We start from the raw sequence: 49727 nt of genomic DNA, 5'->3' as shown, positions 1-49727 counted from the left end.
CTACCGCATGCGCTGGCGCATCGAACTCGCCTTCAAGCGCCTGAAGAGCCTGATCGGGCTGCGCTCTCCTCCCGCCAAGGACCCAAGGATCGCAAGGCCTTGGATCCTTGCACACTTCCTCATCGCGCTTGTGACCGAACCCCTCTCGCAGGAGTTGGGTGTCTCTCCCCCTTGAGCGACGGGCGCCCGCTGCTGTGGCGCGCCACCCGCCAGATCGTCGCCTCTCTGATCGCTACCATCTTTACTCAACCTTCCTTGGCGGCCCTGCGTCAAAATCTCCATGCCTTGCGATATCGCTGGCGCGAACCACCACGAAAGCGCAAATTTCAGTCCATGCCAAAGCTATCTTAGCGCCTATGCCCTCGAGGGGGAGGGTAAGGCGCCGCGCTCTAAATCGCCGCCGTAACAATAATCTCGACCACATATTCCGGCCCTGCAAGCTTGGCCTCACCCGTGGCGCGGGCGGGCGTGTTGCCTTGCGGGACCCACTTGTCCCATTCCTTGTTCATCTCGGCGAAGGTGCCCATATCGGCCAGCCAGATGATCGCCTGCAGGATCTTGGTCTTGTCGGTGCCGGCCTTGGCCAGCAGTTCGTCGATAGATGCGAGGATCGACCTGGTCTGTTCGCCAACGCTGGCGCCGGGCGTTCCGACCTGGCCGGCGAGATAGACGGTGTTGCCGTGGATGACGATCTGGCTCATGCGCGGGCCAACATCGATGCGACGAATGCTCATGGGATGGTTCCTTCGTTTGTCGGTGCGCCTGTTTAGAGTCGCTGCCGCCTCCGGGCAAGGCCAACAGCGCGAAACCTCTTGAGCCTGGGTTGGATCTTAGACCGCAAATGTCTATCTGCGCCGAGGGATTTCTTTCCGGCGCGGATTGCCGACCTCGTGTGAGAGTGGCAAGACTTTGCGCCAAACCAGATTGGAGGATGAGAGCCATGGAATATCGCGAAATCAGCGAGGACTATTCGGTCTCGGGCCAGATCCAGCCCGAAGATGCCGCCGCCATCAAGGAAGCCGGTTTCAAGAGCGTGATCTGCAACCGGCCGGATGACGAGCAGCCCGACCAGCCTTCGGCCGACAGCGTCAAGGCGGCGGTCGAAGCCGCGGGGCTGGCCTTCCGCTACATCCCGGTAATCAGCGGCCAGATCACGGCCGAGAATGTCGAGGACCAGGCCGAAGCGCTCGACGCGCTCGAAGGCCCGGTGTTTGCCTATTGCCGCTCCGGCGCGCGGTGTACCAATCTTTATGGGCTGATTCAGCAGTCCAAGGGGTGAGCATCCTGAGGCGCTGGCGATCCCTCACACCCCCCTCTGTCCTGCCGGACATCTCCCCCGCAAGGGGGGAGATCGGATGTCGCCTTCGCTTTTCGCCAATCGCCGACGTTGCAGGATGAGCGCTGTCGACAAAGCTGCTGATCTCCCTCCTTGCGGGGGAGATGGCCGGCAGGCCAGGGGGGTGCTGTCCCGCCGACGTATCAACTGAAACTCTCTCAAACTAGATCGGCAGCGCCCCGGTCTCCTTCAGCGTCTCCAGCACGATCGCCGTCTTTACATGCTGCACGGAGTCGTGCGGCAACAGCACGCCGTTGACGAATTCCGACAGCGATTTCAGATCGGGGGTCACCACTTTCAAGATGTAGTCCATCTCACCGGTCAGCGCGTGCGCCTCCTGCACTTCCGGCAGCCGCGCCAGCAATTCGCCGAAGCGCCGCGCATTGTCGCGGTTGTGGGTGGCGAGCGTCACCGAGATGACGTTGACCAGCGAGAATCCAAGCTTGTCGCGGTCGAGCACCGCGCGATAGCCCGTGATGAAGCCGTCCTCCTCCAGCCGTTGGCGGCGGCGCGAGCATTGCGATGCCGACAGGTTCACGCGCTCCGAGAGATCGTTGTTGGTGAGCCGCGCGTCGCCCTGCAAGAGAGCCATTATCTTGCGGTCAAATTGATCGATGCGCGCTTCATTCATCGATTCATCTCCAATCATGCATGAATTGCGCACGAGATGATCATTTCAAGCGTTTGAATGCAAGCACCGTGCGGTTGCTTCGCACTATCATGCGTCATCTCGTGGTCCGATGCGGCCACCATCCGTTTGGAGGAATGCCATGGGTCCCTTTCCGCACGACGCCCCGCCCGCCAAGATCAGCAAGGAAAACCCCGCCGGCACCGACGGTTTCGAGTTCGTCGAGTTCGCCCATGCGGAGCCGCAGAAGCTCGCCGAGCTGTTCACCCGCATGGGCTATGTCGCGGTGGCCAAGCACCGCACGAAGGACATCACCATCTGGCGCCAGGGCGACATCAACTATGTCGTCAATGCCGAGCCCGGCTCGCATGCGATGAAATTCGTCGACAAGCACGGCCCCTGCGCCGCCTCGATGGCCTGGCGCGTGGTCGATGCAAAGCATGCGTTCGAGCATGCGGTATCGAAAGGCGCCACGCCCTACGACGGCAACGACAAGGCGCTCGACGTGCCGGCCATTGTCGGCATTGGCGGCTCACTGCTCTATTTCATCGAAGCCTATGGCAAGAAGGGCTCGGCCTATGATGCCGAGTTCGAGTGGCTGGGCGAACGCGACCCGCGGCCCCAAGGCGTCGGCTTCTATTTCCTCGACCACCTCACCCACAATGTCTATCGCGGCCAGATGGACAAATGGTGGGACTTTTATCGCGAATTGTTCGGCTTCAAGCAGATCCATTTCTTCGACATCGACGGCAAGATCACCGGCCTCGTCAGCCGCGCCATCACCTCGCCCTGCGGCAAGATCCGTATCCCGCTGAACGAGTCCAAGGACGACACCAGCCAGATCGCCGAGTATCTGAAGAAGTACAATGGCGAAGGCATCCAGCATATCGCTGTCGGCACCGACGAGATCTACGCCGCCACCGACAAGCTTGCCGACAATGGGCTGAAGTTCATGCCCGGTCCGCCGGAGACCTACTACGACATGTCGTACAACAGGGTGAACGGGCATGACGAGCCGATCGAGCGGATGAAGAAGCACGGCATCCTGATCGACGGCGAAGGCGTGGTCGACGGCGGCATGACCAAGATCCTGCTGCAGATATTCTCCAAAACCGTGATCGGCCCGATCTTCTTCGAATTCATCCAGAGGAAGGGCGACGAAGGTTTTGGCGAAGGCAATTTCCGCGCGCTGTTCGAGTCGATCGAGCAGGACCAGATCAAGCGCGGCGTGATCAAGGTCGACGGGAAAGCGGCCTGAAACCCCGTTTGCGGCTCGATCGGCTTTGATCTAAATTTCGATCACAAGGGTCAAGCCGTGAACGTCTCCATAACCGAAGCAAAGGCCAAACTATCGGAACTCGTCGGCCGCGCGGAGGCCGGCGAGGAGATAGTCATCACTCATCACGGCAAGATCGCGGCGCGGCTCGTGCCACCAGTTCGAGAAGACTTGTTGTCGCGCATAGGTGCCCTGAAGGGCAAGATTTGGATTTCTGACGATTTCGACAAACTCGGCCCTGAATGGAACGAGTACACCAGATAAAGGTCAGAGGCCCAGCCGCACGACCTCTTCCCTCCTCACCTTCAAATCATAATCGAGCAAGAACTCGTCCAGTTGCGGCGGCGCGACTGACGTGCCGGAGAGCATCGCGTGCACCTGGCCGCGATGGTGGATGTCGTGCAGGAAGACATGGGCGAGAATGTCGCCGATTTTTTCGGGGATCATGCCATCCTCGCGCCGGTCGGTGATGACCTGACGGTCGAGATCCGCCTCCGACAGCTTCTCGCAAAAGGCGATCAGGCGTCGATCTGCTGCGACCTGGGCGGCAAACAGCGCCTGCGGCACATCGAACGGCACGTAGTCGTCATAGGCGGCCGCACCGACGCCGCCTTCTTCGAGAAAATCGAGATAGAGATGATCGACCGCAAGGATGTGGTTGAGCGTTGCCTTGATCGACGGGAAGAAGTTGGTGCGTTCGGCTTCGAATTCGCCGGGGTTTAGCTGCAGCACGGCGCGATAGAGCCGGTCGTTCGACCAGAGATTGTTGCCGGCCATGCGGCTGAAATGCTCGAGCAGGGTCACGCGTTCATTCGTCTGATCAGGCCAATGCCTGCCGCCATCACCGCGAAGCCGGCGACGACGATCAGCAGCAGCCGGTTCATGCGCCGGCGCATGGCCTGTGTCTCCTCGTCGCGCGCCACGTTGGTGTTGGTGATGGTGTGAAACATCATCGCCTTGCGCGGGTAGCCACTGTGGTTGGTCAGATCGGGCGAGCGCGCCTCGATGCGGTAGCTCAGCCGGATCGCCTGGATGAAGACCACCAGAATGGCCAACGCCCAGACGCCGGCCAGCAGGTAGAACGCCTCGCCCGTCATTGCATTGCCCCCTCTTATGCCTGGGACTTCTCGACCTTCTGCTCGATGGCGCCGAAGATCGAGTTTCCGCTTTTATTCTTCATCTCGATACGCACTGTATCGCCAAAGCGCAGGAACGGCGTCTTGGGCTCGCCAGACTCAATGGTCTCGATCATGCGCAGTTCAGCGATGCAGGAATAGCCGGCGCCGCCGGCCGCCACCGGTTTGCCCGGCCCGCCATCCAGCTTGTTGGAGACGGTGCCGGAGCCGATGATGGTGCCGGCAACCAGCGGCCGTGTCTTTGCGGCATGGGCAATCAGCGCCGGGAAGTCGAAGGTCATGTCGACGCCGGCATTGGCACGGCCGAACGGCTTGCCGTTGACGTCGGCGAGCAGAGGCAGGTTGACCTTGCCGCCATCCCAGGCGTCGCCGAGTTCGTCCGGCGTCACCGCCACCGGCGAAAAAGCCGAGGACGGCTTCGACTGGAAGAAGCCAAACCCCTTGGCGAGCTCGGGTCCGGTGAGCGCGCGCAACGTCACATCATTGACCAGCATGACCAGCCGGATGGCGGCGCGCGCCTGGTCGAGGCTGGCGCCCATCGGCACATCGTCGACGATGACGGAGACTTCCGCCTCCATGTCGATGCCGAAGGCTTCGTCCGCCGTGCGGATCGGCTCGCGCGGCGCGATGAAGGAATCCGAGCCACCCTGGTAGATCAGCGGATCGGTCCAGAAGCTTGCCGGCATCTCGGCGCCGCGGGCTTTGCGCACCAGCTCGACGTGGTTCACATAGGCAGAACCATCGGCCCATTGATAGGCGCGCGGCAGCGGCGAATGGGCGTCATGCTCATGGAAGCGTGCCGACGGCACCGCATTGTTCTCCAGCGATTCGGCGATCGTCGCCAGGTGCGGCGAAATCCGCTGCCAGTCGTCGAGTGCCGCCTGCAGCGTGCGCGCCAGGAACGAGGCGTCGGTGAAGCGCGTCAGGTCGCGCGAGACGACGACAAGCTTTCCGTCGCGCGTCCCGTCCCTCAATGTGGCAAGCTTCATGCGGTTTCCTCTCCTGATGCGGCTTTGGCGCCGTCTAAGTTCACAACAAGGCCGTCGCGGGCAATCGTCAAGTCACCCGCCCACGATTTCCTGACGGCCGCCTCCCAGTCGGCCTCGCCGATCGCGGCATCATCGGCCGGAATGAGGTGGTTGAGCACCAGCCTCTTCACCCCGGCATCGCTGGCGATGCGACCTGCCTGCTCGGCAAATGAGTGGCTGGCAAGCAGATGCTCTTTCAGCCGTGCGCCATTGCCAGTCCTGGCGACCAGCCGCTCAATGCCCTCCTCCAGCATGGCCTCATGGACGAGGATGTCGGCATCCTTGGCAAAGCCGGCGAGCGGCGGAAAGAAAGCGGTGTCAGCCGAGAAAACGATGCTTTGTGCGCCATGCTCGAAGCGCAGCGCGAAACAGTCGGTCACCGGCGGATGATCGACGCGCAGTGCCGATACTTTCAGGCCCCGCTGCGCAAGAATCTCGCCCTCGCCGAATTCCACAATCGAAACCAGCTCGCGAACATCCGGCCTGCCTTCGTCGACGATGCGGATCTCGATGTCGAACTCCATCGCCTGGCAGAAGCGCCGCCAATAGTGGCCGGTGCCGGGCGGTCCGAACAGCGTCACCGGGCTGGCGAGCCCGGCCGTCCAGGCGGTGTGAAGCAGCGGCCCCAGTTCCAGCACATGATCGGAGTGCAGATGGGTGACGAAGACCAGGTCGAGCGCCTTGAGGCTGATGCCGACATCGACCAGGCCGCGCGTGACGCCCAACCCGCAATCGACGACGATGGTTCGCTCGCCAAGTTCCAGCAGCGACGAACTCGGCCATGGCCCGCCCGGCCGCAGCGCCGGGCCGCCCTTGGAGCCGAGACACACCAGCCGGTCGCTCATCGCGCAGGCCTCAAGACCAGTCGCCCTCCGGCGTGCCGTTGAAACGCTTCTTCAGGTCGGACCAGCAGTCGATATAATTGTCCTGCCGGGTTTCGAGTTCGGCGCCATAGCGGGTCAGCATTTGCGGGAATCGGGTCTCGAACATGAACGCCATCGTGTTGTCGAGCTTGACCGGTTTCAGCTCCGAGCGCGAGGCCTTTTCGAAGCCAGGCGCGTCTGGGCCGTGGGCCAGCATCAGATTGTGCAGGCTGATGCCGCCCGGGACAAAACCTTCTTCCTTGGCGTCGTACTGGCCGTGGATCAGGCCCATGAACTCGCTCATGATGTTGCGGTGGTACCAGGGCGGCCGGAACGTGTCTTCCGCCACCAGCCAGCGCGGCGGGAAGATGACGAAGTCGATATTGGCGGTGCCCTCCTCGCCGCTCGGCGCCGTCAGCACGGTGAAGATCGACGGATCGGGATGGTCGAACAGGATGGCGCCGACCGGCGAAAACGTCGCCAGATCATATTTGTAGGGCGCATAGTTGCCGTGCCAGGCGACGACGTCGAGCGGCGAATGGCCGATCTCGGTGACGTTGAAATTGCCGCACCATTTCACCGTCAGCCGGCACGGCGTCTCCTTCTCCTCGAACCAGGCGCTGGGCGTCTTGAAGTCGCGTGGGTTGGCCAGGCAGTTGGCGCCAATCGGGCCGCGGTCGGGCAGCGTCAGCTTGGCGCCGTAATTCTCGCAGACATAGCCGCGCACTTCCTTGTCGGCGAGCTCGACCTTGAACACCAGACCGCGCGGCAGCACGGCGATCTCGCCGGGCCGAAGCTCGATGACGCCCATCTCGGTGACAAAGCGCAAGGCACCGACCTGGGGGACAATCAGCAACTCGCCGTCGGCGTTGAAGAAATGGTCGTCGACCATCGAGCGGTTGGCGACATAGACATGCGCCGCCATGCCGCTTTGGCCCAGCACGTCGCCGGCGGTGGTGATGGTGCGCATCCCTTGAATGAAATCGGTCGGCTCCTTCGGCATCGGCACCGGGTTCCAGCGGTACTGGCCGAGCGCCAGCTCGTGGTCGCCGACATTGGGAGCGGTCTTCCACAGGGGATAGCTCGCCGCCTTGAAGCGGCCGGTGTGTTTTACGCTCGGCCGGATGCGGTAGAGCCAGGAGCGCTCATTGGTGCCGCGCGGGGCGGTGAAGGGCGAGCCCGAGAGCTGCTCGGCATAAAGTCCGTAAGCCGGCCGCTGCGGGGAATTGCGCCCTTGCGGCAGCGAGCCGGGCAGCGTTTCGGTCTCAAAATCATTGCCGAAGCCCGGCATGTAGGAAAATTCCATCCGATCCTCCCTGATCCCGACCGCCGCGAAGCGCGGCCTGCCGGCGATGTTGACCAAACTGGTTTCATTTGTAACCATCGAAAATGTAACTATCAACGGCTGATGCCGCATCCACGGTGCGCATATGGAAACCCTCGAACTCGAAAATTTCCTGCCCTACCGGCTTTACCGGCTGGCCGACGCTGTCAGCCGAGAATTTTCAAAAATCTACCGCGACCGTCACGGTCTGACGCGGCCGGAATGGCGCACACTCTCTGGGCTCGGACAGCGCGGCACGATGACCGCGACGGCGCTCGGCGAGCAGTCGGCCATGCACAAGACCAAGGTTTCGCGGGCGGTGGCGGAGCTTGAGCGGCGGCGCTGGCTGACGCGCACGCCGGACGAGAATGATCGGCGTGTGGAGCATTTGGCGCTGACCAAGGCGGGACTGGCCGCCTATCGCGAGATGGTGCCGCTGGCGAAAGCCTTTGAACGGCAGTTGCTGGCGAGGCTTGGTACGGAAGAGCGGGCGGCGATTGTGAATGGGGTGGCGGCGCTGGAGGCAAAACTCACCTTGGGTTGAGATCTTCCCATAAGTTCGACCGTCGCTGAAATCAGATCGCGAATGCGGCAGGCAACGCCCCTAGACCGTAATAGGCGCGTTCGGCTTCAATGAAGCCTCTGACACGGCTTCGAAATGCCACCGGATCATCAATGTAGGCTAGAAGCGCCTGCGCTTGCGAAGCCGCGTGTCTTTGAGCGCTTTCAAACAGTCGCCTTGCCGTTTCAAAACCACCGGCCAAACCAGCCGCCACCCCGGCGTGGAAGGCCGCCCACTCGCCGTAGGCGCCCGGTTGCAATTCACTCACGAGGATTTTCGCTGTCGCCTGGACGGAAGGGAACATCGATCGGTGAACCTGATCGATTTCGACGACCTTCTTGGCCATTTGATCAACCGCGAGAAGAAACTGTGGCGGGCTCTCGAACGGAACGAACTGTCCAATGCGCTCAACGCGATCGAAGGTAATCGTTTCCGGAAGCGAACCCCAGAGCCAGTGGACTGCTACGTTAAGGTAAGTGCCCTTGGACCAGGAACTGGGCTGGAACTCGACTACACTTAGCCAGAAGCCGCGATCGGCGATCCAGATTCGGGACTGCCCTTTGCGTCGAAATCCGGCCGGCTTCAGTACGAGCTTTGCCTGCGAGGCAATGATACGACCGTGCTCATTGTCCGCCATCTTGCACCCACACGTGCCTCACCAATCCATCACCACCTTGCCCGAACTGCCGCTCCGCATCGCGTCAAACCCCGTCTGGAAATCGTCGATCCCAATGCGGTGCGTAATCAGACCCGACACATCCAGCGGCCCCTGCACCAGGGCGATCATCTTGTACCAAGTCTCGAACATTTCGCGGCCGTAGATGCCCTTCAAGTGCAGCATCTTGAAGATGACCTTGTTCCAGTCGATTTCGAAGCCGGTCGGCGCGATGCCCAGAATGGCGATCTTGCCGCCATTGTTCATGGTGTCGATCATGTCGCGAAAGGCGGGCGCGGCGCCCGACATTTCGAGGCCGACGTCAAAACCCTCGGTCATGCCCAGCGCCGGCATAACGTCGCGCAGTTTTTCCTTCGAGGCATCGACGACATGCTGGACGCCGAGCTTTTTGGCCAGCGCCAGCCGCACCGGGTTGATGTCGGTGATGACGACTTTTCGCGCCCCCACACATTGGGCAACGAGCGCGCCCATGATGCCGATCGGCCCGGCGCCGGTGACCAGAACGTCTTCACCGACCAGGTCGAAGGACAGAGCGGTGTGGACGGCATTGCCCAGGGGATCGAAGATCGCGGCGATCTCGTCGGGCACATCGTCGGGGATCGGCACGACATTGTGCTGCGGGATCGCCAGATATTCGCCGAAGGCGCCGGGGCGGTTGACGCCGACGCCGAGCGTGTTACGGCAGAGATGCCCCCTGCCGGCGCGGCAATTGCGGCAATGGCCGCAGACGATGTGACCTTCGCCGGAGACACGCTGGCCGACCTTGTATTCGGTGACCGCAGCGCCGAAATCGGCCACCGTGCCGACGAATTCATGGCCGGTCACCATCGGCACCGGCACGGTCTTCTGCGCCCACTGGTCCCAATTGTAGATGTGGACGTCGGTGCCGCAGATCGCCGTCTTCTTGACCTTGATCAGCACGTCGTTGGGGCCGATCTCCGGCACCGGCACCTCTTCCATCCAGATGCCCGGTTCAGCCTTGGCCTTCACCAGCGCCTTCATCATGTTCGACATGCTACAACTCCTTACCCTCCCCCTTGTGGGGAGGGTGGCCCGAAGGGCCGGGTGGGGGTCAAAAACTGGCGGAGGTCGTGACCCTGCAGACCCCCACCCCGCCTCCCGCCCGCTTGCTTCGCAAGCGGTCGAAAGTCGACCCTCCCCACAAAGGGGGAGGGTAAAACTCTCAGCCAATCACGCCCAGTTCCTTGCCGACCGCCGCGAACGCTGCCACGGCGCGGTCGATGTCGGCGCTGGAATGCGCCGCCGACATCTGCGTGCGGATGCGCGCCTGGCCTTTCGGCACCACCGGGAAGGAAAAGCCGATGACATAGATGCCGCGCTTCAGCATGCGCGCCGCCACTTCCTGCGCCAGGCTGGCATCGCCCAGCATCACCGGAATGATCGGATGATCGGCGCCGGCCAGCGTGAAGCCGAGCTTGCCCATTTCGGAGCGAAAGCGCGCCGCATTGGCATAGAGGCGTTCGCGCAGGGCGTCGCCATTGCGGATCAGCTCGAACACCTTGATGGAAGCGCCGGCAATCGCCGGCATCAGCGTGTTGGAGAAGAGATAAGGCCGCGAACGCTGGCGCAGCCAGTCGACGACCTGGCTTTTGCCGGAGGTGTAGCCGCCGGAGGCGCCGCCGAGCGCCTTGCCGAGCGTGCCGGTGATGATATCCACCCTGCCCTCGACGCCGCAATGCTCGGCCGAGCCGCGGCCGTTCTTGCCGACGAAGCCGACGGCATGGCTGTCGTCGACCATCACCATGGCGCCGTACTTTTCCGCGAGGTCGCAGACGCCTTTCAGATTGGCGATGATGCCGTCCATGGAGAACACGCCGTCGGTGGCGATCAGGCGGAAGCGGCAGTCTTTCGCCTCTTTCAGCCGCGCTTCGAGGTCGGCCATGTCGTTGTTGGCATAGCGGAAACGCTTGGCCTTCGACAGCCGCACGCCGTCGATGATCGAGGCATGGTTCAGCGCATCGGAGATGATCGCATCCTCCTCGCCGAGCAGCGTTTCGAACAGGCCGCCATTGGCGTCGAAGCAGGAGCCGTAAAGGATGGTGTCGTCCAGGCCGAGGAAGGATGAAATCGTTGATTCAAGCTGCTTGTGCTCTTCCTGCGTGCCGCAGATGAAGCGCACCGAGGCCATGCCGTAACCGTAGCGGTCGAGCGCGCCTTTGGCCGCGGTGCGCAACTCGGCGCTGTCGGCGAGGCCGAGATAGTTGTTGGCGCAGAAGTTCAGCACCTTGTCGCCGCCGACTTCGATCTCAGCCGACTGGGTCGAGGTGATCACCCGCTCGGATTTGTAGAGCCCGGCGGATTTCAGCCCTTGCAGTTCGTTGTCGATATGGGAGAGGAATGCCGCGCTCATGATCAGGTCCTGTTGAGATTGGCGCGACTGTCGCGCTACGCGCACTAAAAATCCACCGCAAAAGCGACCGCTTCGGTGGCGCGGCTGCCTCAACCCTGGCGCGATCCGATCGCATGGCCAGCATGCTAGAGTAGCAGGCACGCGAATACGGCCATGCCGCGAAAGAACATGATAACCATCTCGGCAGCTTTCGTTTACTGCGGAAGCAGCAGTTCCGCCGGCTTCCAAACCTGTTAACCCTTTCAAGGCAATGGTGTTCTTGCCACGAATCGGTGGCAGAAATCCGTCGACCGAGGGGTCACCTAGAATATGTCGCAGCAGCCGGCGCAAACCGTCTCGGGCAAACTCATCCTGCTGATCAAGAGCGGCTACTGGCTGGCGCTGCTGATCATCGCCGCCATGGTGATGGCCTCCTTCATCCTGCTGCAGCAGATGATGGCGGCGCAACAGCACAACCATACTCTGCTCGACATCGTCAGCACCCAGAAGGCGCTGTCGCAGCGCATTGTCTTTTTGACCAGCGCAACCGGCTCCGCCGCGCGTGACAAGCAGCCGGCCCTGGTTGCCGCGCTGAAACAGGCGACCGCCGAGTTCGAGACGAACTACGACCTGCTGCTCAAACAGACGGGAGCCGACCCACTGTCGCCAGCATTGTCCGATCCAAAGTCGATCGAGAGCGTCCTTTACGGCAAGCCGTTCCACCTCGACTATTTCTCGGTCGGGCTGGTCGCCAATGGCGAAAGGCTGATCTCGTCCTTCGAATCCCAGCTCTCCGGCAATGCCGCCTACAAGGGCGGCGGCGAGCGCGTCAATCTCGATGCTTCCGTCGCCAATGCGACGCTGTCGGGTTATGCCGCGCTCGGCCAACGCATCGCCGCATTCGCAGACGAGCGGTCGGAAAAGCTCCTCGATCTCCATCGCACCTTGTTCTACGCCACCATCGGCGTCATCGTCCTGGTGGCGCTTTTCATCTTCCGGCCGATGTCGAAGGCGATCCTGCGCAAGACGCACGAGCTTGTCGATGCCCGCAACTCGATGGCCTTCATCGCCGTACATGACGGGCTGACCGGCCTGCACAACCGCACCTTCCTGACCGACCACTTCGAAACGCTGATCAAGGGCGCGCATCGCCGGCGCGAGAGGCTGGCGGTCATCCAGCTCGACCTCGACCGGTTCAAGCAGATCAACGACACACTCGGCCACGCCGCCGGCGACTATGTGCTGGTCGTCACCGCGCAGCGCATGCGCGATTCCTGCCGTGCGTCGGATCTCTGCGCGCGCCTTGGCGGCGACGAATTCGTGATGATCCTCAATGGCGCCGGCGGCCCCGAGGACATCAACATGCTGGCCCGGCGCATCCTGGAGGAGATCAACGAGCCGATTACCTTCCAGGGCACGACCATCCTTCCAGGGGCCAGCGCCGGCATTGCCGTCTATCCCATCGACGCCGACAATGCCGAGGATCTGCTCGTCCACGCCGACCTCGCGCTCTATTCCGCCAAAAAGCTCGGCGGCGGCAGCTTCTCGTTCTTCTCCGAGGAACTCAGGCGCGAGCTAGACTACCGCAAGCAGCTCGAGCACGACATCAAGGTCGCGATTTCGGAGAACGCCTTCCAAGTCTATTTCCAGCCGCAGGTGTCGCTGAGCAACGGCGCCATCAGCGGCATCGAGGCGCTGGTGCGCTGGAAGCATGCCGAGCGCGGCATGATTGCGCCGGGCGAGTTCATTCCGGTCGCCGAAAAATGCGGCTTCATGCCCGAGATCGGCCGCATCGTCTTTACCAAGGCGATCAAGCAAGCAGCCGAATGGGATCGCGCCGGCATCGCTTTCGGCCGGCTTGCCGTCAACGTGTCCGGCACCGAGCTGCGCGAACCCGACTTCGACCGCTTCCTGTTCGCGACGCTGGAAAAGGCCGGCCTTGCTCCGCAGAAACTGTCGCTGGAAATCGTCGAATCCGTCATTCTCGACGACGAGAAGACGGGCATCGCGGCGAAGCTGCGCCACATCCGCGCTGCCGGCGTCCATCTTGAGCTCGACGATTTCGGCACCGGCTATGCCTCGCTCAGCCACGTCAATCCCAACGAGATCGACCGGCTGAAGATCGACCGCCGCTTCGTCCAGAACATCAACGAGAATGGCGACAACACCAAGATCGTGCGCGCCATCACCGAGCTGGCGCGCGGTCTCGGCATTTCGATCGTCGCCGAGGGCGCGGAAACCGAAGCCGAGCTCGATTCGCTGATGGCAATCGGCTGCGATCAGGTGCAGGGCTATTCCATCGCCTTCCCGATGCCGCAGGACAAAGCGCGCGAATGGCTGCTGGCGCGCAGCCCGAAGAAAGCCAAGCTGAAGGTGCTTCAGGGCAATTTAGCCTAGACTATTGCCCACCGGTGCCGGTCATTTGGCCGGCGCGACATTCGCCCGCAATGCCGCCAGCACCTCGGCGAACTCCGCCAGCCTGTCGTCCGGCAATCCCGCGCGCAGCCGCTTGTCGAAGATGAGAGCCGCCGCCCGCAGCTTCAGGAACATCGTTTCGCCCGCCTGCGTCAGCTCGACCAGATGAACCCGGCGGTTGTCCGGATCGCGGCGGCGCGTCAGCAAGCCTTGCGCCTCCATGGCGTTGAGATGGTGGGTGAGCGTGGCGCCCTGGATGCCGATCATGCCGGCAAGTTCGCGTTGGTTGGCAAGCTCGCTCGACTTGACCGAAAGCAAGGTCAGCCACACCGGCAGCGTGCCCCCGGCCTCGACCAAAGCGGCGTCAAATGCCTGCGCCACCAGCTTGGAGGTGCGCGCGAGATTCATGCCGATTGGCGGACGGTCAAAGGGAGTCATGCGCCGACAGTAGAACAAGGCGCCGAGCGATGGAACGCGGCATTATACATTGACATCGAACCATTTGATACCTAACTATCATGGGTGTCGATCTACCGAGTTCGTATCATCCTGCATTCGACAGGGATCCGAGGACGGGCGGCGGGCAAGGAGGAAGCGGTCATGCAATATGTCTACATCGTCGTTATCGGCCTTCACGTCATGGCCGGTGTGTTCTGGGCCGGCACCACCATCACGCTTGCCCGCGACCCCGAGATCAGGGCGGAGCGCTTTATCGGACCGCAAATGGGCTCGGCCGGCATGGTGTTCGTGACCGGCGCCCTGCTCTGGTATTTCTTCCACGGCGCCTATTTCGGCTCGATGGAAATGGTGCTGGCGCTAGGCATCCTGGCCGCCTTCGCCGCTGCCGGCGTTCTCAGCGTCGTCGTCCGCAAGACCAGCCGGCAGCTTGCCGGCGCGGACGTCGCAACGGAAGCGGCGCTGCGCACCAAAATGGCCCGCGGCGAGCGCATCGCCGCCTGGCTGCTGGTGCTCACCGTGCTTTGCATGGCGACCGCCAGGATGATTTGAGCCCTGCCGCGCGTCGCCTCCCGGTTGAAGACCATTCCGCATCGTGCGTCGCCTGGCTCTCGGCTGGTGGCGTACGCGGCGCAGTTCGGACGGATGTGCAAGGTGGCTCTCCGCACAGAGGTTTGGCTGCGCGCCACCCATCACTTTGATCGATCGAGATGCGCCCGCCGGAAGGGTGAGATCGAGCTTTGGAACAAGCCGTAGGCCGGCTTGTAGGCTCAAACCCGCAAGCCGAACCTGATGCCGTCATAGATGGCGGCATGGATGTTGCGCGAGGCGACTGCATCGCCGATGCGCAACAGCACGAAGCCGCCTTCGGGATTGCGTGAAGGAAAAATATCGCCGCCGCCGACCAGCCGCTCATAGTCGACCGCGCCACCATTCTTCGACAGCGGTTTCAGCTGGAGATAGAGATCGTCGAGCGGCGCCGTGCCGTGCTCGACCACCACCTGGTCGACCCGCCTCTCGCCGCGCCAGCCGTCGGCAAAGTCGGAGGCGAGTTCGGCGACCAGCTGGTTGCCCTCGCGCCGTACCGAGCGCAGCCTGGTGTTGATGGTGATGGTGACGCCCTTCTCCTGGAAGGCGCGCATATAGGGCACGTGGTTCATGCCGCCCATTTCGGGGGCGAAGAAGCGCTCCGGCGAAACCAGGTCCAGCTTCGAACCGGCATTGGCGATCAGCTCCGCCGCGCCCATGCCCTGATGGCCGCCATTGTCGTCGAAGAGCAGCACGTTCTCCGCCGGCTTGACGCTGCCGGCCATGATGTCCCAGCTCGACGTGACGAGATTGTCGCCCGATGTCAGCGGCGGGTTCTGCGGCAGGCCGCCGGTGGCGATCACCACCACATCGGGCGACAGCGCCAGCACATCGTCCTGCTCGGCCCATGTATCGTAGCGGATCCCGACGCCGAGCCGGTCGAGTTCGGCCAGCCGCCAGTCGATGATGCCGATCAGTTCCTTGCGGCGCGGGTTCTGCGTCGCGAGCCGGACCTGGCCGCCGGCCTGACCGGAGGCTTCAAGCACCGTGACATGATGGCCACGTTCGGCCATGACGCGAGCTGCCTCGAGCCCGCCAGCGCCAGCGCCAACGACGACGACGTTCCGCCTGGGCCCTTCGGTCATGACGATGATATGCGGAATCTCGGCCTCGCGGCCGGTCGCGGCATTGTGGACACAGAGCGCTTCGCCGCCTTCATAGATACGATCGAGGCAATAGGTGGCGCCGACGCAAGGCCGGATCTCGTGCTCGCGACCTTCCATGACCTTCTTGATGATGTGCGGGTCGGCGATATGGGCGCGGGTCATGCCGACCATATCGAGCTTGCCGGTCGCGATGGCGTGGCGCGCCGTGGCGACATCGGAAATCCGCGCCGCATGGAAGGTCGGGAATTTTGTTGCCGCCCTCACCTCGCCGGCGAAATCGAGATGCGGCGAAGAGCGCATGCCGGTCACCGGGATAACCTTGGTGAGCGCCGCGTCGCTTTCGATCGAGCCGCGGATGATGTTCAGGAAATCGACCTTGCCAGAATTGGCGAGCCGTCTCGCGATCTCGACGCCCTCGGCCTTCGACAGGCCTTTGTCAAAGTCCTCATCGGCGACCATGCGGATGCCGACGATGAACTTCTCACCGACGGCCGCTCGCACGGCATCCAGCACCATGTCGGTGAAGCGCAGCCGGTTGTCGAGCGAACCGCCGAACTCGTCGTCGCGATGGTTTGTGGCCGGCGACCAGAAGCCGTCCATCAGATGGCCGTAGGATTCGAACTCGATGCCGTCGAGGCCGGCCGCCTGGCAGCGCTGCGCAGCCGACGCATAGTCGGCGACGATGCGCTCGATGTCCCAGTCCTCGATGGTTTTGGGGAACGCGCGGTGCGCCGGCTCACGCACCGGCGAAGCCGACAGCACCGGCAGCCAGTCGGCCTTGTTCCAGCCGGTGCGGCGACCAAGATGGGTGATCTGGATCATCACCTTGCAGTCATGCTCGTGGCAGGCGTCCGCCAGTTCGGCCAGCCACGGCACGATGCGGTCGTCATAGACATGCAGATTGCCAAAGGCGGCCGGGCTGTCGCGCGAGACGATCGCCGAGCCCGCCGTCATGGTCAGCGCCATGCCGCCCTTGGCCTTTTCGGCGTGGTAGAGCCGGTAGCGCTGTTTCGGCATGCCGTCCTCGGAATAGGCCGGCTCGTGGCTGGTCGACATCACCCTGTTCTTCAGCGTCAGGTGTTTGAGCTGGTAAGGCTGGAGAAGCGGGTCGTTGCTGGTCATCATCTTCCTGCCATTCCAATTTGTGTCGGAGCAGCGCGTGCTGCTCCAGTTCTTGTCTTAAGCATCGAATTTATTCGAAAATCGCTGCACACTTTTCGGTCCGGTGCTAATGAGCGCGGAAAATCCCCAGGAAAACCGCGATGATCGATACCAAAACCCTCACCCAGCTCGGCGCCCACGTCGAGACGCCACAGAGCCCGGAGACCGCGGTCCTGGAGACCGTGCCGTTCCAGCGCGGCGACGGACCGCCGGCGATCGTGCGCTTCACCTGCCCGGAATTCACCTCGCTCTGCCCGGTAACCGGACAGCCGGATTTCGCTCATATCGTCATCGACTACGCACCCGATGCCACGCTCGTGGAATCGAAGTCGCTCAAACTGTTCATGACCTCGTTTCGCAACCATGGCGCTTTCCATGAAGACTGCACGGTGATGATCGGCCGCCGCATTGTGGCGGCAACGAAGCCGCTGTGGTTGCGCATAGGCGGCTATTGGTATCCGCGCGGCGGCATTCCGATCGATGTCTTCTGGCAGACCGGCGCTCCGCCCGAAGGCGCCTGGTTGCCCGACACCGGCGTTGCCCCCTATCGCGGCCGTGGCTGAACTGACGTCAGCCATAGGCGGCTCGGCAGAGCTTTGTCGCCAGAAAGGGAAGGACGGCATCGCGATAGCGCGGCTGGTCATACCGCAGCAGGTCCACATGGCCCGCTCCTTCGAACCAGACCAGTTGTGAGCCGGCAGCAGCGCTGTGCAGCGCCTGCACCTGGCTGCGATCGATGAAGGGATCGGTGCTTCCCGCAAGCAGCATCAGCGGTTCACCGATCTGGCCGAGGCGATCGACCGGCCTGACATTGTCTGCGCTCAACCCCAGACGAAGCGGCATCTGCGCCAAAAGCACATCGGCCTGAAAACCGCGCCAGAAGTTGAAAGGCATGCGCCATGCCGTGGTCTCGCGCAAACTCGCGTAAAGCTGCTCCAGAACATAGGCATCGGCGGGCGCTTGCTGTGCCGCAAAGACGAAAGCAGCGGCGCCTAGCGACGAGCCGACAGCGCCAAGCTTCTGGCCAGGAAAACGTTGCCTGGCATAGGCAATGATGCGGGCGGCGTCCTGCGCTTCCGTGTAGCCGAAACCTTGAATGGCACCGCCGCTCTCGCCGTGCCCGGACAGGTCGAACAGGACGACGGAATAGCCGGCGTCGAACAAAAGTTTCGCTCTTTGAACCAGGGCCAGCCTGTTGGCGCCGCGCCCATGCAGCAGTACGACCGCGCCGCAGCTGCCCTTTCGATCAGCCGCCCAGCCGACCAGATCAGGAGCGCCGGGCTGGTCGAGCACGACGCGCTCGACGGGCAAATCGCCGGGAGCCGCCAAAGCTTGCCAAGGCGCGCGGGCGATCAGCATCGTGCCGATTTGCCAGTCGAGGCCGCAGCCGGCAGCGCCCAACCCGACCAGCGCGATCGCGAGCAAAACGCGAAGCTTCATTGCCGACCACCCGGAAACAATCGGCGGCTTATTCGCACTGATACTGGCTGAGCGCCCATTCACCGGTCACCGAAAGCAGATCGGATATCTTCCAGTCGCCGTCGACCTTCTTCAGCTTCCACTCCAGCCGGTGCTGGTTGCCTTCGACGACGAAGGCGACCACCACCTTGGCCTGATCACCATTGACGGCCTCGATGCTCTTCAGGCTCTTGTCGATCGCAAGCTTGTCGTAATCGGCATTGTCGAGCGCCATGTTGGGGTCGAGGCATTCGCCCTGCCCGGATTTGCGCAACGCGTCGCTCTTGTCGAGTACGGTCTTGGCCGGGTCGACGAAGTTCTTGCGCTGGGTCGGATCGAGCTCCAGTCCGAGATGTTCGTAGAACGGCTTGACCACAGCCGTCGGCGAGCCCGCCAGGACGGGCGCGGCCGGCTCGGCCGGCGGCCACCCAACCGGCGGTGTTGCCGGTTCCACCGCTGTCCCGGGTGGATTTGCGGGCGGTGCTGCGCCGCCCGGCACTGTCTCGGCCGGGGCATTTGCAGGTGGCGGACCGAGCAGCCCTTGAGCGGCAGCCGTGTTCAATCCTGCCAGCAGGCATACAGTCAACAAAGTCGGAAGACGGCTATGGGCCATCACGCATCACTCCAGGCCCGATCAGTCACATACCGGCCGAAACGTTCAGCCATGTCATCGGCGCCTGGCGGCAAAGATGCAGACTTTGAGGAAGCTAACAAGCCCTCGATTGCTTGCTTCGCCCGGGTGGTTCCCGCGCGAAGCGCTGCAATCCGCAAACCTATTTCTGCGCAATGGTTGGCGGGTTCGGACCGTCAGCCGTGTTGCCGTTGAGCTGATTGGTGCCATAGGACGATATGACACCGCCATTAACGATGGCCGTGCCCGTCGTATTACCGGAGATCGTCGATCTGCCGACCCGGATGGTCGCGTTGGCGCCGTCGGCACGCAGGCCGCCTGCCGCTCCGTTGTTGGCCACGGCAACGCCGTCAACCATGATGTTGATCGCAGGCCCGCCGACCGGATTCAGGATGCTGATGCCGGCATTCGTGTTGCCCGACACGCTGCTATCCACGATCGTCGTGTTGGAGCCGCCCGTGTTGCTGGTGCCGTCAGCCTTCACGCCGGCCAGGTTGTTGTTCTCGATCGTCGAGTTCTCGATGATGACCTTGGCAACGCCGGCTGCGGTCGGCTGGATATGAACGCCGTCCGCGCCGTTGCCGGTGATGAAGCTGTTGGTGATATAGAGTTCGGACGCGCCCGACGGTGCGAACAGGATGCCGTTGCCGTTCGGCGCCGCAGAGCTGTTGCCACGAATGACGCAATCCTCGATGTGCAAGGCGGCGCCGACGAGAAAGCGGACGCCATTGATTCCAGGCGATGCCGTCGCTGTGTCGATATCGAGACCTCGCAGAACGACGACGTCGGTCGCCAACGCGTTGATGGTCACTTGCGTCCCCGCATTCGATATGCCTGCCTCGACGTCCTCGCAAGCGATCGTTATCGACTTGGTGATCGTCACCGCGCCAAAGCCGCCCGGGTCGACGCAATTGATTTCGCCGCCGGCAGCCGTTTTCGAAATCGCGCCGGCGAAAGTCTTACAAGGTGCGGTGCGGCTGCACGGATTGACGTCGTCGCCAACGCCGGAAACCCACGTCCGGGGCGCCTGCGCGGACGCCGGCGTGGCAAGACAAGCCATCACCATGGCGATTAAAATAGAAGATACCATGTATACAATTTTATTCATCTTCTCACCCCCTCAATGGAAAACAACTACTATTGCAGATATGCAATAGAAATCTAACACACCACAGCCAAAAGAGCAACTAGACCACAATTCAATCTGAAATCGGCTCTGTTTCTCGGCCGGCAAAAGCGATCCCCGCGAAGATTGCGATGGTCTCACTGACAGCCCGGTGGAGCGGACCGACAAATCGGGCGCCCTTGGCAAGACATCGATTTCGGTCGTCTTGTAATCTGGCTGTCAGCCACGCCCTACTTCGCGTGGTCCTGCCTCGAGATCATGTCATCAGGACTGGCAGTCGACAACGACAGAGAGGACTGGTGGCAGTACTCCGGGACCCGCCCGGTCATTCAAACTGGTTGCGCGTCCAGCCATAAAATGCACTTGGCGCGGTGTTGCCGCGCCAAGCGTTGCTATCAACAGTTAACCCTGCAGCTATTTCAGCGCGATGGTTGGCGGATTGGGGCCGTCAGCAGTGTTGCCGTTGAGCTGGTTGGTGCCGTAAGACGAGATCAACCCGCCGTTGACGATGACCGTGCCGGTGCCATTGCCGGAGATGGTCGAGCGGCCGACGCGGATGGTTGCGTTGGCGCCATCGACACGCAGCCCGCCGACCACGCCGTTATTGGCGACGGCAACGCCGTCAACCATCATGCTGATCACCGGCCCACCAGCCGGATTGAATATGCTGATGCCGGCGTTGGTGTTGCCCGACACGCTGCTGTTCACGATCGTCGTGTTGGAGCCGCCCGTGTTGCTTGTGCCGTCAGCCTTCACACCGGCCAGGTTGTTGTTGTCAATGGTCGAGTTCTCAATGATGACCTTGGCAACGCCGCCGGCGGTCGGCTGGATATGAATGCCGTCATTGTTGCCGGTGATGAACGAGTTGCTGACATAAAGTTCGGCTGTGCCCGACGGTGCGAACAAAATGCCGTTGCCGTTCGGCGCCGCAGCCGTGTTGTCGCGAATGACGCAATCCTCGACATGCAAGGCGGCGCCGGCAAGAAACCGGATTCCATTGAGACCTGGCCCAGCCGTCGCGCTGTCGATATCGAGACCGCGCAGAACGATGATGTCGGTCGCCAACGCGTTGACGATGATGCCATTCACCGACGCATTCAACACGCCCGCCTCAACGTCCTCGCAGGCGATCGTCATGGATTTGGTGATGGTCACCCCGCCGAAGCCGCCTGGATCGATGCAATTGATTTCGCCGCCGGCGGCGGTTTTCGAGATCGCACCGGCGAAGGTCTTGCAAGGTGCGGTACGGCTGCACGGATTGGCGTCGTCGCCAACACCGGAAACCCATGTCCGGGTCGCCTGTGCGGACGCCGGCGTGGCAAGACAAGCCACTACAATTGCAACTAGAATTGATGACAATAGATATGTGATCGATTTCATATGCCCCACCCTCCAAATTTGAGCAAGTTAATACTTGCAGCCGAGCAAGGAAACGTACCCCGCCACCCCTAAAAAAGCAACTACTGATGTGACCGGCCGTGCGGATGCAACTGTTTCTGGATCCGGCTTTTCTGCAACCGCAAAATAATGCTGAATCGCCGTAAAATATAGCGACCATCACAAAAGATGTTACGATATTTTGCTTAGCAATTTTATGGCTGTCGCGCTGAGAGACCGCCGTTACAGCATGAAAACAATCACTGACCCAGGGTGCTGACCGTTGCACGATTCGGCAAGCCGCGACAATTGCGGCTGTCATGGGCCGAATACACCCTCGCCTGGACCCGGCGGCGGCGATTATGTCTGAATGCTGCCAATATGCTGGCGAGCCGCGACGCCGGAACAGCGCGTCGGGATCACTCCGGCGCTTTGTCGGGCATGCATTCCAGCGCGCTCAGCGTCCAGCTGCTGGTCTTGGAGGTAATGTCGGCGACCTTCCATTTGCCGTCGATTTTCTTCAGCGACCACAGCATTTCGCGTTTGGAATCATCGCCTTCCGCAAAAAGGCTGAAGGTGGCGGTGACTTCGGCCGTATCGCCATTGACGGTCTCGGCCAGCTTCAATGTCTTGGCAATCGACTTCTGGTCGAAATCCTGCGCGTCGAGGCCGGGATCGAAGTCGAGGCAGGCGACTTCGTCGGGCTTGTTCTTCGTGGCCTGGTCGTTGAGATCGAACAGCTTGGTCACCGGCTCGGTGAAGCGGTCGCGGTACTTTGCATCTCCCTCGAATTTCACCTCGGGCAGATAAAAGAACTTCACGGCGTTGGAAGCCGGCCCGGCCAGCACTGTCGCTGGCAAGGCAATCGAAAAGACAGCGGCAAGCACTATCGGTTTCATGCAGGATCTCCGGACGTTTGGCGGCAAGGTGCAATACCAGACATCCTGCATATCGGCTTTTTTGCGGCTCATGAAGCACCGTCTCAGCCATCAAGCCAGACGTTCTGCAGGTCCATCTCGAAGGTCTGGTGGACGCCGTAGTTCTTCACCTTCTTGTTCATGTGGCTGTAGAGCTTCTGCCAGAAGGGTTGAATGATGACGCCGGAATCCTGCAGGATCTGCTCGACATCCTTCATCACCTCACGCCGCTTCTCCACATCGATCAGCGACAGCGCCTGCTTCAGCTTGGCGTCGAAGTCCGGGTTGGAATAGGCCGATTCATTCCAGGCCTCGCCGGTGCGATAACCAAGCGCCAGGACCTGGACGCCAAGCGGGCGCATGTACCAGATGGTCATCGAATAGGGATATTTCGTCCAGTCGTTCCAGAAGGTCGAGCCCGGCAGCACCGTGCGCTTGACCTTGATGCCGGCGTCGCGCAGTTGGCCGGCAATCGCGTCGCCGGTGTTCTTCTGCCAATCGTCCTCGACGGTGATCAGCTCGTGCTCGAAATCGGCCTGCCCAGCGTCGGCCATCAGTTTCTTGGCGCCGGCCGCGTCGCGCGTCTTCTTGGGCAGCGCGAAATATTCAGGATGGATAGGGCTGACATGGTGGTTTTCACCGACCGTCCCTCGCCCGGCATAGCCGAGTTCCAGCACCGCATTGTTGTCGACCGCCATCTGCAGCGCGTTGCGCACCCGCTGGTCGTCATAGGGCTTGTGGGTAACGTTCGTGCGGGCAACCAGCGTGGTTGCCGTCGCAACCTCGGACTTCTCCAGCCCCATCTTATCCAGGATGTCGATGAAGTCGGCCGGCGTCTCGAAATTGAGGTCTATCTCGCCGGATTCGAAGGCGTTGATCGAAGCGTTGAAGTCGGTGCCGTAGTCGATGAACTCGACGCTGTCGAGCGGCGCTTCACCACCCCACCACTTGCCGTTTTCACGACGCTTGACCACCGCCTTCTGGCCGACATCGTAGGAGACCAGTTCGAACGGGCCCGTGCCGATCGGCTTCTTGACCGGGTCGGCGCCTTCGGCGTCGAAATTGCGGTGGACGACGAGCGCGGGATAATCGGTGAGGTTCGGGATCAGCGAAATGTCGGGCGCGCTGAGCGTCAGCTTGACCGTATTGTCGTCGACCTTGGCGATCGCGCCTTCCCTGGCCTTGCCCGACTTTTCGTCGATCAGCCCGCCGACGCGAGCGGCCATGGAGTTGCCGGCGACCTTCTTCTCGCACCAGCGGGTAACATTGAAGACCACGTCATCGGCGTTGAAAGCATCGCCATTGTTCCAGGTGATGCCCTTGCGCACATGCAACGTGTATTCCGTGGCGTCGTCATTGATGTCCCAGCTTTCGAGCAGCACTGGCTCGAAGGTGAATTCCCTGGTGTAGCGGACCAGCGGCTCCAGCCAGCAGCGCGAGATGTTGGCGAGTTCCACCCAGTCATAGGTGCGCGGATCTTTTTGGGCCTTGACCGACATCGATATGTGCAGCGTGCCGCCCTTCTTCGGCTCCTCGGCAAAAGCCTGTCCCGGCGCGGCAAGGCCGATCATGCCGTAGGCCAGCGCCGTCGATGCGCCGAACGCACTTGCCAATGCAAGAAACTCGCGCCGGTCCATACGGCCAGCACGCGTCTCTTGCGCCATCGCCTCGATGGCCGTTGGCACGCGATCGCCATTGCTTTTGAAAACTGTCATGTCTTTCTCCCTTGCGGTTCCCATCGGGTCTTCGCCCGTTATCAACTCATTCGTCGTTCTCTTAGCTAACGCTGTCGGGCAGCCTCTCTTCGCGCTGCGCGATAAAGTCCCTGAGGCCCTCGGCAATGCCCTCATCGAGTTTCGGCTCTTCATAGTCGGCCAGCATGTTGCGGGCTTTCTCGCGGCCGCGCGTGTCGTGGTCCTTCGCCCCTCCAGCCTTCCATTGTTCGTAGGAGTTGAAATCCATGATGGTGGGCATGAAGAATGCCGACTCGTAATGATCGAGCGTGTGCTGGGTGCCGAGGAAATGGCCCTGCGGCCCGACTTCGCGGATCGCCGCCATGGCCTCCTTGAAATCGTCGAACGGCAGGCCGCCGGCATATTTATACCAGCCGACAAGCTGCTCGCAGTCGGTGGCGAATTTCGAATAGCCGCATGTCAGCCCGGCCTCCAACCAGCCGGCGGAGTGCCAGATATAATTGGCGCCGGCGAGGATGGCGGCATGCATCAGCATGTTGGATTCATAGCCGGCCTGGGCGTCGTTGAGCTTGGAGCCGACATGGAAGCCGGAGGTTCGCCAGGGCAGTTTGTATTTCCGCGCCAGCGCGCCCATCAGATACATCATCTGGGCGGCTTCCGGCGTGCCGCCCATCGGCGCGCCGGTCTTCATGTCGACCGTCACCATGAACTGGCCGTAGATTTGCGGCGAACCCGGGCGCAGCAGCTGGGTGAAAGCGACGCCGGCCAGTGCTTCGGCATTGACCTGCGCCACCGCGCCGACGGCCGAGGCCGAAGTCGATGCGCCGCACAGCGCAAAGGGAGCCAGGATCAGCGGCTGATTGCTGCGCGCATAGACCTTCATCGCGTCCAGCATGGTGGCGTCCCACACCAGCGGCGAGTTGCAGTTGGTAATCGACACCAGCACCGGGTTGTCGCGAACGAAATCTTCGCCAAAGACGATGCCCGCCATCGCCATCGTGTCTTCGGCGCGGTCTTTGGAAGTAACGATGCCCATGAACGGCTTGTCGGAATGCTTCAGCGCCGAATGGATGATGTGGAGATGCCGTTTCGGCACCGCGATCTCCATCGGCTCGCAGATGATCGAACTCGACGAATGCAGCGCCGGGGCCATGTAGGCGAGCTTGTGGAAATTGTTGAGGTCTTCAAGCGTGCCATAACGCCGGTTGTTGTCGAGGTCGCGCACGTAAGGCGCGCCATACATCGGCGCGAAGATGGAGTTCTTGCCGCCGACGCGCACGGTGCGCTCGGGATTGCGCGCATTGAGGGTGAATTCGGACGGAACCTTCGCGACCAGTTCCATCAGCAGGCCGCGGTCGATGCGGACGCGTGTCTCGGACACGTCGGCGCCCGCCACCTTCCACATGGCGATCGCCTCGTCGTCGCGGAACTCGCAACCGACCTCTTCGAGGATGGCGAGTGACTCCTGGTGGATCAGTTCCACCGCCTCGTCCGGGACCATCTGGTAGGTGGGGATCTCGCGGACCAGCGTCGGGAACGAGGTGACGGGGGCGCTCCTCAGCGCCTTGCGTCCGAGGCGACCGCCGCCGCGGCGGTGGGTTTGCTCGGTCAGTTCAGCGGCCGGTGCGTTCATGGAGCCTCCTCATTCCGTCCAACCAAGTTAGCGAGAGGAAATATGGATGTGATGCTGGAAAATCCTGATCTCTTGTATAAGCTCAGCTTATGCGAAGCCTGCGCCACCTCCTGCCCTCGGCCGGCAGCCTGATCGTCTTCGAGGCGGCGGGCCGGCTGTCGAGCTTCACCGCTGCCGGGCGCGAGCTCGGCATGACGCAGGCCGCCGTCTCCTATGCGGTGCGCGGGTTGGAGGAACAGCTTAGCGCGCAGCTGTTCCAGCGCCGCCACCGCCAGGTCGTCCTGACAGAAGCGGGCGAACGCTTCCATGCCGACGTCTCGCTCGGTCTGTCGCATATCCGCAAATCGGCCGAGGATCTGCGCCTGCAGGCGAGCGGCGGCCATGTCACGCTGGCGGCGTCGACCGCCTTCGGCTCGTTCTGGATGATGCCGCGCCTGCAGCAGTTCCGCGACGAACTGCCGGGCATCGACTTGCGCATCCAGACCGCCGACCGCGATCTCGACATCATCGCCGAGGGCATCCCGCTCGCCGTTCGCGGCGGCGAACCGCGCGACTGGGCCGATTATCATTCGCTGCCGCTGGCCGACGAGGAGATTTTTCCGGTGGTTGGCGCCAGCTATCTCGCGAAATTCGGCATGCCAAGGAGCGTCGCGGAGCTGGCGACGCATCGCCTGATCCACCTCGAGGAGCCCTACCGCGAGGCGGCTAGCTGGGACGAATGGTTCCAGTCTGCGGGCGGCAGGCTCGACAACACCGCGCGCGGCCTGCGCATCAACGATTACGGCCTCGTGATCCAGGGCGTCATGGAGGGCCAAGGCATCGCGCTCGGCTGGCGGCATCTGGCCGAACGGCTCCTGGCGTCGGGGCTGCTGGTGCCGGTGACCGACCATGTGCTGAGAACCGGCAAGGCGTTCTATGTGGTTTGGCCGAAGAACCGGGAGTTGAGCGAGAATGCGCGGAAAGTCAGGGACTGGCTGGCGGCGCAGGCTTGAAATCGGTTGCAGCGTAGTCACTATCGCGGAGTTCCTTCACACCCCCCTCTGTCCTGCCGGACATCTCCCCCGCAAGGGGGGAGATTGGCAGTTCATATGTCGCGTCACCCTTCAAGCATTGAAGATTGGCGAAAGCCGTCGTGACATCTGATCTCCCTCCTTGCGGGGGAGATGGCCGGCAGGCCAGAGGGGGGTGCTGTCCCGCTGGCGTCTCCAATGTCCGGCATTCATTGAAGCCTTCCGCACACCCTTCGAATCCGCCTATAATACCCCCATGCCCATTCGCCAGCTTTCCGAAACGATGATCAACCAGATCGCCGCCGGCGAAGTCATCGAGCGTCCGGCGAGCGTGGTGAAGGAACTGGTCGAAAACGCGCTCGACGCCGGCGCCTCCCGCGTCGAGGTCGTCACTGCCGGCGGCGGGCTGAACCTGATCCGCGTCACCGATGACGGCTCCGGTATCCCCGAACAGGAACTGGCGCTGGCCATTGCGCGCCACTGCACCTCGAAACTTGCCGACAACATTCATGATATCCGCTCGCTCGGGTTCCGTGGCGAGGCATTGCCGTCAATTGGTTCGGTGTCGCGACTGTCGGTTCGCTCGCGCACGGCCGCAGGCGACGCTGCAGCCGAGATCGCCATCGAAGGCGGCCGCGTTTCGGCGGTCAAACCGGCGGCGGCCAATCGCGGCACCACGGTCGAGGTGCGCGACCTGTTCTTCGCCACGCCGGCGCGGCTCAAATTCATGAAGGGCGAGCGCGCCGAAAGCTCCGCCACCAGCGACGTGGTCAAGCGCATCGCCATCGCCTTCCCTGCCGTGCGCTTTACGCTCGCCGGCTCCGACCGCTCGACGCTGGAATTGCCGGCAACCGACGACACGGCGGAAGGCAGCCTGCGCCGCGTCGCGCAAGTCATGGGCGCCGAGTTTCCCGACAATTCCATCGCTATCGACGCCAGCCGCGACGGCGTGCACTTGACCGGCCACGTCTCGATCCCGTCCTTCACCCGCGCCAACGCGCTGCAGCAATATGCCTATGTCAACGGCCGTCCGGTGCGCGACAAGCTGATCGCCGGCGCCATTCGCGGCGCCTTCGCCGACGTGCTGCCGCGCGACCGGCATGCTGTCACGGTGCTGTTCCTGACGCTCGATCCGGCGACCGTCGACGTCAATGTCCACCCAGCCAAGGCCGATGTTCGCTTCCGCGATCCCGGCCTGGTGCGCGGGCTGATCGTCGGCGCCATCCGCGAGGTGCTGGCCAATGCCGGCATCCGCGCCGCCACCAGCGGGGCCGCCGGGATGGTGGCGGCGTTCCGGCCGGGAGCCGCCTCCTACGCCCATGCGGGTCCTGCCAACGGTCATCGCAGTTATGACGCGGCCTACCGGGCCTCGGGCTTTTCGGGCTTTGACCGCTCGCCACAGCGGCCGCTGGATATGGGATTTGACGGCGCCGGCTTCCGCGAAAACGACCAGGCTGCATTCGACGCCGGTCCGCTCGCCAGCGCCGATGCGCGTGCCGGCTTAGCCGAGCCGGCCGAGACGCTGCTCGGCACCGCGCTGGGCGCCGCCCGCGCGCAGGTCCACGAGAACTACATCGTCGCCCAGACCAGGGATTCGCTTGTCATCGTCGACCAGCACGCGGCGCATGAGCGGCTGGTCTACGAGGCGCTGAAGAATGCCCTGCACTCGCGCGCGGTGCCCTCGCAGATGCTGCTTCTGCCGGAGATCGTCGACCTGCCGGAGGAGGACGCCGAGCGGCTGGCCATGCATTCCGAAACGCTGGCCCGGTTCGGCCTCGGCATTGAGCGTTTCGGTCCCGGCGCGGTGGCGGTGCGCGAGACGCCGTCGATGCTCGGCGAAACCAATGTCCAGCAATTGGTGCGCGACCTTGCCGATGAGATCGCCGACAACGACACGATCGAGACGCTGAAGGAACGACTGGACAAGATCGCCGCGACTATGGCCTGCCACGGCTCGGTCCGCTCCGGCCGCCTGCTCAAGCCTGAGGAGATGAACGCGCTGCTGCGCCAGATGGAAGCAACGCCGGGCTCCGGCACCTGCAACCACGGCCGCCCGACCTATATCGAACTCAAGCTCGCCGATATAGAGCGGCTGTTTGGGCGGCGGTGAGCACAAGCCAGGTCAGGGCACACGCTCAATTCACCAACAGGCGATAATCCTTGAACCTATGAGAGAAAACGTAATCCCTTGAGTAACCGGCGCTACCGCCGCGAAAATTCACGGAGATTATCTCGAAGCTTCTCCCAACCTGTTTTTGAACATTCATGTAGATGGGAGTCATCAGCATGCCGGCATCGCAATCGTCGTCATCGAAAGCGATCTCCTGAACGACCTTCTTTTTCTTCTTGTCGATGACCCGCAGCTTATTCATGCAGACGAGAAAGCCCGCTTTCTCGTAGACCCCGGCAAATCTGTGGGTGGCTGTCTGCGCCCAGAAGGGAATCTCGACGGTGCCGTCAACCTTCGTCGAGGCTTGCGACCTTCTTCAGCGTGATCGGGAACTTGTCCGAGCCCTTGCTCCAAGTCCCTGTTGCGCCGCTTTCGCCAAGGTCGAGAGAAAACGGACATCCGGCGGTGCCAACGGGCGTTTTCGATCCCATGACCAGCAACCTGTCGAACTCCCTGTCGTCCGCAATCTCGCAAAGGAAGAGGCTGGTGCCACTGATCTTGCCGTACACCGCTATCGGGCTTTGCTTCGCGTCGTAGAAATAGCTCCCCTCGACCGTAATCCCGCTGCCGAAACTGTCATATCTCTGCAGCGATAGGTGGACGGGGTTAGGTCCGATGGAGCCTTCGTAGTTTTCGACCTGATACCAGCCCGCAGCGGCTTTCCCGGTCAGCAGCAAAACGCAAAAAATTGCCGATATGAACAGTCTTCCCATTCCGTCCCCCAGTGAAGGCAGCATACCACAGCTGTCCTTCCTCTGGGTGTCTGCATTCTGATGGAATGCGGTTCCCGGTTTGAGTCCGAAAACAGCTCAAATCATTTGTTTTAACGCTTTAAATTCACCACGATCACGCCGCCCAGCGCCAGTGCGCCGCCGAGGATACCAAGTAGCGTCGGCACTTCGCCCAGCCAGAAGAAGCCGATCAGGGCTGACATGGGCGAGACCAGATAGAGGAAGTTCGACGCGCGCGCTGCCGGAAGACGCGACAGTGCGGTTGCCCAGGCGGCATAGGCGATCAGGCTGGGCACGATGCCAAGAAAGATCACGGCGCCGATACCGGCCGTGTTGGCGACCGCGGCCTGCGCAAAGCCGCTCGGCAGAAAGGGTGCCAGGCAAAGAGCGCCAAGAATCATGTTCGAGGCCGAAATGGTCAGCGGGTGATGGCGGGCAAAGAGCGGCTTCTGGACGATCGTGTTGACGGCCGAGCACAGCGCGGAGCCAAGAACCAGCAGCGCGCCGGTGTCGAAACTCAAGCCATTGCCGTCAGCCACAGCGATGATGCCGATGCCGGCGAAAGAAATCGCCGTGCCGAACCAGGCCCAGCTTGAGAAGCGCTCGCCGAGCAATGCCATTGCCATGATGGCGGTGAAGATCGGGCTGACATTGATGATGAAACCGGCGGCACCCGCCGAAACCGTCAATTCGCCGAAATTGAGCATGACAGTGTAGAGCGCGACGAAGATGGCGCCGCCAAAGACCAGGCGCCACACTTCGTCGAGCCTCGGCAGCGCCGGGCGCTTGACGGCAAGAAAGATCGCCGCCGGCACCGCGGCAATGGCAAAGCGCAACGCACCGAGTTCCAGCGGCCCGAAAGCGGCGAGGCCGGCACGGATCGCGGGAAAGGCCGAGGCCCAGCCGACCACCGTCAAGGCCACGGCGATGGCCGCCGTGGTGTCCATCCGCTGTGTCGGATTCGACGTGCTGGTCGTTGCGCTCATCTGCCTGTCCTCGGGTTCCCAGAGTGTTGAAAGGCAGAAAGCGCCTTTTCGGCGCCGTTGACAAACGATCAAATCGAGGATCACCTGTGACTATGGATCACAGCTCAGACACAATGGTGCCGCTCGAGACCCTGCGCGCCTTCGATGCGGCGGCGCGAACGGGGAGCTTTTCGGCCGCGGCCGAGAAGCTCAACATCACCCACGGCGCCGTCAGCCGGCAGATCGCCAAGCTGGAGGACTGGCTGGGCTTGAAAGTGTTCGACCGCGGCGCGCGCGGCGTCTCGCTGACCATCGAGGGCAACCGCCTGCATCTGCGCACGGCGGAAGCCTTTGCGCTGATCTCCAGCCATTCCGACCGCTGGGTCGAGCCGCGCGGCACCGCCGTGGTGCGGCTGACCTCGATACCCTCCGTCAGCGGGCTGTGGCTGATGCCACGCATGGCGGCGCTGGAGAACAATCCAACCAAGCTGCGCATCGTGCTCGACGTCGACATCCGCCAGGGCGACCTTGCCGATGAAGGCATCGACCTGTCGGTCCGCTGCGGCCGCGGGGGCATTCCGGGCCGCATCTCGGTGAAGCTGTTCGAGGAACATGTCTTTCCCGTCGCCGCGCCCGGCCTTGCCCGCGAGATCGGCCGCGGCGACCCGGCCCGGCTGCTGAGGTTTCCACTGATCAACGATTCCGACGCTTCGGGTTGGCGTGCCTGGTTTGCCGCGCAAGGGATGGACTACCGCCCGCGCCCGCAGGATCGCCGCTTCGAGGACTACAATCTGGTGCTCGACGCCGCAGCTTACGGGCTCGGCATCGCGCTGGCGCGGCCGCCGCTGACCGGACACCAGTTGGAGGCAGGCCGCATCGTCGCCGTCGACGAGCGCACGGCGCTGAACCCGGTGTCGTACTGGCTGGACCGGCCGCTGGGGCGGCCGCGTACGGCTGCCGCCGAACTTTCACGCCGTATCGCTGTCGAGGCGGGGCTGGCGATGGACAAGATGGAAGCTTTCCTCGAAGCCGAGCGATAGCGGCGATCGTTCGGTGCTCAGCCAAGCACCAGCAAGGCGAGCCCGACAATGGCGACGGCCAGAAACCCGGCTGCCAGCGCCATCAGGCCGACACGCATCTGCTGCCGGCCTTCGGGCTGGACCGTGTCATTCGACCCAGACATCGCCTGCCCCCGCTTCGCCGCCGCGTCGGTGGCGGAGGCGCGGCGCGGCGGCGAAACCCCCGGTGCGAGAAGCGCAAACCAGGGCAGTCCTGCCGGCTTTGCGGCAGCGCCATCATCGGCCCTGGCCGGCGGCACCGGCAGACCGCGCTGTGCATCGTCGTTGGCTGGCGTCGCCTTGCCTGTCGCAGCCGTTGTCGGCCCGAAATCGTCGGGCGCCGCGTCACCCGGTTCGGCAAGCGCCAGATAGGCCTGCAGGATCTCGGCTGAACCCGTCTGCTGCCCCTTTGCGACGGCTGCGGACAACAGCGCCTGCAGCGCCGGCGCCGCTGCCGGCTGCAAAGGCGCACCGGATGGCGTCGGCGGCTGCACCAGCGCCTTTATAAGTGCTGCTTTCGCCGGATCGGCCTTCGCCGACGGCACCGCTGCCAATATCATGGCCTCGCGCAGCAGCGCAGTCAGGCGGGCGGATGAAATGTCCATGCCGGTCCCATAAGAATGGTTTGGAGCCGACAATAGCGCCTCAGCATTGCGTCAAGCTTGACCTTGCCGGCAATTTATGGCGATGAAATCAGCATGAACTCTGGCACCACCCCATGATGAACCGCTTCGAAGGCCCTGGCGGCAAGGAAGCCCGGATCCGCTATCTCGACGGCGACTTCCAGGTCACCAGCCCCGGCGCATTCGTGCGCTGCGCTGTGACCGGTGAGAGCATTCCGCTGGACGAGCTCAAATATTGGAGCGTCGCCAGGCAGGAGCCCTATGTCAGCGCCGCCGCCTCGCTGCGCCGCGAGATCGAAACGCATCCGGACCTGCGCAGCCGGGGCTAGATCGGCACACCGGAAAGCAAGGCTCACCGTCGATCTGATTTTCCTGGAACGCCTGCAGGACTATGGCTTTGAGGATGCCGGCGCGTTTTCGACCGAAAAGTCGAATTTATGAACAAGCCGATCTCCGACAAGCACTTTGATGGAATACGGCCCGATCGGATCACCCTCGGCCATGCACCACCCATGCGAGATCCATCCGTCCTGCGGTTTGTAGAACATGGTGGTCTCGGAGACCCTTCGATCGCCCGATAGCTTGCTCAAGCTGTATTCGTTTCCGTCGATACCACCCCACTGCCTGGGCTCCGCGGGAAGCGCGAACACCTCGGTGACCGATACCAGTCTGTCGCCTTGCGCCAGACGTACGCGCCATTCAAAGCAGGCGCTATCGGGGATAAGCGGTACAATGTTTGAGGGCCGAACGTGGGTAGCACCGTCCGCTTCGGTGACCGAGACCAGAAATTCGCTGTCGGTCGCGGTGGGTGCCTGCGCCGAAGATGGGTTCGCCATCGCCACAAGAACAAAGCCCACAAAGAGTGCCCGCAACCTAACCATTCCACCCCCCGCGCTGAAGCCGGTCTGACTTATAATTGTGATAAGCGGCGAGAAATATCCTGTGTCAACGCGGGAGCGCCCTACCCTCGCAGCCGGCGCTGTCTCCAGGCATCCAGCGTCTCATCGATGATCCGCTCCGGCACATTGTCGAGTTCGAACGTGGCGTCTATCTCCAGCACGTCGAGTTGACCAAGGAATTCAGCCGAGGCTGCGCCATGGCGCAGCCGGGCTGCGTCCTTGGCGGTGGTCACGAGGCCCAGTCCCTCACGGCGCGCGGTTGCCGCCAGTTCGGCGAGTTCGTCGGGGGCATAAAAATGATGGTCCGGAAACGACCGGCTCAGCGCCACTTCCGCGCCCGTGCCGCGCAGCGTCTCGAAGAATTTTTCGGGATGGCCGATGCCGGCAAAGGCGAGGAACCGCCGGCCGGCGAACCGCTCCTTGCCGCCCGGTTCAGCATGCGCCTCGAAGATCGGCCGGCCGGCGCGCGCCGCCTGGCGCACGACCTGGTCGGCGGCGGTGCCCTCGCCCATCTTCAACAGCCCATCGGTGAACACCAGTTGGTCGACGACGTTGGCGCGCAGCGGCCCACCCGGAATGACGCGGCCATTGCCGATGCCGTAGCGGGCGTCGACGACGACCAGCGCATAATCAATATGGATGCGCGCGCTCTGAAAACCGTCATCCATGATCAGGAAATCGCAGCCATGGGCTTCCATGAGCAGCTTGGCGCCGGCGGCGCGGTTCGGGCTTACCGCAACCGGCGCGTGCTCGGCCAGAAGCAGCGGCTCGTCGCCGACATGCTTGGCGGCGTCGTGACTGGCATCGACGACATGCGGCTGCGCAAACGAGCCGCCATGGCCGCGCGACAGGAATCCGGGATTGAGCTGCATGCGCCTGGCCTGCTTGGCCAGCGCGATGGCGACCGGCGTCTTGCCGCTGCCGCCGACGGTGAAGTTGCCGACGCAAAGCACTGGCGCGTCGATCTTTTGACGTATCGCCCGATGCATATGGCGGCCGGCGACCATGCCATAGACCGCTGATAGCGGCGACAGCGCAAAGACCCGCCAGTCCGGCGCTTCCCACCAGAAAGGTGGTGCTTCCGACGCCACCTATCGCCCGTCGGCGCCCTTCAGGCGCGACTTGACGATCAATGGCTGGATATAAGGCTCGAGCGACTTCAGCGTGTGCGCCAGCGCACCGCGCATCTGGTCGACTGTGGCGGCACCGGCCGCCATCATCTCATGGCGCGCAACTTCATTGCTCAGCAGGAAATTGACGGCGCCGGCCAGCATGTCGCGGTCGCGCACCAGCTTGGCGCCGCCACTGTCGAGCAGGCGCTGATAGGCCTCGCGAAAATTCTGGACGTTGCGGCCGGCCAGCACAGCGGTGTCGAGCATGGCCGGCTCCAGCGGATTCTGGCCGCCTTCCGAGGTCAGCGAGCGGCCGACAAAGGCGATTTCCGTCAGCCGGAGATAAAGCCCCATCTCGCCGATCGTATCGCCAAGGAGGATATCGGTGTCGGCGGTGATCCGGTCCCCCTTGCTGCGCCGCGCCAGCTTCAGGCCCATGCCGGAAATCTGTGCTGCCAGCGCTTCGGCGCGGTCGGGATGGCGCGGGACGATGATTGTCAGCAGGCCATGGTGGCGCTTGTAGAGCGTGGCGTGGACTTCCGCCGCGACCACCTCCTCGCCGTCATGGGTCGAAATTGCCGCCCAGGTCGGGCGGCCGGCGATCTGGCGCTTCAGCGTCGCCAGCGCCCGTTCGTCGACGGGCGGCGGCAAGGTGTCGACCTTGAGGTTGCCGGACACGGTGACCGGCCGGGCGCCAAGCGCGCGAAACCGTTCGCCGTCGACATCCGACTGGGCAACGACATGTGCGAGGTTCTCGAACAGCGCCTCGGCGATGTTGGCGCGCTTCTTCCAGGATTTGAACGAACGGTCGGACAGCCGGCCGTTGACCAGCACCTGCGGCACGTGTCGGGCGCCGAGCTCGAGGATGGTCATCGGCCATATCTCGGATTCGGCGATGATCGCCAGGTCCGGCCGCCAGTGATCGAGAAAGCGGCTGACGGCCGGCTTCAGGTCGAGCGGAACATATTGGTGGATGATGCGGTCGCCCAGCCGTTCGTCGGCAACCTGCGCCGAAGTGACGGTGCCCGTCGTCAGCACGATGTTGACACCGTAGTCGAGGATGCTTTGCACCAGCGGCACGACCGCAAGGGTCTCGCCGACGCTTGCCGCATGGATCCAGATCACCGGCCCTTCAGGGCGCGGCCGCCCGGCAACGCCGTAGCGCTCACGGCTGCGGCTGCGGTCTTCCTTGCCCTGCGATGTGCGCCAGGCGACATAGGGACCCATCAGCGGATAGGCGGCGGCACCGGCAAGGCGGTACGCCGCCAGGAAGGCGCGCGCCCAGCCGACGCTCATGGCCTGCCGTCCACGAGCCGATAGGCCTCGGCGGTCGCGGCATTGAGCGCGGCCGTGACTTCCTGGCGCTTGCGCTCCATTTCGGCCTCGTCGGCATTGGCCGGCACGAAAACCGGCGTTCCGATGACGATCGAGGAGCGGCCGAACGGCAGGTTGATGGTGGTCTTGTCCCAGCTTCTTTCCAGCACCTTGCGGCGGCTGGTGGCGATGGCGGCAGGCATGATCGGCCGGCCGGAAAGGCGTGCCAGCAGAACGATACCAAGCCCCGCGTCGCGCGGCGTGCCGTGGGGAATGTCGGCGATCATGGCGACGTTCTTGCCGGCGACGAGTGACTTTTTCAGGGCGATGAGCGCCTTGGCGCCGCCCTTGTCGAGATGCTTCGTGCTTTCACGCCCGCCGGAGCCGCGCACCGCCTCGATGCCGAATTTTTCGATCATCAGCGCGTTGAGTTCGGCGTCGGCGCTGCGCGAGACCATGGCGACCAGCGGCCGTCCCTTGGGATAATAGGCTGGGGTCAGCAGATGCTGGCCATGCCAGAGCGCGATGATGCCGGGTTCGAATTCGGCGTAGTCGCCGCCTGAAAATTTAGCCGAGCCTTCGACCACGCGGTTGGTCAGGCGCACCAGGCGGACGAACCGGGCGAGCAGGCTGACGATGATGCTCTTGACGATTCGCGACTGCGCCAACGGCTCGCGGATCTTGCGCCAGAACGTCTTCGAACTGCCGCCGCGTCTTCTTCGGACCGCGGCGCCGGTGGGCTGCCCTTTCACCGCTTCATGCTCCATCACTGTCAACCGGCGGCCTTGCTTTCAGGGTCGAGCAGCCGGTGCAGATGGACGACGAAATAGCGCATATGGGCATTGTCCACGCTGGCTTGCGCCTTGGCCTTCCACGCGGTGTGCGCGGTTTGATAGTCCGGATAGACGCCAACGATGTCGAGCGCGTCGAGATCGCGGAACTCGGTGCCTCCCAGTTGCTTCAGCTCGCCGCCGAACACCAGGTGCAAAAGCTGTTTCTTTCCGTCTTCCGCGGCCATTTCGGTCCTTCACATATTGTGAGTTTGCGACAGGTCTAGCCCAAAGCTGCCGACTTTGGAACCTTCGATCACGCTTCCGTATCGGCAATGACGCCGGCAAGCACGGTCAGCAGCTGCCCGCTGCCGGCGACCAGCGCGCCGTGACGGATGATCTCCCCGGCATAAAGCGGCGCGCGGCCATGGCCGTCGAGCACGGCGCCGCCAGCCTCGCGCAAGATGAGATCGGCGGCGGCGATATCCCAGTCATGCGCGTTGGGCTTGACGAAGGTTGCGTCGAGCGTGCCGTTGGCGACCATCGCCAGCCGGTAGGCGAGAGAGGGAATGTGCGCCGCGCGCCGCACCCGGCTTTGCCATTGCGCCGGCATCAGGTCGATCAACTGCTTCAGCCCGCCGATCTCGACCGTCTTACCCAGGCCGCGCACGGCAATCGGCTTGCCGTTGCGGAAAGCTCCATGGCCAGGCAGCGCCCAATAGGTTTCGCCCTTGGCCGGACATTCGAGCACACCGGTGAGCGTGCGGCCATTCTCGACCACCGCGACGCTGACGCACCACGAGCGCAGACCTTCGAGGAAGCCGCGGGTGCCGTCTATGGGGTCGACGACAAAGGTGCGCCGCGCCAGAAGCCGTGCCGGATCGTCAGTCGTTTCCTCCGACAGCCAGCCATAGTCCGGCCGCGCCGCCAGCAGGGTCTCGCGAAGATAGGCGTCCGCCGCGTGGTCGGCTTCGCTGACCGGCGAGGTGCCGCCTTTCATCCACACTTGCGGGTTCTTGCCGAAATAGCGCATGGCGATCGCGCCCGCCTCGCGGGCGGCGTCGCGCAGCAGATCGAGGTCTTCCGAGGCCCCGGCCGATATGACCGGGTCACGCTCCGGCAAGGGTCATTCCTTCGATCAGCAGCGTCGGTGCGGCAGTGCCGAAATCGCGGTCAAGATCGCTCGCCGGAACCATATTGAGGAACATCGTCTTCAAATTGGAGGCGATGGTCACCTCGGCCACCGGATAGGCAAGCTCACCATTGTCGATCCAGAAGCCGGATGCGCCACGGCTGTATTCGCCGGTCACCATGTCGACGCCCTGGCCGAACACTTCAGTGACATAAAAGCCGGATTTCAGCGACCTGATCAGGTCTTCCGGCGTCCTGTCGCCCGGCTCGATGGCGAGATTGGTCGAAGACGGCGATACCGACGAGCCGCTGCGCGCGCCGCGTCCGTTGGTGGTCAGCCCCAATTCCCGCGCGGCGGACGTCGACAGGAACCAGTGCTTCAGCACGCCGTTCTCGACCATCAACAGCTTTTCGCCCTCGACGCCTTCGCCGTCGAACGGGCGCGAGGCCTGGCCGCGACGCCGTAGCGGCTCGTCGGTGACGGTGATGGCAGCCGACGCAACCTGCTTGCCCATCATCTCGCGCAAAAAACTCGTCTTGCGCGCCACCGAAGCGCCGTTGATGGCGCCGGCGAGATGACCGGCAATGCCGCGCGCGACGCGCGGATCGAACACCACGTTGACCGGACCGGTCGCCGCCTTGCGGGCGCCGAGGCGGCGCACGGCGCGCTCGCCGGCCTTGCGGCCGATCAATTCCGGTGCGTCCAGATCGGAAAAATGCTGGTTCGAAGAGTATTCGTAGTCGCGCTCCATGCCGGTGCCTTCGCCCGCAATCACGCTGGCCGAACGCGAAAAGCGCGACGCGACATAGTGGCCGACGAAGCCGTTCGACGTGGCAAGCACCAGCCCGCCGAGGCCTGCGCTGGCGCCGCTGCCGGCCGAATTGGTGACGCCCTTGACTGCAAGGGCCGCTTCCTCGGCGGCCAGGGCCGCTTCCTTCAACTGATCGGCCGAAACCTCGGTGGCGTCGAACAGATCGAGGTCGCGCACCTTGCCGACCAGCAAAGCCGGATCGGCGAGACCCTGATAGGGGTCCTCGGGCGAGACTTTGGCCATGGCCACGGCGCGCTCGGCCAATGCCTTGGGGTCCGATGCCGCCGTCGCCGAGACGCTCGCCACCCGGTTGCCGACGAAGACGCGCAGCGAGACATCGTCGCCCTCGGACGCCTCAGTGTTCTCGACCTTGCCCAGCCGCACCGACACGCCGATCGAGCGGCCGCGCACGGCAACCGCGTCGGCGGCGTCGGCGCCGGCCCGCTTGGCAGCCTCGACCAGTGCCGCGACGCGGTCGGTCAATTTCGCTGCCTCTGGTGTATCGGTCATGCGCATGGTCCTGGCTGAAGCCGCGCCGGGCGGTAGCGGCTGTTGCACCATCTATTGTCCCAATGCGGCTTGTGCAATGGCGCACGGGCAATTGTCCCGCTGCGGCATAGCGCCCAAGCGGCCCGCAAAGCCCATCCGCGGCGGCCGCCACAGACGCGCGGCTTGACCGGTTTGTGAGTTTAACCGAGGCCGATTTCCGTCAAGGAGTGGCGACCGGCGTCCAGATCACGTCATCGATCCTCGTCGCGCCCGTTGCCAGCATCACCAGCCGATCGAAGCCAAGCGCCGAGCCGCTGGCTTGCGGCATGATGGCGAGGGCGGCGAGAAAATCCTCATCCAGCGGATAGCGCTCGCCATAGACGCGCTCCTTCTCGTCCATCTCGGCGGCAAAGCGCCGGCGCTGCTCGGCCGGATCGGTCAGTTCGCCGAAAGCATTGGCGAGCTCGACGCCGCAGCAATAGAGCTCGAAGCGCTCGGCCACGCGCTGGTCCTCCGCGCTCGGCCGGGCCAAGGCGGCCTCGGAGATCGGATAGCCATAGAGGATTGTGGCCCGCCCCTGCCCCAGCATCGGTTCGACCTTTTCCACCATCACGCGGCTGAACAAATCGGCCCAGTTGTCATCGTCGGCCGTGCGCAGGCCGGCCTTGACCAGAGCATCATGGAGTGCGGCGCGGTCTGTGCCGCCATCGGCAGAAACGGTGGCAAGAAGATCGATGCCGGCGTAACGCGCAAAAGCTTCCGCCACGCTCACGCGTTCCGGTTCGGCGAACGGATCGGCCTCGCGGCCGCGAAAGCGGAAGGTTTTGGCGCCGGCCCGCTCGGCTGCCAGCTTCAGCAGTTCGGCGCAATCGGCCATCAGGCTGTCATAGGTTTCGCCGACCCGATACCATTCCAGCATGGTGAATTCGGGATGGTGCAAGGGGCCGCGCTCGCGGTTGCGCCAGACGGCGCCCAGGCTGAAGATGCGCCGCTCACCGGCGGCCAGCAGCTTCTTGCAGGCGAACTCCGGCGAGGTGTGGAGATAAAGCGGCCGGCGCGCGCCGTCGGCGCCGATCGCCTCGGTGGCGAAGGCTGAGAGATGCGCCTCGTTGCCGGGCGAAATCTGCAATGCCGCCGTCTCGACCTCGATGAAGTCGCGCTCGCCAAACCAGCCGCGCATGGCGGCAGCTATGGCGTTGCGGGCCATCAGCCGCGGCCGGCGGTCGGCGTGAACATCCGGCGTCCACCAGGGCGAAGCGCCAGTCATGGGTTTGCCGGGCAACGGAATTGCTGACAGGGCTGGCGGTTCGGGCCAAGATGCGCTACGGCGACGGCTCTCGCAGCCGATTTGCGCCGAACGATCGTTTCAGGCCAACGAAGTCTAGGATTGAAAACCGTGGTGAAGGTCATCGCCAGTTCGCTCCGTAAAGGCAATGTCGTCGACAAGGACGGCAAGCTTTACGTGATCCTCTTTGCCGAAAACATCCACCCTGGCAAGGGTACGCCGGTCACCCAGCTCGACATGCGCCGCATCTCCGACGGGGTGAAGGTTTCGGAGCGCTACCGCACCACCGAGCAGGTCGAGCGCGCCTATGTCGAGGAGCGCGAGCACACCTTCCTCTACGCCGACGCCGAGGGGTATCACTTCATGAACCCGGAAAGCTACGATCAGGTCGCGGTGCCGGAAAGCGTGGTCGGCGACATGGCGCCCTACCTGCTCGAAGGCATGGCGGTGCAGATTTCGCAGTTCAACGGCATCGCCATAGCCCTGGTGCTGCCGCAGCGCGCTACTTTCGAAGTGGTCGAGACGGAGCCGACGACCAAAGGCCAGACGGCGTCCTCGTCATACAAGCCGGCCGTGCTTTCCAACGGCGTGCGCACGCTGGTGCCGCCGCACATCGCGCCGGGCACCCGCGTGGTGGTGATGACGGCCGATGGCGCTTATGTGGAGCGGGCGAAGGACTGACGCGCGAGCGCCTCCGTCCTGGTTGATCCGTTGCATTGCCTTCTGCGGCCGCTGGCTCGATAGTCCTGCCGATGTGGCAGACCTTTGTGACCTACTGGCCTCTGATCCTTGTGATCATTCCGATGCTGATGGCCGCCATCGGCATCGTCCACGCAATCATGACCAAGGAAGACGTGCGCGCCGCCACCGGCTGGGTCGGCGTGATGATCTTGTCGCCGTTCCTTGGCGCGATCATCTATGCCATTGCCGGCATCAACCGCATCCGACGCGCCACGATCAGCGCCATGCGGCCCGTCGCCGGTGAAGCCGAGACAGCCAAACACGACCACGACATTGCGCTCGAAACACTCATCTCAGCCGAATTCGGCCAGCGCTTTGCCGGCCTGAAGACGCTAGGCGACAGGGTGGCGCGGCGCGCACTGACGTCGGCAAACGCGATCACGATCCTCAGGACCGGCGACGAAGCTTACGCAGCAATGTGCCGGGCGATAGACAGCGCACAGCGCAGCATTCTGCTCGAGACCTACATCTTCGACAATGACGAGATCGGACGACGTTTTGTCGAATCGCTGGCCGGAGCGGTCCGGCGCGGCGTGACGGTTCGCGTGCTGATCGATGCGGTCGGCGTGCGCTATTCCGTGCCCAGCATCCTTGGGACACTCCGGGAAGCCGGCGTCACCGTCGATCTGTTCAACGGCAACATCGTCATGGGCCTGAGACTTCCCTATGCGAATTTGAGGACGCACAGAAAAATCCTGATCGTCGACGGTGTGGTGGCGTTCACGGGAGGCATGAACATCCGCAAGGGATTTTCGGCCGAATTCGCCGGCAGCGCCAGTTCGGCGGATACGCATTTCCAGGTGACGGGGCCGGTCGTGGCCGACCTGTTCGCGGTTGCCGCCGAAGACTGGCGTTTTGCCGGCAACGAGGCCCTCAAGGACGAGGTTTGGCACGTAGAAAAGCCCTCGCCGCCACCCGGTCAGCCGATCCTGGTGCGGGCGGTGGCGTCGGGGCCGGACGCCAGCATCGAAACCAACCACAAATTGCTGACGGGGGCATTTTCCGTCGCCCGCAAATCGATCCGCATCATGTCGCCCTATTTCCTGCCGGACCGGGAATTTGTCAGCGCGCTGGTCACGGCTGCCCGGCGCGGCGTCGAGATCGACATCGTCGTGCCCGCGGTCAACAATCTCTTCCTGGTCGGCCGCGCCATGACGGCGCAGTACGACCAGGTGCTGAAGCACTATTGCCGCGTCTGGCGCCATGAAGGGTCGTTCGACCATTCGAAGCTGTTGTCGGTCGATGGCGTGTGGGCCTATGTAGGCTCCTCCAACCTCGACGCCCGGTCGCTGCGGCTGAATTTCGAAATCGACCTGGAGGTGCTGGATACCGGCTTTGCCGCCGAGATCGAGGGGCGCATCGGAGCGGCAATCGCTTCCGCCAAACCCGTCACACTCGCAACCCTAAGAGCGCGGCCATTTGTCATCCGGGTTTTTGACCGGTTGTTATGGCTGGGATCGCCCTATCTTTAGAATCAGGACAGATTGAACGCAGGCCTATGGACATAAACGGACGCAGCCTTCCTGAAACAGTGCTCCTGTCGATCCGCGGCAGGAAAGCGCGCAAGGCGAACGCGACGCCGCGCAAGCACATTGAAGGCGCCCAGATGGTGGTCGCCTCCTACAACGTCCACAAATGCATCGGCACCGACCGCAGGTTCGACCCCGAACGGACCGCTCGCGTCATCCGCGAGATCGGCCCCGACGTCATCGCGCTGCAGGAGGCCGACAACCGCTTCGGCGATCGCGCCGGGCTGCTCGACCTTGCCCGGATCGAACACGAAACAGGGCTTGTGCCGGTGCCGGTTTCCGGAAGCGGCAAGGGCCATGGCTGGCGCGGCAACGTGCTTTTGTTCAAGCGCGGCACGGTGCGCGACGTCCATCAGATCAAGCTTCCGGGACTGGAGCCCCGCGGCGCGCTGGTTGCCGAGATCGACCTCGACGAAACGCGCACTCTGCGCGTCATCGCCGCGCATCTCGGCCTGTTGCGCCGCTCGCGTTCGGAGCAGGCCCGCGTCGTGCTCGACATCATGAGCAACCAGGATGAAAGGCCGACCTTGCTGCTCGGCGACCTCAACGAATGGCGGCTGGGCAACCGCTCGGCGCTCAAGACGCTGCACGCCACCTTTGGTTTCACGCCGGCGGCGGTGCCGACTTTTCCCTCAGGCCTGCCGGTGCTGGCGCTCGACCGGATCATGGCCAACCGGCACGGCATGGTCTCGTCGGTGGAAGCTCATGATACGCCGCTGTCGCGGGTTGCGTCGGATCATTTGCCGCTGACGGCGTTCGTCAGCCTGTAACTCATCCGTCCCGCAGCCAGACCAGCATCTCACCGGGTTCACGGTTGTCCCAGGCAAAGTACGGGACGGCGGTGATTTTCGTTTCGCTCACCGTCGGCGGATCGGTGCGATAGAGCCCGGTTTCCCAGTTTTCCTGGGCTTCCTTGCTGGCAAGTGCCGAAAGCGTGACGATGCCGCCGAGCAGGTTCGGCTCGGCATGCGCCTCGATTTTTGCCGTTCGCGGCAGAGCGATCCGATGCAACTGGCCGGCATTGTCGGTCTCCTCGACGCAATAGATCAGCGGACCGCGCGCAAGTGCGACGCGGCCGATGTCCTGACGCACCTCCGGATTGGCGAACAGACGGGCGATCGACATTTCGAGATCGAGTTCGACCCGGTCGCCCTGGCGCCACTCGCGCCGGATCGCGGCATAGCCGTCGCTGGTGATGCCGTCCAGATCGACGGCGGCGCCGTTGATCTTGAGCGCCGCCTTGCCGCACCAGGACGGGACGCGCAGGTGCAAGGTGAATGCCACCGGAGCGTCGGCTTCGATCCGGATCGAGACCGCGCCATCCCAGGGATAATTGCTGGTCTGAATCAGACTGACCGCCCGGTTCGATATGTCGAAGCGCGCGGTGCTGTCGCCGTAGAGATGAACGGCCAGCGCGTCGTCCGACAGGCTGTAGAAATAGCTGCCGATGGAGGCGACCATGCGGCCGATATTCGGCGGGCAACAGGGGCAGCGATGCCATTTCCAGCGATTGTGCCTGCCCCGGCTCTCCAGCGGGTTCTCGTAGAAGAACAGCGAGCCGTCGAGCGACAGGCCGGAGATCGAGCCGTTGTAGAGTGCCCGCTCCATCATGTCGGCGTAGCGGGCGTTGGGACCCATGCCGAGCATGCGACTGGCCCAGAACACGAGGCCGACCGAGGCACAGGTCTCGGCATAGGCGGTTTCGTTGGGCAGGTCGTAGTCGCTGGTAAAGCCCTCATTGTGCGCCGATGGCCCGAGGCCGCCGGTGACATAGAGGTTCTTGGTGGTGAGATCGTTCCACAGACGGTCGAGCGCTACCCTGAGCGTGTCGTCGCCATATTCGGTGGCGATGTCGGCCATGCCGGAATAGAGGTACATCGCCCTGACCGCATGGCCGACGACCTTGTCCTGCTCGCGCACCGGCTTGTGCGACTGGTTGTACTCATAAGTCTTGAAATGATAGGCCTTCGGGTCGGCGCCGCGCGCACGCGCCTCCTCGTCGAAATAATGCGGCTGTTGCCCGCGCTGGTCGATGAAATACCTGGCCAGGTCCATGTATTTCTGCTCGCCGGTCGCCCGCGCCAGCTTGACCAGCGCCAGCTCGATCTCCTCATGGCCGCAATAGCCCTTCTTCTTGCCCGGCTCCGGACCGAAGGTGTCGGCGATATGGTCGACGTAGCGGCACATGATATCCAGCAGCTTGCGCTTGCCGGTGGCCTGGTAGTAGGCGACCGCGCCTTCGATCAGATGGCCGGCGCAATAGAGCTCGTGGCAATCGCGCAGATTGGTCCAGCGCTTGCCGGGCTGGATACGCTGGTACCAGCTGGAGAGATAACCGTCTTCCTGCTGCAGTCTGCCGTAGAGGTCGATGACGGCATCGATCTTCTTCTCGAGCGCCGCGTTCTTGCGCCGGTAGAGCGAATAGGCCGCGGTCTCGATGGTCTTGCCCCAATCGGAGTCCCAGAACATCTGCGTCGTCACCGTCGAGCCGGTGAAGCCGGGGCTGGCAGCCTCGTCGGGCGACGGCGAATGGAACGGAATGACGACGCCCGGCGAGGGCCGGTCCGGGTCGATCTGCTCCAGCATGCGCGCCTCGACGCAGCGCTCGTACAGGATGTCGGCGGTGCGCGACGCCACGGCATCGACACGGTCGCCCCAGAAGCCGCGGACATCGACCTGCGGCACCGGCAGCGGGCGGAAGGCGAGTTTGCCGGGCTTGGCGGATGGTTTGGCTGTCATCGTGTCACTCCGTTGGATAGTGGTCATTCACGGCGGGTCATTTCACCGCGCCGGCCATCAGGCCGCGGATGTAGAAGCGCTGCAGCAGCAGGAAGAGCACCAGGCACGGCACCATCATCACGGTGACGCCCGCCTGCACCGCGCCCCAGTCGATGGCGCCGAAGCGACCGGACTGAAGTGCAGTCATCATGATCGGCAGCGTGAATTTGGACTGGTCGGTCATCAGCACCAGGGCGGCCAGGAATTCGTTCCAGGCGCCGAGGAAGGCAAACAGCGCGATGGTGACGATGCCCGGCCAGACCAGCGGCAGCATCACCTTCAGCAGCATGGTGACGTTGTTGGCGCCATCCATGCGCGCGGCCTCCTCGATCTCGCGCGGCACCGCGTCGAAGGCGTTGCGCATCATGAAGATCGAGAACGGCAGTTGCAGCGTGGTGTAGACCAGGACCAGCCCAGTCAGCGTGTTGTGCAGCCCGATCTTGGTCAGCACCAGGAAGATCGGCGTCAGGATCGACTGGAAGGGGATCATGATCGTCGACAGGATGACGATGAAGAGCACATCCTTCATGGGAAAGCGGAAGCGCGAAAAGCCGTAGCCGGCGAGCACGCTGACGATCACCGACAGGATCACCGTCATGGAGGCGACATAGAGGCTGTTTTGCGCCGGCAGCCAGAGGCCGTCGCCAAAGGTGTCGAGCGTGCGGTAGTTCTCGACCGAAAACCCGGTCGTCGGCCACGGCGGCAGCGGCGGCTGGCGCGCCTCCTGCGCCGGCTTGAAGGTCGACAGCACGGCCCAGACGATCGGCGCGATGAACAGCACTGAGGCGATCATGCCGGTCGAATGCTCGGCGATCCTGAGCCAGAGGCGGCTGCTGCGGCTTCTTGCCTGCGCCATCAGTCGATGCCCTCCGGCTTGCGCAGCAGCCAGAGCTGAACCAGGCTGAGCGCCACCAATATGGCCAGCAGGATCATCGACAGCGCCGCGCCATAGCCGAGCTTGAACGAGACGAAGGACTGGTTGAAAATCCAGTAGACGGCGGTCAGCGTCTGGTTGCGCGGGCCGCCGCGCAGGATGATGTAGAACTGGTCGAAGGCGAGGATCGAGCCGGCGATCGACAGGATCAGCGCCAGCGCCAGCGTGCGGCGCATCAGCGGCAGGGTGATGGCGCGAAAGCGTGCGAACGGCCCTGCCCCGTCGATCATCGCGGCTTCCTGCAGATCGGTCGGGATCGACTGCAGGCCGGTCATCAGGATGATCATGGTGAAGCCCGCCACCTTCCAGACGACCATGGCGATGATCGACCAGAAGGCCGGCTGGAAGGTCGCCAGAAGGTTGAACTTTTTCGCGGTCAGGCCGAAATCGTAGGCGGCCGGGCTGAACAGGCCGGAATCGACATTGAGCAGCCACGACCACAGCAGGCTGGCCGAGGCGAAGCCGACGACCGCCGGCATGAAGAAGGACGTGCGGTAAAAGCCGGTCAGCCGCCTGGGCTTTTCGATGAACAGCGCCAGAGGAAAGGCGACGGCGAAGATCACGATGGTGACGATCACGGTGTAGTAGGCGGTGAAGCTCAGCGCGTTCCAAAAACGGTTGTCGCGCAGGATCGCCCGGTAATTGTCGAAGCCGATGTAAAAATGCTCGCCCATCAGCGGCCAGTTGTGCAGCGACATCCACGCGGTCATGCCGAGCGGAATGATGAAGAACACGACGACCAGCGCCACGGCCGGCGCGACATAGAGCAGGCCGATCCACTGCCGGCGGCCAACGCCGACCAGTTTTCTGGCGCGTGGCGGGGTGGTGATGGTGGTCATACGTGGGCTCCGGGTGCGGTGATCCCCCTCCCCCTCGAGGGGAGGGTCCGGCCGCAGGCCGGGGGTGGGGTCCTCCGCGCAGTGCGCCGACGAAAAAGAACGTCGAGCACTGCCGGAACGACCCCACCCGGACCTGCGGTCCGACCTCCCCTCGAGGGGGAGGTAGGGGCGGCGCCGCTTACTTTTGCGGCGCCTGGTCGATGATCGACTGCATGGTCTCTTGGGCATTGGCGATCGCGCCATCGACGTCGTCGCCGAAGACGACCTCGTTGATCATCTGCGTCCACGGACCGTTGGCCGAGTTGATCAGGTCGTTGAACACCACGGAATAGGGCGTGCGGCCCTTGGCCATGGCTTCGGCGGCGATCTGGTAGCGCGGATCGAGATCTTTCAGCGCCTCCTTGGCGATGTCGCCGCGCACCGGCAGGCTGCCGTATTTGGCCAGGATGGTCTGGCCTTCGAGCGAATAGGCGAAGTCGAGAAACTCCTTCACCACGGCGAGCTTCTTGGTGCCCTTGGTGACGACGAAATTGTCGCCGCCGGCAAACGAAGACCAGCCGCTGTCCTTGCCCGGCAGAAAGGTGACGCCATAATCGATGTCCGGATACTGCGTGTTGAGCGCGCCGATGGCGAAGGCGCCGGACGGCGAAATGCCGATATTGCCGGTGGCGAAGGCGGCAAAGAAGTTGGCGCCGGTGTCGGTCTGCGCGCCGGCCGGCACCAGGTCCTTCTTGACCATCGAGCGGTAGAGGTCGATGGCGCCGCGCAGCTGCGGGCTGTCGAGCGTCGCCTTCGAGCCGTCCTCGGAGAGGATGTCGCCGCCCGAGGCCCAGATCAGCGGCGTGAAGGTGAAGATGTTGCAGCCGCCGCAATTGCCGGAGAAGTAGAAGCCCTTGATGTCGCCACCGAGCGCGTTGACCTTTTCGGCATCGGCCTCGATCTCGGCCCAGTTGGCCGGCCCCTTGTCGGGATCGAGCCCCGCCTGCTTGAACAGTTTCTTGTTCCAGATCAGCACCGAGGCGTCGGCCGAGAACGGCAGCCCGTAAATGTGGTCCTTGTAGGTGCCGGTCTTGACGTGCGCCGGCGACAGGCTGGCGAAATAAGGCAGCGATTTCGCCCAGTCGGTGATGTCTTCGAGCTGGCCGGCGGCGGCAAAGGACGGCGTGTAGATCAGGTCGAGCGACAGCGCGTCGGGCGCCGTGCCGCCGGCGGCGGCGGCGCCATATTTCGGGATGATCTCGGCATTTGGAATGATGTCCAGCTTGACCTGGTTCTCATGGCCCTTGTTGAAGGCATCGACGATGCGCGGCATGAAGTTCGAGCCGTCGGCGCGAACCCAGATGTTGGCGGTGTCGGCGGCCATTGCAGGCAAGGCAATGATGCTCGCGGCGAGCGCGAACCCGGTAATCATGGTCTTCATGGTTTTCCTCCTCATGGTTTTTCTCCTCCTCCCTGTTGCGGCGCTCTTGGATCGCGCCGCGCGTTCTCCTAGCCGTCCGGCGGACGGCCGCAGGACTGACGCACCACCAGCCGGCACGGCAGTTTTCGAATGCCCGGCGCGGCGGGTTGGCCGCCGACGAGCGAAAGCAGAGTGAGGCCGGCCTCGCGGCCGAGCGCCGCCAGGTTCATGTCGACCGAGGTCAGCGGCGGGCGGGTTGCCTCGGCCACGATCTCCCAATTGTCGAAGCCGATGACGCCGACATCGCCAGGCACGTCTAAGCCGCGCTCGCGCAGCGCATCGATGACGCCGCGCGCGATCTGGTCGTTGCCGCAAAACACGGCGTCGGGTTTCTCTCCCTTCTTGTTGAAGAGCGTTGGGCCGTCGAACAGCTTTCCGACGGCTTCATGCCCCCAGGCTTCCGACCACGAGCCGAGCAAGGGCTCGGTCACCGGCAGGCCGTGCGCGGCCAGCACATCGCGAAAAGCCTGCGCCCGCTCATTCACCACGGCAAAACTGGCGGGACCGCTGACATGGGCGATGCGCCGCCGCCCGAGGCGGCAAAAATGCTCGACCGCCAGCCGCGCGCCGCCGGCATCGTCGGAGACGAAGGCGATGGCATCGGGATCGGGCTGGCTGAACGCGTAGATAACGGGCACGCCGAGATTGGCGAGGTCGACCGGCAGATGGCGGTCGATGCGCTTGCCGCTGGCGATGATGCCGTCGATGCGCTTGTCCAGCATCGCCTCGACATGCAGCTGCGCCAGCCGCGGGTCGTCCTCGACATTGCACATGAACACCGAAACGCCGGCATCGACCAGCGCATCCGAAATGCCCGACATGACCGGCAGCGAAAAGCGGCCATAGGTGTCATTGGTCAACAGGCCGACGGTAAAGGAGCGCCGCCGCAGCAGGCTCTGCGCCAGGCTGTTGGGCCGAAAGCCAAGCCGCTGCGCCGTCTCGCGAATGCGCTGCCGCGTCTCGGCGGTCATCCGCCCCTGCCCGTTCAGTGCTTTTGACGCCGTCGCCACGCTGACGCCAGCCATCGCCGCGACCTGACGGAGGGTGACGGGTTGCTTGGCGGGTGTTGGCGAGGTGTCGGATGCCATGGTGCGGGTGTCGGTCCTCGATTTGGGAAAAGGTTTTCTCTTACAAGGCTGCGGTGTGTCGCGGTGGGGGATCGGCGGATGTTGCGGGGTTTGGGAAAAGGTTTTCTCAAAGGGAGATTAGGATGAGAATTTGGGAATGGCAAGGGGGTTGGGTGAGTGGGCGACGCGATCGACGAGGTTGTTCGACATGACCGATTTGCGCCAGAAAGCGGTTGCCATGAGCAGATATTCTGATGTCGCCGTTTGGGC

The 49727-nt window shown here is 63.3% G+C and carries 50 protein-coding genes; 14 read left to right on the top strand and 36 right to left on the bottom strand.

Translation table 11 applies throughout. From position 1 onward, the window contains the following. Positions 1 to 389 precede the first annotated feature (389 nt). The gene (locus NKI05_RS15515) at positions 390 to 734 is read right to left on the bottom strand and encodes a RidA family protein (RefSeq protein WP_023682919.1); all 345 of its coding nucleotides are present in this window, start codon (positions 732 to 734) and stop codon (positions 390 to 392) included. A gap of 206 nt (positions 735 to 940) precedes the next feature. Between NKI05_RS15515 and NKI05_RS15510 the strand changes: the two genes are divergently transcribed. After that, the gene (locus NKI05_RS15510; RefSeq protein WP_023672907.1) at positions 941 to 1279 is read left to right on the top strand and encodes a protein tyrosine phosphatase family protein; all 339 of its coding nucleotides are present in this window, start codon (positions 941 to 943) and stop codon (positions 1277 to 1279) included. A 220-nt stretch (positions 1280 to 1499) separates the two neighbouring features. On the opposite strand, the gene NKI05_RS15505 is transcribed toward NKI05_RS15510, so the two are convergent. Then, positions 1500 to 1967 (bottom strand): Lrp/AsnC family transcriptional regulator, encoded by a 468-nt coding sequence (locus tag NKI05_RS15505; protein WP_023672908.1) that lies wholly within the window; start codon positions 1965 to 1967, stop codon positions 1500 to 1502. Between the two features lie 139 nt (positions 1968 to 2106). Here NKI05_RS15505 and hppD point away from each other — a divergent pair, with 139 nt between their 5' ends. Together hppD and NKI05_RS15495 are read left to right on the top strand one after the other, a co-directional pair. Continuing rightward, the gene (gene hppD, locus NKI05_RS15500; protein ID WP_023672909.1) at positions 2107 to 3222 is read left to right on the top strand and encodes a 4-hydroxyphenylpyruvate dioxygenase; all 1116 of its coding nucleotides are present in this window, start codon (positions 2107 to 2109) and stop codon (positions 3220 to 3222) included. Positions 3223 to 3279: 57 nt separating this feature from the next. Further along, positions 3280 to 3504, top strand: a complete 225-nt coding sequence (locus NKI05_RS15495; RefSeq protein ID WP_023672910.1) for a type II toxin-antitoxin system Phd/YefM family antitoxin — start codon at positions 3280 to 3282, stop codon at positions 3502 to 3504. Between the two features lie 3 nt (positions 3505 to 3507). On the opposite strand, the gene NKI05_RS15490 is transcribed toward NKI05_RS15495, so the two are convergent. The 5 genes from NKI05_RS15490 to hmgA are packed head-to-tail and all read right to left on the bottom strand — an operon-like array spanning position 3508 to position 7573. Continuing rightward, positions 3508 to 4044: a DinB family protein gene (locus NKI05_RS15490; RefSeq protein ID WP_023672911.1), complete on the bottom strand. Its 537-nt coding sequence runs from the start codon at positions 4042 to 4044 to the stop codon at positions 3508 to 3510. After that, the gene (locus NKI05_RS15485; protein ID WP_023682921.1) at positions 4041 to 4337 is read right to left on the bottom strand and encodes a hypothetical protein; all 297 of its coding nucleotides are present in this window, start codon (positions 4335 to 4337) and stop codon (positions 4041 to 4043) included. Before NKI05_RS15485 ends, NKI05_RS15490 begins: the two co-directional genes overlap by 4 nt. A gap of 14 nt (positions 4338 to 4351) precedes the next feature. Continuing rightward, positions 4352 to 5365 carry a fumarylacetoacetate hydrolase family protein gene (locus NKI05_RS15480; RefSeq protein ID WP_023672913.1) on the bottom strand — a complete coding sequence of 338 codons (1014 nt, stop codon included), beginning with the start codon at positions 5363 to 5365 and terminating at the stop codon, positions 4352 to 4354. Then, complete coding sequence (locus NKI05_RS15475) at positions 5362 to 6249, bottom strand: MBL fold metallo-hydrolase (protein WP_023816265.1); 888 nt, start codon at positions 6247 to 6249, stop codon at positions 5362 to 5364. The genes NKI05_RS15480 and NKI05_RS15475 overlap by 4 nt, the downstream gene beginning before the upstream one ends. Before the next feature lie 10 nt (positions 6250 to 6259). Beyond that, on the bottom strand, positions 6260 to 7573 hold the full coding sequence (gene hmgA / locus NKI05_RS15470; protein WP_023816266.1) for a homogentisate 1,2-dioxygenase: 1314 nt from the start codon (positions 7571 to 7573) through the stop codon (positions 6260 to 6262). A gap of 124 nt (positions 7574 to 7697) precedes the next feature. Between hmgA and NKI05_RS15465 the strand changes: the two genes are divergently transcribed. Next, the gene (locus NKI05_RS15465) at positions 7698 to 8135 is read left to right on the top strand and encodes a MarR family winged helix-turn-helix transcriptional regulator (protein WP_023724852.1); all 438 of its coding nucleotides are present in this window, start codon (positions 7698 to 7700) and stop codon (positions 8133 to 8135) included. Positions 8136 to 8166: 31 nt separating this feature from the next. Here NKI05_RS15465 and NKI05_RS15460 read toward each other — a convergent pair whose 3' ends face one another. The 3 genes from NKI05_RS15460 to NKI05_RS15450 form a co-directional block, all read right to left on the bottom strand. Next, positions 8167 to 8790 (bottom strand): DUF4304 domain-containing protein, encoded by a 624-nt coding sequence (locus NKI05_RS15460; RefSeq protein WP_023672917.1) that lies wholly within the window; start codon positions 8788 to 8790, stop codon positions 8167 to 8169. Between the two features lie 18 nt (positions 8791 to 8808). Next, the gene (gene tdh / locus NKI05_RS15455) at positions 8809 to 9843 is read right to left on the bottom strand and encodes an L-threonine 3-dehydrogenase (protein ID WP_023672918.1); all 1035 of its coding nucleotides are present in this window, start codon (positions 9841 to 9843) and stop codon (positions 8809 to 8811) included. Between the two features lie 169 nt (positions 9844 to 10012). Further along, the gene (locus NKI05_RS15450; protein WP_023672919.1) at positions 10013 to 11200 is read right to left on the bottom strand and encodes a glycine C-acetyltransferase; all 1188 of its coding nucleotides are present in this window, start codon (positions 11198 to 11200) and stop codon (positions 10013 to 10015) included. 309 nt (positions 11201 to 11509) lie between these two features. Between NKI05_RS15450 and NKI05_RS15445 the strand changes: the two genes are divergently transcribed. Further along, positions 11510 to 13576 carry a putative bifunctional diguanylate cyclase/phosphodiesterase gene (locus NKI05_RS15445; RefSeq protein WP_352792586.1) on the top strand — a complete coding sequence of 689 codons (2067 nt, stop codon included), beginning with the start codon at positions 11510 to 11512 and terminating at the stop codon, positions 13574 to 13576. A gap of 21 nt (positions 13577 to 13597) precedes the next feature. On the opposite strand, the gene NKI05_RS15440 is transcribed toward NKI05_RS15445, so the two are convergent. Further along, positions 13598 to 14002 (bottom strand): MarR family winged helix-turn-helix transcriptional regulator, encoded by a 405-nt coding sequence (locus tag NKI05_RS15440; protein ID WP_023672921.1) that lies wholly within the window; start codon positions 14000 to 14002, stop codon positions 13598 to 13600. Between the two features lie 192 nt (positions 14003 to 14194). Here NKI05_RS15440 and NKI05_RS15435 point away from each other — a divergent pair, with 192 nt between their 5' ends. Beyond that, on the top strand, positions 14195 to 14602 hold the full coding sequence (locus tag NKI05_RS15435; RefSeq protein ID WP_023682929.1) for a hypothetical protein: 408 nt from the start codon (positions 14195 to 14197) through the stop codon (positions 14600 to 14602). A 218-nt stretch (positions 14603 to 14820) separates the two neighbouring features. Here NKI05_RS15435 and NKI05_RS15430 read toward each other — a convergent pair whose 3' ends face one another. Further along, the gene (locus tag NKI05_RS15430; RefSeq protein ID WP_023816268.1) at positions 14821 to 16866 is read right to left on the bottom strand and encodes an oxidoreductase; all 2046 of its coding nucleotides are present in this window, start codon (positions 16864 to 16866) and stop codon (positions 14821 to 14823) included. A 140-nt stretch (positions 16867 to 17006) separates the two neighbouring features. Between NKI05_RS15430 and queF the strand changes: the two genes are divergently transcribed. Then, complete coding sequence (gene queF, locus NKI05_RS15425) at positions 17007 to 17468, top strand: preQ(1) synthase (protein WP_023682931.1); 462 nt, start codon at positions 17007 to 17009, stop codon at positions 17466 to 17468. Positions 17469 to 17475: 7 nt separating this feature from the next. On the opposite strand, the gene NKI05_RS15420 is transcribed toward queF, so the two are convergent. From NKI05_RS15420 to NKI05_RS15390, 7 genes are all read right to left on the bottom strand, one after another. Then, positions 17476 to 18345, bottom strand: coding sequence for an alpha/beta hydrolase (locus NKI05_RS15420; RefSeq protein WP_023698009.1), 870 nt, complete (start codon positions 18343 to 18345; stop codon positions 17476 to 17478). Between the two features lie 28 nt (positions 18346 to 18373). Beyond that, positions 18374 to 18976 carry a YqhG/Tai3 family protein gene (locus tag NKI05_RS15415; protein ID WP_023698008.1) on the bottom strand — a complete coding sequence of 201 codons (603 nt, stop codon included), beginning with the start codon at positions 18974 to 18976 and terminating at the stop codon, positions 18374 to 18376. Between the two features lie 160 nt (positions 18977 to 19136). Further along, positions 19137 to 20102, bottom strand: a complete 966-nt coding sequence (locus NKI05_RS15410) for a right-handed parallel beta-helix repeat-containing protein (protein ID WP_023698007.1) — start codon at positions 20100 to 20102, stop codon at positions 19137 to 19139. Positions 20103 to 20534: 432 nt separating this feature from the next. Further along, positions 20535 to 21452: a right-handed parallel beta-helix repeat-containing protein gene (locus NKI05_RS15405; RefSeq protein WP_023713078.1), complete on the bottom strand. Its 918-nt coding sequence runs from the start codon at positions 21450 to 21452 to the stop codon at positions 20535 to 20537. A 464-nt stretch (positions 21453 to 21916) separates the two neighbouring features. After that, positions 21917 to 22396: a DUF3828 domain-containing protein gene (locus NKI05_RS15400; RefSeq protein ID WP_023671589.1), complete on the bottom strand. Its 480-nt coding sequence runs from the start codon at positions 22394 to 22396 to the stop codon at positions 21917 to 21919. Between the two features lie 83 nt (positions 22397 to 22479). Further along, entirely contained in the window at positions 22480 to 24129 is a 1650-nt protein-coding gene (locus tag NKI05_RS15395) for an ABC transporter substrate-binding protein (RefSeq protein WP_023698003.1), read from the bottom strand. A 61-nt stretch (positions 24130 to 24190) separates the two neighbouring features. Beyond that, positions 24191 to 25741 (bottom strand): trimethylamine methyltransferase family protein, encoded by a 1551-nt coding sequence (locus NKI05_RS15390; RefSeq protein ID WP_023816270.1) that lies wholly within the window; start codon positions 25739 to 25741, stop codon positions 24191 to 24193. Between the two features lie 89 nt (positions 25742 to 25830). Between NKI05_RS15390 and NKI05_RS15385 the strand changes: the two genes are divergently transcribed. Next, positions 25831 to 26733, top strand: a complete 903-nt coding sequence (locus tag NKI05_RS15385) for a LysR substrate-binding domain-containing protein (protein WP_023671586.1) — start codon at positions 25831 to 25833, stop codon at positions 26731 to 26733. Positions 26734 to 27007: 274 nt separating this feature from the next. Beyond that, a complete protein-coding gene (mutL, locus tag NKI05_RS15380; protein ID WP_023702313.1) occupies positions 27008 to 28861 on the top strand; it encodes a DNA mismatch repair endonuclease MutL in 1854 nt (617 codons plus the stop codon). Positions 28862 to 28886: 25 nt separating this feature from the next. On the opposite strand, the gene NKI05_RS15375 is transcribed toward mutL, so the two are convergent. The 3 genes from NKI05_RS15375 to NKI05_RS15365 form a co-directional block, all read right to left on the bottom strand. Beyond that, positions 28887 to 29123 carry a hypothetical protein gene (locus NKI05_RS15375; RefSeq protein WP_050594117.1) on the bottom strand — a complete coding sequence of 79 codons (237 nt, stop codon included), beginning with the start codon at positions 29121 to 29123 and terminating at the stop codon, positions 28887 to 28889. A gap of 85 nt (positions 29124 to 29208) precedes the next feature. Beyond that, positions 29209 to 29658 carry a hypothetical protein gene (locus NKI05_RS15370; protein ID WP_155929739.1) on the bottom strand — a complete coding sequence of 150 codons (450 nt, stop codon included), beginning with the start codon at positions 29656 to 29658 and terminating at the stop codon, positions 29209 to 29211. Between the two features lie 86 nt (positions 29659 to 29744). Beyond that, on the bottom strand, positions 29745 to 30638 hold the full coding sequence (locus NKI05_RS15365) for a DMT family transporter (RefSeq protein WP_023671583.1): 894 nt from the start codon (positions 30636 to 30638) through the stop codon (positions 29745 to 29747). A 92-nt stretch (positions 30639 to 30730) separates the two neighbouring features. On the opposite strand from NKI05_RS15365, the gene NKI05_RS15360 reads away from it, so the two are divergent. Next, on the top strand, positions 30731 to 31657 hold the full coding sequence (locus NKI05_RS15360) for a LysR family transcriptional regulator (RefSeq protein WP_023705759.1): 927 nt from the start codon (positions 30731 to 30733) through the stop codon (positions 31655 to 31657). A gap of 17 nt (positions 31658 to 31674) precedes the next feature. Here the strand turns inward: NKI05_RS15360 and NKI05_RS15355 are convergent, their stop codons facing one another. Then, the gene (locus tag NKI05_RS15355; protein WP_023671581.1) at positions 31675 to 32280 is read right to left on the bottom strand and encodes a hypothetical protein; all 606 of its coding nucleotides are present in this window, start codon (positions 32278 to 32280) and stop codon (positions 31675 to 31677) included. 113 nt (positions 32281 to 32393) lie between these two features. Between NKI05_RS15355 and NKI05_RS15350 the strand changes: the two genes are divergently transcribed. Continuing rightward, a complete protein-coding gene (locus tag NKI05_RS15350; RefSeq protein WP_023671580.1) occupies positions 32394 to 32627 on the top strand; it encodes a DUF2093 domain-containing protein in 234 nt (77 codons plus the stop codon). A gap of 60 nt (positions 32628 to 32687) precedes the next feature. Here NKI05_RS15350 and NKI05_RS15345 read toward each other — a convergent pair whose 3' ends face one another. From NKI05_RS15345 to epmA, 8 genes are all read right to left on the bottom strand, one after another. Further along, positions 32688 to 33170 carry a PM0630 family protein gene (locus tag NKI05_RS15345; protein ID WP_155922435.1) on the bottom strand — a complete coding sequence of 161 codons (483 nt, stop codon included), beginning with the start codon at positions 33168 to 33170 and terminating at the stop codon, positions 32688 to 32690. Between the two features lie 89 nt (positions 33171 to 33259). Next, entirely contained in the window at positions 33260 to 34288 is a 1029-nt protein-coding gene (lpxK, locus tag NKI05_RS15340) for a tetraacyldisaccharide 4'-kinase (RefSeq protein WP_023671578.1), read from the bottom strand. Next, positions 34289 to 35605: a lipid IV(A) 3-deoxy-D-manno-octulosonic acid transferase gene (gene waaA / locus NKI05_RS15335; RefSeq protein WP_023671577.1), complete on the bottom strand. Its 1317-nt coding sequence runs from the start codon at positions 35603 to 35605 to the stop codon at positions 34289 to 34291. It abuts the gene before it with no gap. Further along, positions 35602 to 36390: a lysophospholipid acyltransferase family protein gene (locus NKI05_RS15330; RefSeq protein WP_352792577.1), complete on the bottom strand. Its 789-nt coding sequence runs from the start codon at positions 36388 to 36390 to the stop codon at positions 35602 to 35604. The genes waaA and NKI05_RS15330 overlap by 4 nt, the downstream gene beginning before the upstream one ends. Before the next feature lie 5 nt (positions 36391 to 36395). Next, positions 36396 to 36641 (bottom strand): DUF4170 domain-containing protein, encoded by a 246-nt coding sequence (locus tag NKI05_RS15325; protein WP_023671575.1) that lies wholly within the window; start codon positions 36639 to 36641, stop codon positions 36396 to 36398. Positions 36642 to 36709: 68 nt separating this feature from the next. Then, positions 36710 to 37516: a 3'(2'),5'-bisphosphate nucleotidase CysQ gene (locus NKI05_RS15320; protein ID WP_023671574.1), complete on the bottom strand. Its 807-nt coding sequence runs from the start codon at positions 37514 to 37516 to the stop codon at positions 36710 to 36712. Beyond that, positions 37503 to 38846 (bottom strand): TldD/PmbA family protein, encoded by a 1344-nt coding sequence (locus NKI05_RS15315; RefSeq protein WP_023816274.1) that lies wholly within the window; start codon positions 38844 to 38846, stop codon positions 37503 to 37505. Before NKI05_RS15315 ends, NKI05_RS15320 begins: the two co-directional genes overlap by 14 nt. 199 nt (positions 38847 to 39045) lie before the next feature. Beyond that, on the bottom strand, positions 39046 to 40092 hold the full coding sequence (gene epmA, locus NKI05_RS15310; protein ID WP_023700603.1) for an EF-P lysine aminoacylase EpmA: 1047 nt from the start codon (positions 40090 to 40092) through the stop codon (positions 39046 to 39048). A 129-nt stretch (positions 40093 to 40221) separates the two neighbouring features. Here epmA and efp point away from each other — a divergent pair, with 129 nt between their 5' ends. From efp to NKI05_RS15295, 3 genes are all read left to right on the top strand, one after another. Then, positions 40222 to 40791, top strand: a complete 570-nt coding sequence (gene efp, locus NKI05_RS15305) for an elongation factor P (RefSeq protein ID WP_023682947.1) — start codon at positions 40222 to 40224, stop codon at positions 40789 to 40791. Between the two features lie 71 nt (positions 40792 to 40862). Next, entirely contained in the window at positions 40863 to 42323 is a 1461-nt protein-coding gene (locus tag NKI05_RS15300; protein WP_023816275.1) for a phospholipase D-like domain-containing protein, read from the top strand. 26 nt (positions 42324 to 42349) lie between these two features. Beyond that, positions 42350 to 43150: an endonuclease/exonuclease/phosphatase family protein gene (locus NKI05_RS15295; RefSeq protein ID WP_023671569.1), complete on the top strand. Its 801-nt coding sequence runs from the start codon at positions 42350 to 42352 to the stop codon at positions 43148 to 43150. Between the two features lies 1 nt (position 43151). On the opposite strand, the gene NKI05_RS15290 is transcribed toward NKI05_RS15295, so the two are convergent. The 5 genes from NKI05_RS15290 to NKI05_RS15270 all read right to left on the bottom strand — a co-directional run bounded on the left by NKI05_RS15290 (position 43152) and on the right by NKI05_RS15270 (position 49478). Continuing rightward, entirely contained in the window at positions 43152 to 45119 is a 1968-nt protein-coding gene (locus NKI05_RS15290) for a glycoside hydrolase family 127 protein (RefSeq protein ID WP_023816276.1), read from the bottom strand. Between the two features lie 37 nt (positions 45120 to 45156). Continuing rightward, a complete protein-coding gene (locus NKI05_RS15285; RefSeq protein ID WP_023816277.1) occupies positions 45157 to 46014 on the bottom strand; it encodes a carbohydrate ABC transporter permease in 858 nt (285 codons plus the stop codon). Next, on the bottom strand, positions 46014 to 46931 hold the full coding sequence (locus NKI05_RS15280) for a carbohydrate ABC transporter permease (protein ID WP_023816278.1): 918 nt from the start codon (positions 46929 to 46931) through the stop codon (positions 46014 to 46016). The genes NKI05_RS15285 and NKI05_RS15280 overlap by 1 nt, the downstream gene beginning before the upstream one ends. A gap of 178 nt (positions 46932 to 47109) precedes the next feature. Next, the gene (locus tag NKI05_RS15275) at positions 47110 to 48351 is read right to left on the bottom strand and encodes an ABC transporter substrate-binding protein (RefSeq protein ID WP_352537609.1); all 1242 of its coding nucleotides are present in this window, start codon (positions 48349 to 48351) and stop codon (positions 47110 to 47112) included. Positions 48352 to 48419: 68 nt separating this feature from the next. Then, on the bottom strand, positions 48420 to 49478 hold the full coding sequence (locus NKI05_RS15270; RefSeq protein WP_023816280.1) for a LacI family DNA-binding transcriptional regulator: 1059 nt from the start codon (positions 49476 to 49478) through the stop codon (positions 48420 to 48422). Positions 49479 to 49727 lie beyond the last annotated feature (249 nt).

Origin of the sequence: Mesorhizobium sp. M0771 (genome assembly GCF_040320155.1) — a bacterium.
Classification (GTDB): domain Bacteria; phylum Pseudomonadota; class Alphaproteobacteria; order Rhizobiales; family Rhizobiaceae; genus Mesorhizobium.
The sequence above is the reverse complement of the archived record's forward strand: the minus strand, read 5'-3'. Positions and strand labels throughout refer to the sequence as shown.

Coding starts and splice junctions, on each gene's coding strand:
- NKI05_RS15370 (WP_155929739.1), bottom strand. CDS start 29,658: ATGCTGCCTTCACTGGGGGACGGAATGGGAAGACTGTTCATATCGGCA.
- NKI05_RS15315 (WP_023816274.1), bottom strand. CDS start 38,846: ATGACCGATACACCAGAGGCAGCGAAATTGACCGACCGCGTCGCGGCA.
- NKI05_RS15325 (WP_023671575.1), bottom strand. CDS start 36,641: ATGGCCGCGGAAGACGGAAAGAAACAGCTTTTGCACCTGGTGTTCGGC.
- NKI05_RS15460 (WP_023672917.1), bottom strand. CDS start 8,790: ATGGCGGACAATGAGCACGGTCGTATCATTGCCTCGCAGGCAAAGCTC.
- NKI05_RS15410 (WP_023698007.1), bottom strand. CDS start 20,102: ATGAATAAAATTGTATACATGGTATCTTCTATTTTAATCGCCATGGTG.
- waaA (WP_023671577.1), bottom strand. CDS start 35,605: ATGAGCGTCGGCTGGGCGCGCGCCTTCCTGGCGGCGTACCGCCTTGCC.
- NKI05_RS15350 (WP_023671580.1), top strand. CDS start 32,394: ATGATGAACCGCTTCGAAGGCCCTGGCGGCAAGGAAGCCCGGATCCGC.
- NKI05_RS15360 (WP_023705759.1), top strand. CDS start 30,731: ATGGATCACAGCTCAGACACAATGGTGCCGCTCGAGACCCTGCGCGCC.
- NKI05_RS15465 (WP_023724852.1), top strand. CDS start 7,698: ATGGAAACCCTCGAACTCGAAAATTTCCTGCCCTACCGGCTTTACCGG.
- epmA (WP_023700603.1), bottom strand. CDS start 40,092: ATGACTGGCGCTTCGCCCTGGTGGACGCCGGATGTTCACGCCGACCGC.
- mutL (WP_023702313.1), top strand. CDS start 27,008: ATGCCCATTCGCCAGCTTTCCGAAACGATGATCAACCAGATCGCCGCC.
- NKI05_RS15290 (WP_023816276.1), bottom strand. CDS start 45,119: ATGACAGCCAAACCATCCGCCAAGCCCGGCAAACTCGCCTTCCGCCCG.
- NKI05_RS15355 (WP_023671581.1), bottom strand. CDS start 32,280: ATGGACATTTCATCCGCCCGCCTGACTGCGCTGCTGCGCGAGGCCATG.
- NKI05_RS15280 (WP_023816278.1), bottom strand. CDS start 46,931: ATGACCACCATCACCACCCCGCCACGCGCCAGAAAACTGGTCGGCGTT.
- NKI05_RS15475 (WP_023816265.1), bottom strand. CDS start 6,249: ATGAGCGACCGGCTGGTGTGTCTCGGCTCCAAGGGCGGCCCGGCGCTG.
- tdh (WP_023672918.1), bottom strand. CDS start 9,843: ATGTCGAACATGATGAAGGCGCTGGTGAAGGCCAAGGCTGAACCGGGC.
- NKI05_RS15300 (WP_023816275.1), top strand. CDS start 40,863: ATGTGGCAGACCTTTGTGACCTACTGGCCTCTGATCCTTGTGATCATT.
- NKI05_RS15390 (WP_023816270.1), bottom strand. CDS start 25,741: ATGAACGCACCGGCCGCTGAACTGACCGAGCAAACCCACCGCCGCGGC.
- NKI05_RS15285 (WP_023816277.1), bottom strand. CDS start 46,014: ATGGCGCAGGCAAGAAGCCGCAGCAGCCGCCTCTGGCTCAGGATCGCC.
- NKI05_RS15430 (WP_023816268.1), bottom strand. CDS start 16,866: ATGACCAGCAACGACCCGCTTCTCCAGCCTTACCAGCTCAAACACCTG.
- queF (WP_023682931.1), top strand. CDS start 17,007: ATGATCGATACCAAAACCCTCACCCAGCTCGGCGCCCACGTCGAGACG.
- NKI05_RS15395 (WP_023698003.1), bottom strand. CDS start 24,129: ATGACAGTTTTCAAAAGCAATGGCGATCGCGTGCCAACGGCCATCGAG.
- NKI05_RS15510 (WP_023672907.1), top strand. CDS start 941: ATGGAATATCGCGAAATCAGCGAGGACTATTCGGTCTCGGGCCAGATC.
- NKI05_RS15480 (WP_023672913.1), bottom strand. CDS start 5,365: ATGAAGCTTGCCACATTGAGGGACGGGACGCGCGACGGAAAGCTTGTC.
- NKI05_RS15435 (WP_023682929.1), top strand. CDS start 14,195: ATGCAATATGTCTACATCGTCGTTATCGGCCTTCACGTCATGGCCGGT.
- NKI05_RS15515 (WP_023682919.1), bottom strand. CDS start 734: ATGAGCATTCGTCGCATCGATGTTGGCCCGCGCATGAGCCAGATCGTC.
- NKI05_RS15275 (WP_352537609.1), bottom strand. CDS start 48,351: ATGAAGACCATGATTACCGGGTTCGCGCTCGCCGCGAGCATCATTGCC.
- NKI05_RS15415 (WP_023698008.1), bottom strand. CDS start 18,976: ATGGCCCATAGCCGTCTTCCGACTTTGTTGACTGTATGCCTGCTGGCA.
- NKI05_RS15330 (WP_352792577.1), bottom strand. CDS start 36,390: ATGGAGCATGAAGCGGTGAAAGGGCAGCCCACCGGCGCCGCGGTCCGA.
- hppD (WP_023672909.1), top strand. CDS start 2,107: ATGGGTCCCTTTCCGCACGACGCCCCGCCCGCCAAGATCAGCAAGGAA.
- NKI05_RS15270 (WP_023816280.1), bottom strand. CDS start 49,478: ATGGCATCCGACACCTCGCCAACACCCGCCAAGCAACCCGTCACCCTC.
- NKI05_RS15365 (WP_023671583.1), bottom strand. CDS start 30,638: ATGAGCGCAACGACCAGCACGTCGAATCCGACACAGCGGATGGACACC.
- NKI05_RS15420 (WP_023698009.1), bottom strand. CDS start 18,345: ATGAAGCTTCGCGTTTTGCTCGCGATCGCGCTGGTCGGGTTGGGCGCT.
- NKI05_RS15445 (WP_352792586.1), top strand. CDS start 11,510: ATGTCGCAGCAGCCGGCGCAAACCGTCTCGGGCAAACTCATCCTGCTG.
- NKI05_RS15485 (WP_023682921.1), bottom strand. CDS start 4,337: ATGACGGGCGAGGCGTTCTACCTGCTGGCCGGCGTCTGGGCGTTGGCC.
- NKI05_RS15450 (WP_023672919.1), bottom strand. CDS start 11,200: ATGAGCGCGGCATTCCTCTCCCATATCGACAACGAACTGCAAGGGCTG.
- NKI05_RS15375 (WP_050594117.1), bottom strand. CDS start 29,123: ATGAATAAGCTGCGGGTCATCGACAAGAAGAAAAAGAAGGTCGTTCAG.
- hmgA (WP_023816266.1), bottom strand. CDS start 7,573: ATGGAATTTTCCTACATGCCGGGCTTCGGCAATGATTTTGAGACCGAA.
- NKI05_RS15400 (WP_023671589.1), bottom strand. CDS start 22,396: ATGAAACCGATAGTGCTTGCCGCTGTCTTTTCGATTGCCTTGCCAGCG.
- NKI05_RS15385 (WP_023671586.1), top strand. CDS start 25,831: ATGCGAAGCCTGCGCCACCTCCTGCCCTCGGCCGGCAGCCTGATCGTC.
- NKI05_RS15295 (WP_023671569.1), top strand. CDS start 42,350: ATGGACATAAACGGACGCAGCCTTCCTGAAACAGTGCTCCTGTCGATC.
- NKI05_RS15440 (WP_023672921.1), bottom strand. CDS start 14,002: ATGAATCTCGCGCGCACCTCCAAGCTGGTGGCGCAGGCATTTGACGCC.
- NKI05_RS15505 (WP_023672908.1), bottom strand. CDS start 1,967: ATGAATGAAGCGCGCATCGATCAATTTGACCGCAAGATAATGGCTCTC.